The organism is gamma proteobacterium symbiont of Lampromicra miyakona, assembly GCF_059730895.1.
In genome coordinates, this window is record NZ_AP035932.1 from 683,818 (window position 1) to 741,488 (window position 57,671).

The 57,671-nt window shown below is 57.0% G+C and carries 50 protein-coding genes, 3 tRNA genes and 2 pseudogenes (1 of these 55 running past the window's edge); 46 read left to right on the top strand and 9 right to left on the bottom strand.

The annotated features are described in order from the left end of the window. Positions 1-574: the 5' portion of a glycosyltransferase family 32 protein gene (locus tag AC6I8P_RS03195; protein WP_262265063.1), read on the bottom strand. Its footprint begins 446 nt before the window's first position; only the first 574 of its 1,020 coding nucleotides appear in the window; its start codon is at positions 572-574; its stop codon lies beyond the left edge, outside the window. A 415-nt stretch (positions 575-989) separates the two neighbouring features. Here AC6I8P_RS03195 and AC6I8P_RS03200 point away from each other — a divergent pair, with 415 nt between their 5' ends. Beyond that, positions 990-1,943 (top strand): YncE family protein, encoded by a 954-nt coding sequence (locus tag AC6I8P_RS03200; protein WP_211727426.1) that lies wholly within the window; start codon positions 990-992, stop codon positions 1,941-1,943. Positions 1,944-1,958: 15 nt separating this feature from the next. Here the strand turns inward: AC6I8P_RS03200 and AC6I8P_RS03205 are convergent, their stop codons facing one another. Beyond that, positions 1,959-2,513: a histidine phosphatase family protein gene (locus AC6I8P_RS03205; protein ID WP_021506764.1), complete on the bottom strand. Its 555-nt coding sequence runs from the start codon at positions 2,511-2,513 to the stop codon at positions 1,959-1,961. Between the two features lie 590 nt (positions 2,514-3,103). Between AC6I8P_RS03205 and AC6I8P_RS03210 the strand changes: the two genes are divergently transcribed. From AC6I8P_RS03210 to AC6I8P_RS03225, 4 genes are all read left to right on the top strand, one after another. Beyond that, the gene (locus AC6I8P_RS03210; protein WP_498030967.1) at positions 3,104-4,492 is read left to right on the top strand and encodes an MFS transporter; all 1,389 of its coding nucleotides are present in this window, start codon (positions 3,104-3,106) and stop codon (positions 4,490-4,492) included. Between the two features lie 75 nt (positions 4,493-4,567). Further along, entirely contained in the window at positions 4,568-5,590 is a 1,023-nt protein-coding gene (locus AC6I8P_RS03215; RefSeq protein WP_058771438.1) for a LacI family DNA-binding transcriptional regulator, read from the top strand. Positions 5,591-5,602: 12 nt separating this feature from the next. Beyond that, positions 5,603-6,586, top strand: a complete 984-nt coding sequence (locus AC6I8P_RS03220) for a nucleoside hydrolase (RefSeq protein ID WP_166711096.1) — start codon at positions 5,603-5,605, stop codon at positions 6,584-6,586. Between the two features lie 229 nt (positions 6,587-6,815). Beyond that, positions 6,816-8,036 carry an MFS transporter gene (locus tag AC6I8P_RS03225; protein WP_021506769.1) on the top strand — a complete coding sequence of 407 codons (1,221 nt, stop codon included), beginning with the start codon at positions 6,816-6,818 and terminating at the stop codon, positions 8,034-8,036. Here the strand turns inward: AC6I8P_RS03225 and AC6I8P_RS03230 are convergent. From AC6I8P_RS03230 to AC6I8P_RS03240, 3 genes are all read right to left on the bottom strand, one after another. Continuing rightward, a complete protein-coding gene (locus tag AC6I8P_RS03230) occupies positions 8,033-8,497 on the bottom strand; it encodes a YbaK/EbsC family protein (RefSeq protein ID WP_058757173.1) in 465 nt (154 codons plus the stop codon). The genes AC6I8P_RS03225 and AC6I8P_RS03230 overlap by 4 nt on opposite strands. A gap of 95 nt (positions 8,498-8,592) precedes the next feature. Further along, on the bottom strand, positions 8,593-9,387 hold the full coding sequence (fhuF, locus tag AC6I8P_RS03235) for a siderophore-iron reductase FhuF (protein WP_481657352.1): 795 nt from the start codon (positions 9,385-9,387) through the stop codon (positions 8,593-8,595). Positions 9,388-9,534: 147 nt separating this feature from the next. Further along, a complete protein-coding gene (locus tag AC6I8P_RS03240; protein WP_021506772.1) occupies positions 9,535-10,629 on the bottom strand; it encodes a GGDEF domain-containing protein in 1,095 nt (364 codons plus the stop codon). 229 nt (positions 10,630-10,858) lie between these two features. Between AC6I8P_RS03240 and AC6I8P_RS03245 the strand changes: the two genes are divergently transcribed. Continuing rightward, positions 10,859-11,143, top strand: a complete 285-nt coding sequence (locus AC6I8P_RS03245) for a DUF1435 domain-containing protein (RefSeq protein ID WP_058757170.1) — start codon at positions 10,859-10,861, stop codon at positions 11,141-11,143. An 89-nt stretch (positions 11,144-11,232) separates the two neighbouring features. On the opposite strand, the gene AC6I8P_RS03250 is transcribed toward AC6I8P_RS03245, so the two are convergent. The 4 genes from AC6I8P_RS03250 to rsmC all read right to left on the bottom strand — a co-directional run bounded on the left by AC6I8P_RS03250 (position 11,233) and on the right by rsmC (position 12,728). After that, positions 11,233-11,319 (bottom strand) — tRNA-Leu (locus AC6I8P_RS03250). 28 nt (positions 11,320-11,347) lie between these two features. Beyond that, positions 11,348-11,434, bottom strand: a tRNA-Leu gene (locus tag AC6I8P_RS03255). A gap of 31 nt (positions 11,435-11,465) precedes the next feature. Further along, positions 11,466-11,552: transfer RNA gene (locus AC6I8P_RS03260), tRNA-Leu, on the bottom strand. A gap of 144 nt (positions 11,553-11,696) precedes the next feature. Beyond that, complete coding sequence (gene rsmC / locus AC6I8P_RS03265) at positions 11,697-12,728, bottom strand: 16S rRNA (guanine(1207)-N(2))-methyltransferase RsmC (protein WP_058776440.1); 1,032 nt, start codon at positions 12,726-12,728, stop codon at positions 11,697-11,699. A 106-nt stretch (positions 12,729-12,834) separates the two neighbouring features. Between rsmC and AC6I8P_RS03270 the strand changes: the two genes are divergently transcribed. The 40 genes and pseudogenes from AC6I8P_RS03270 to AC6I8P_RS03465 all read left to right on the top strand — a co-directional run bounded on the left by AC6I8P_RS03270 (position 12,835) and on the right by AC6I8P_RS03465 (position 57,587). Continuing rightward, positions 12,835-13,245, top strand: coding sequence for a DNA polymerase III subunit psi (locus AC6I8P_RS03270; RefSeq protein ID WP_031279565.1), 411 nt, complete (start codon positions 12,835-12,837; stop codon positions 13,243-13,245). Then, positions 13,217-13,657, top strand: coding sequence for a ribosomal protein S18-alanine N-acetyltransferase (gene rimI, locus AC6I8P_RS03275; protein WP_058776442.1), 441 nt, complete (start codon positions 13,217-13,219; stop codon positions 13,655-13,657). The genes AC6I8P_RS03270 and rimI overlap by 29 nt, the downstream gene beginning before the upstream one ends. A gap of 20 nt (positions 13,658-13,677) precedes the next feature. Beyond that, the gene (yjjG, locus tag AC6I8P_RS03280; protein WP_021506777.1) at positions 13,678-14,358 is read left to right on the top strand and encodes a pyrimidine 5'-nucleotidase; all 681 of its coding nucleotides are present in this window, start codon (positions 13,678-13,680) and stop codon (positions 14,356-14,358) included. An 865-nt stretch (positions 14,359-15,223) separates the two neighbouring features. Continuing rightward, positions 15,224-15,820 (top strand): SH3 domain-containing protein, encoded by a 597-nt coding sequence (locus AC6I8P_RS03285; RefSeq protein WP_031279568.1) that lies wholly within the window; start codon positions 15,224-15,226, stop codon positions 15,818-15,820. A gap of 25 nt (positions 15,821-15,845) precedes the next feature. Next, positions 15,846-16,340, top strand: a complete 495-nt coding sequence (tssJ, locus tag AC6I8P_RS03290) for a type VI secretion system lipoprotein TssJ (RefSeq protein WP_481657354.1) — start codon at positions 15,846-15,848, stop codon at positions 16,338-16,340. Between the two features lie 8 nt (positions 16,341-16,348). Beyond that, positions 16,349-17,689: a type VI secretion system baseplate subunit TssK gene (gene tssK, locus AC6I8P_RS03295; RefSeq protein WP_481657355.1), complete on the top strand. Its 1,341-nt coding sequence runs from the start codon at positions 16,349-16,351 to the stop codon at positions 17,687-17,689. Positions 17,690-17,708: 19 nt separating this feature from the next. Further along, a complete protein-coding gene (locus tag AC6I8P_RS03300; RefSeq protein WP_021506782.1) occupies positions 17,709-18,950 on the top strand; it encodes a DotU family type VI secretion system protein in 1,242 nt (413 codons plus the stop codon). A 3-nt stretch (positions 18,951-18,953) separates the two neighbouring features. After that, complete coding sequence (gene tssM, locus AC6I8P_RS03305) at positions 18,954-22,583, top strand: type VI secretion system membrane subunit TssM (protein ID WP_498030968.1); 3,630 nt, start codon at positions 18,954-18,956, stop codon at positions 22,581-22,583. Positions 22,584-22,597: 14 nt separating this feature from the next. Then, the gene (tagF, locus tag AC6I8P_RS03310) at positions 22,598-23,311 is read left to right on the top strand and encodes a type VI secretion system-associated protein TagF (RefSeq protein ID WP_021506784.1); all 714 of its coding nucleotides are present in this window, start codon (positions 22,598-22,600) and stop codon (positions 23,309-23,311) included. An 11-nt stretch (positions 23,312-23,322) separates the two neighbouring features. Continuing rightward, positions 23,323-24,339, top strand: a complete 1,017-nt coding sequence (gene tssA, locus AC6I8P_RS03315; RefSeq protein WP_021506785.1) for a type VI secretion system protein TssA — start codon at positions 23,323-23,325, stop codon at positions 24,337-24,339. A 79-nt stretch (positions 24,340-24,418) separates the two neighbouring features. Beyond that, entirely contained in the window at positions 24,419-24,946 is a 528-nt protein-coding gene (tssB, locus tag AC6I8P_RS03320) for a type VI secretion system contractile sheath small subunit (RefSeq protein ID WP_150361261.1), read from the top strand. 2 nt (positions 24,947-24,948) lie between these two features. Then, entirely contained in the window at positions 24,949-26,445 is a 1,497-nt protein-coding gene (gene tssC / locus AC6I8P_RS03325; RefSeq protein ID WP_021506787.1) for a type VI secretion system contractile sheath large subunit, read from the top strand. 314 nt (positions 26,446-26,759) lie between these two features. Continuing rightward, the gene (locus AC6I8P_RS03330) at positions 26,760-27,242 is read left to right on the top strand and encodes an Hcp family type VI secretion system effector (protein ID WP_021313206.1); all 483 of its coding nucleotides are present in this window, start codon (positions 26,760-26,762) and stop codon (positions 27,240-27,242) included. A 149-nt stretch (positions 27,243-27,391) separates the two neighbouring features. Continuing rightward, a complete protein-coding gene (locus tag AC6I8P_RS03335) occupies positions 27,392-28,384 on the top strand; it encodes a hypothetical protein (protein ID WP_481657357.1) in 993 nt (330 codons plus the stop codon). After that, positions 28,381-28,788, top strand: a complete 408-nt coding sequence (locus AC6I8P_RS03340) for a hypothetical protein (protein WP_481657358.1) — start codon at positions 28,381-28,383, stop codon at positions 28,786-28,788. The genes AC6I8P_RS03335 and AC6I8P_RS03340 overlap by 4 nt, the downstream gene beginning before the upstream one ends. Positions 28,789-28,887: 99 nt before the next feature. Next, on the top strand, positions 28,888-29,301 hold the full coding sequence (locus AC6I8P_RS03345; protein WP_498028535.1) for a hypothetical protein: 414 nt from the start codon (positions 28,888-28,890) through the stop codon (positions 29,299-29,301). A gap of 516 nt (positions 29,302-29,817) precedes the next feature. After that, positions 29,818-31,638: a type VI secretion system-associated FHA domain protein TagH gene (tagH, locus tag AC6I8P_RS03350; protein ID WP_125311670.1), complete on the top strand. Its 1,821-nt coding sequence runs from the start codon at positions 29,818-29,820 to the stop codon at positions 31,636-31,638. Then, positions 31,635-32,426 carry a PP2C family protein-serine/threonine phosphatase gene (locus tag AC6I8P_RS03355; protein ID WP_021506792.1) on the top strand — a complete coding sequence of 264 codons (792 nt, stop codon included), beginning with the start codon at positions 31,635-31,637 and terminating at the stop codon, positions 32,424-32,426. Before tagH ends, AC6I8P_RS03355 begins: the two co-directional genes overlap by 4 nt. Positions 32,427-32,436: 10 nt before the next feature. Further along, entirely contained in the window at positions 32,437-33,414 is a 978-nt protein-coding gene (locus AC6I8P_RS03360; RefSeq protein WP_058771450.1) for a hypothetical protein, read from the top strand. A gap of 16 nt (positions 33,415-33,430) precedes the next feature. Then, positions 33,431-34,255, top strand: a complete 825-nt coding sequence (locus AC6I8P_RS03365; protein WP_498030969.1) for a type VI secretion system accessory protein TagJ — start codon at positions 33,431-33,433, stop codon at positions 34,253-34,255. Then, complete coding sequence (gene tssE / locus AC6I8P_RS03370) at positions 34,245-34,820, top strand: type VI secretion system baseplate subunit TssE (RefSeq protein ID WP_021506795.1); 576 nt, start codon at positions 34,245-34,247, stop codon at positions 34,818-34,820. The genes AC6I8P_RS03365 and tssE overlap by 11 nt, the downstream gene beginning before the upstream one ends. 2 nt (positions 34,821-34,822) lie before the next feature. After that, positions 34,823-36,697 (top strand): type VI secretion system baseplate subunit TssF, encoded by a 1,875-nt coding sequence (tssF, locus tag AC6I8P_RS03375; protein WP_498030970.1) that lies wholly within the window; start codon positions 34,823-34,825, stop codon positions 36,695-36,697. Next, positions 36,694-37,740 carry a type VI secretion system baseplate subunit TssG gene (tssG, locus tag AC6I8P_RS03380; RefSeq protein ID WP_058775983.1) on the top strand — a complete coding sequence of 349 codons (1,047 nt, stop codon included), beginning with the start codon at positions 36,694-36,696 and terminating at the stop codon, positions 37,738-37,740. Before tssF ends, tssG begins: the two co-directional genes overlap by 4 nt. Before the next feature lie 54 nt (positions 37,741-37,794). Continuing rightward, a complete protein-coding gene (gene tssH / locus AC6I8P_RS03385) occupies positions 37,795-40,404 on the top strand; it encodes a type VI secretion system ATPase TssH (RefSeq protein WP_282996619.1) in 2,610 nt (869 codons plus the stop codon). 29 nt (positions 40,405-40,433) lie between these two features. Then, positions 40,434-41,891 (top strand): serine/threonine protein kinase, encoded by a 1,458-nt coding sequence (locus AC6I8P_RS03390; protein WP_238561529.1) that lies wholly within the window; start codon positions 40,434-40,436, stop codon positions 41,889-41,891. Between the two features lie 16 nt (positions 41,892-41,907). Next, positions 41,908-43,866: a type VI secretion system Vgr family protein gene (locus tag AC6I8P_RS03395; RefSeq protein WP_338670775.1), complete on the top strand. Its 1,959-nt coding sequence runs from the start codon at positions 41,908-41,910 to the stop codon at positions 43,864-43,866. A gap of 24 nt (positions 43,867-43,890) precedes the next feature. Further along, positions 43,891-44,949, top strand: coding sequence for a PAAR domain-containing protein (locus tag AC6I8P_RS03400; RefSeq protein WP_498030971.1), 1,059 nt, complete (start codon positions 43,891-43,893; stop codon positions 44,947-44,949). 23 nt (positions 44,950-44,972) lie between these two features. Beyond that, complete coding sequence (locus tag AC6I8P_RS03405; RefSeq protein WP_498030972.1) at positions 44,973-45,410, top strand: hypothetical protein; 438 nt, start codon at positions 44,973-44,975, stop codon at positions 45,408-45,410. A 20-nt stretch (positions 45,411-45,430) separates the two neighbouring features. Next, the gene (locus AC6I8P_RS03410; RefSeq protein WP_498030973.1) at positions 45,431-46,495 is read left to right on the top strand and encodes a hypothetical protein; all 1,065 of its coding nucleotides are present in this window, start codon (positions 45,431-45,433) and stop codon (positions 46,493-46,495) included. Between the two features lie 308 nt (positions 46,496-46,803). Next, positions 46,804-49,503 (top strand): type VI secretion system tip protein TssI/VgrG, encoded by a 2,700-nt coding sequence (gene tssI / locus AC6I8P_RS03415; protein WP_338670778.1) that lies wholly within the window; start codon positions 46,804-46,806, stop codon positions 49,501-49,503. 13 nt (positions 49,504-49,516) lie between these two features. Continuing rightward, on the top strand, positions 49,517-50,083 hold the full coding sequence (locus tag AC6I8P_RS03420) for a hypothetical protein (protein WP_498030974.1): 567 nt from the start codon (positions 49,517-49,519) through the stop codon (positions 50,081-50,083). A 280-nt stretch (positions 50,084-50,363) separates the two neighbouring features. After that, positions 50,364-50,804 (top strand): DcrB-related protein, encoded by a 441-nt coding sequence (locus AC6I8P_RS03425; RefSeq protein ID WP_136547494.1) that lies wholly within the window; start codon positions 50,364-50,366, stop codon positions 50,802-50,804. A 2-nt stretch (positions 50,805-50,806) separates the two neighbouring features. Then, positions 50,807-55,177: an RHS repeat-associated core domain-containing protein gene (locus AC6I8P_RS03430; protein WP_498030975.1), complete on the top strand. Its 4,371-nt coding sequence runs from the start codon at positions 50,807-50,809 to the stop codon at positions 55,175-55,177. Beyond that, positions 55,177-55,431 carry a hypothetical protein gene (locus AC6I8P_RS03435; protein ID WP_338670781.1) on the top strand — a complete coding sequence of 85 codons (255 nt, stop codon included), beginning with the start codon at positions 55,177-55,179 and terminating at the stop codon, positions 55,429-55,431. Before AC6I8P_RS03430 ends, AC6I8P_RS03435 begins: the two co-directional genes overlap by 1 nt. Positions 55,432-55,876: 445 nt before the next feature. Continuing rightward, positions 55,877-55,957 (top strand): annotated as a pseudogene (locus AC6I8P_RS03440) (sugar-binding protein); the annotation flags it as partial. A 106-nt stretch (positions 55,958-56,063) separates the two neighbouring features. Beyond that, positions 56,064-56,417: a hypothetical protein gene (locus AC6I8P_RS03445; RefSeq protein ID WP_338670782.1), complete on the top strand. Its 354-nt coding sequence runs from the start codon at positions 56,064-56,066 to the stop codon at positions 56,415-56,417. A 4-nt stretch (positions 56,418-56,421) separates the two neighbouring features. Then, the gene (locus tag AC6I8P_RS03450; protein ID WP_338670783.1) at positions 56,422-56,649 is read left to right on the top strand and encodes a hypothetical protein; all 228 of its coding nucleotides are present in this window, start codon (positions 56,422-56,424) and stop codon (positions 56,647-56,649) included. Between the two features lie 168 nt (positions 56,650-56,817). Further along, a pseudogene (locus AC6I8P_RS03455) lies at positions 56,818-57,174 on the top strand (hypothetical protein); the annotation flags it as partial. Then, on the top strand, positions 57,171-57,320 hold the full coding sequence (locus tag AC6I8P_RS03460; protein WP_498030976.1) for a hypothetical protein: 150 nt from the start codon (positions 57,171-57,173) through the stop codon (positions 57,318-57,320). The pseudogene AC6I8P_RS03455 and the gene AC6I8P_RS03460, both read left to right, overlap by 4 nt. A gap of 105 nt (positions 57,321-57,425) precedes the next feature. Next, positions 57,426-57,587, top strand: coding sequence for a hypothetical protein (locus AC6I8P_RS03465; RefSeq protein ID WP_338670786.1), 162 nt, complete (start codon positions 57,426-57,428; stop codon positions 57,585-57,587). The last annotated feature ends 84 nt before the right edge of the window (positions 57,588-57,671 follow it).

Consider the following 57,671-nt stretch of genomic DNA (forward strand, 5'->3'; position numbering starts at 1 on the left):
TAAAAGGATTATTGGGCGCAGCGGCGAGAAACCAGTTTTCAATCACCGGTGCCAGATAGTTGACGGTGGCAATTTCGCGGTAATAGCCAATCACATCCATGCGGCGTTCCTGATGCGCACGGTGCACCCAGCTCAGGTCTTCAAATAACAGCGTGCTGCAGTCAATCGCAATCCCGCCGTAGCGTAATAATAATTCGAGGCGAATGACTTCACTTTTTTGCTGCTCACTTAATTGTGTCGAGGTAAAAATAAAATCCGGCAGGACTTCTTTAAGCGTTAAACGGTTTAATACATACACCTGATGGTCGGGATTATCCTGACGCAGCTGCTGGATATTTAACGCCATCGATTTCGGTAAATATTCATTGTCCCAGTACATCCAGACTTTTTTGGGTATTTCCGGCAGCGCTTTCTCACCCGAAAGCAACACGATATTGTCCTCTTCGCTGGGATCATATTCCGGCGCGCAGAGCGCAGTATGCTGTTTTTTCTGCAGTAATGTCTGGCCGGTAAAGGCGATTCTCTGCCAGTGTTGCCAGAGCGTAAGGGCTGGCTGGAGACGTTTTTTTGTCATGATGCACCTGATTATTGTGATTATGGGGAGCAAGGATTCCCTGATGCTGGCGGCTTGAGCGCGCTTATGTGTCCTGACGGCTGTGTGTAAAAAGACTACCCTTGCTTAATAATCGATCCGCAGCGGCAAGGCTACGAATTTTTTTCGCTTTCAGATTTACCGGAAACGCCGGGATCCGGGATGGCTAAAAAGAGGTATCAATAAAATGATGAGGGAATGCGTTTTTTATTTTTGCTCGATTAAGACTATTCCTAATAAAATAACCCTCTGCAGGCACAGGCCGCGGCGCGGAATAAAAATGAGCGATCGGCGGTCCGTTAACGGCGCTGTATTTTCCCCTGGCCTGGCCGCCGCTTGCCCAACGCGGAGGCAGGTTAGCTACGCTTAGAGCAGGCAACGAAAAAAAGGAGGCACTATGCAGCCACACAAGCGTGGGTTACTGGCGGTTGATAAGCAGGGCAACCGCGTGCTGTTTCTCAATCCCGACAGCTTCGCCGTTGAGCAGGAGCTGAATGCCTTACCGCCGCGACCGCATGAGCTGCTGATGCTGCCCGCGCTGGAGAAGGCGTATGTGCCGATCTACGGTGATGGCGTCCACGGCGACAATCCGCATCCGGGGCATAAGGTGGCGATTATCGATTTGCGCCGGCGGCAGATTAGCGGCTTTATCGATCTGTCACCGCTCAAGGCACCGCACAGCGGCCAGCTGGGGCGCGATGGCAAAGTGTATCTGTGCTGTGAACACAGTGCCGCGGTGGCAGTGATCGATCCGCACAGCGACACGCTGGAGAAAACCATCCGGCTGCCGTCGCACAACGCGCACCGGCTGACGCTGTCGCCCAGCGGCCGCAAGCTGTTTACTGAAAACGAAGAGGATGCCAGCATCACGGTGGTGGATTTGTGCGAGGCGGAAGGGCGCATCATTGACAACATCCTGCTGCCGGGACCGATTGCCGGCATTGCCGCCTCGCCAAAGCACCCCTATCTGGTGGCCAGCGCGGCAGACGCGCCGCTGCTGTACGTGGTGGATCGTCAGAGTCACCGTATCCGCCAGCGCATCACGCTGCCCGGCCATCAGCAGCCGTGCCAGGTGGTGCGCTTCAGCGCCAGCGGTGAGCGGCTGGTGGCGATTGGCGACGGGGAAGGAGTGGTGACGCTGTTTGACGACTTGCTTAATCCATTGGGTGACGTTGCGGTCGGCAATCAGCCGATGGATGGCTGTTTTAGCGCCGATAACCGCAGCCTGCTGATCGCTAATCAGGGTGACGGTTCGCTTAGCCTGATCGATCTGACGCAGATGAAGGTCATCGCCACGCCGCAGGCTGGCACCGGCTGCGAAGTCCTGAGCTACTTTCAGCTGTCGTCCTGAGTGCGACGGCCGCCATCAAATAAATGGCCGGTGATAAATCGCGCTGCTCCAGTGGCGGCTGCTGGCGTGTTTTTCTGCCTGCCAGCCGCGCTTGCGCAGTTGGCGCGCAATCAGTTTGTTCATAATACCGTGGCCCACCAGCAGCACCGTGCCCTGTTGCGACAGGGCAATCAGTTTGTCTGCCGCCCGCTGCGCGCGCTGCCGGGCATGCTGCACTGATTCCACGCGTCCGGCGTAACCGCATAGCCACAGCAGGCGCAGCAGCGCCAGCCACAGCGTCAGCGGCAGATGCAGGCGCGCGAACGGCAGCAGCGGCATCGCCACTTCACTGAACACCTCATCCACGTCCTGCGCCTGCAGGCCGAGCCGCGCCAGCGACGAACGCGCGCGCGGCAACGGGCTGCAGGCAATCACGCTGGCCATGCGCGCAATCGCCATACTGCGCGGCGGCGGCGCATCACAAATCACCGCCTGGTCGTAGCCTTCACACCAGTCCGCCAGCGCCCGCGCCGTAAAGCGCCCGCTTACCGGATGGTCTGGCTTGCCGTGTCGCATGAGGATAATGGTCATAATGCTCCTGAGTGAAGGTCATCCAGTCTACTGCAGGCACGCAGGATTTCGCGCGGCCCGGGCGGTTTTAAGAATAATGCCCGGGTGTCATCAAAACTTAACTGAAATGTGCGAAAACGGCGCGGTGAAAGTTTGGTCGCCGTTTTTGCCAATGATAAGCAATAGTCGTTAATCACGCAGCGTGCGTGGATTTTTTAATGACGCTGGCTGTAATGTAATGTAATGTCATGAATTAACGACGTTTTTATCTTTTTCTCATGCACCATTGTGAAGATAAGTTAATTATTTTCCTGTTGATCACTTGATTTATCTACGCGCGTAGATAGACTGTCTTCACAGTGACAACTCACGGTGCCAGAGACGAAGTTGGCCTTGAGATGACCCAGTTACATTTGCCGTGCTAATGCGATCGATGAAAAAAACATCGGCGAAATCAGGCAAATAGATGAATTCCAACACCAGGGAATTCTTTACTGACCTTTCATCCAGGTTTGCCTACTGAACGTCGCCACCGGGGAGTTCCGCTTGTTGCCAGGGAACCGACCCACGGATGGGCGTTTACTGTTTTCACCTCTTTCAGGGAAATGGTTATGACGGTACATCACTCCGTTACGCAACAAGGTTCACCCGCTTCCGCCGCCGATGCGCGGCTGGAAACCACCTCCGGGCGCAAAGATTTCTGGCGCGCTACCTTCTCCTGCTGGCTGGGCACCGCGATGGAATACGCGGATTTCGCCCTGTATGGCCTCGCTGCCGGCATCATTTTTGGCGATGTATTCTTCCCCGAAGCCACCCCGGCAATGGCGCTGCTCTCCAGCTTTGCCACCTGGTCGGTCGGCTTTATTGCGCGCCCGATCGGGGCGCTGCTGTTTGGCTGGATTGGCGATCGCAAGGGCCGCAAGGTCGTGATGATCAGCACCATCATTCTGATGGGTGCTTCAACCACGCTGATCGGCCTGATTCCTTCCTATGCAACGATTGGCCTGTGGGCGCCGGCCTGCCTGGTGCTGCTGCGTTTCACGCAGGGGCTGGGCGCCGGCGCAGAGCTCTCGGGCGGCACGGTGATGCTGGGTGAATACGCGCCGGTTGAGCGCCGTGGCCTGGTGTCGTCGGTGATTGCGCTTGGTTCCAACAGCGGCACGCTGATTGCGTCGCTGGTGTGGCTGGCGGTGATTCAGATGGATAAAGCCACGCTGCTCGACTGGGGCTGGCGTATTCCGTTCCTCAGCAGCGTGCTGATTGCTGCGGTCGCGCTGTGGATTCGCCGTCATCTGCGTGAAACGCCGGTATTTGAGCGTCAGCAGGCGGAACTGCAGGCGCAGCGCCATGAAACGCTGGCGCAAAGCTCGACGCAACCCGACAGCCGCAGCTTCTGGCAGCGTAGCCGCGCCTTCTGGACCATGGTGGGCCTGCGCATCGGTGAGAACGGCCCGTCCTATCTGGCACAGGGCTTTATCGTCGGCTACGTCGCCAAAGTGCTGATGCTGGACAAATCGGTGCCGACCACCGCGGTGTTCATCGCCTCGCTGCTCGGTTTTCTGATCATCCCGTTTGCCGGCTGGCTGTCAGATCGCTTTGGCCGACGCATCACCTATCGCGGCTTCTGCCTGTTACTGATGGTCTACGCCTGGCCCGCCTTTAGCCTGATGGACAGCCGCGAGCCGGCCATCGTGATTCCGGTGATTGTAGTGGGCATGGCGCTGGCGTCGCTGGGCATCTTTGGCGTGCAGGCGGCGTGGGGCGTGGAGATGTTTGGCGTCAAACACCGTTACACCAAAATGGCGGTTGCCAAAGAGCTGGGGTCTATTCTTTCAGGAGGCACCGCACCGCTGGTGGCGGCGGCGCTGCTGTCGTTTACCGGCCACTGGTGGCCGATTGCCGTGTACTTCTCGGCCATGGCGACCATCGGTTTCCTCACCACCTTTGTGGCACCGGAAACGCGCGGACGCGATCTGAATCTGCCGGAGGATGCTATCTGACGCGCAGGATCGTGCAACATTCTTTGATTACGCTGGCCGGTACTCCCGGCCAGCGGCATTAACGCAGAGGCAATATTGGCGAAATCCCCAACCGGAAATGTGACACGCAGTGACGTCGCCAAAGCCGCCGGAACCTCGGTGGCGGTGGTCAGCTATGTGATAAACAACGGACCGCGTCCGGTGGCCGAAGCCACGCGTCAGCGCGTGCTGGCCGCCATCCAGCAAACCGGCTATCGCCCGAATGCGGTGGCGCGCGCGCTGGCCTCCGGCAGTACCAAAACCTTTGGCCTGATCGTGCCAAATATCGCAAACCCGTTTGTCGCCTCAATGGCGCACGTGCTGCTGCAGGAGTCGCTGAACCACGGCCACGTAATGCTGCTGGGCGATGCCGGCGACGACCGCCAGCGCGAGCTGGAGCTGATTCAGGGTCTGCTGAATCGTCAGGTTGATGGCCTGTTTTACACCAGCGTCGATCGCCATCCCTATATTGATGTCATCCAGGCGAGCGGAACGCCGCTGGTGATGCTGGACCGCATCGAACCGCGTCCCGGCGTCAGCATGCTGTGCGTTAACGAACGTGAAGCGGCGCGCCAGGTCACGGCGCATCTGCTCAGCCACGGCTATCAGCAGGTCGGCATGATCAGCGGTCCGCGTGAGATGCTTAACGCGCAGGATCGTATTCAGGGCTGGCGCGACGCCATGGCGCAGCACGGGCTGACGGTAGATGAAGCGCTGATTTTTCCGGCCGGCTATTCGCGCCAGGGCGGTTACGACGCCGGGCAGCGCATGATTGCCAGCGGCCGGGTGCCGCGCGCGCTGTTTACCAGTAACGAAGGGCAGGCGATTGGCTGTATCCGCGCGCTGTCCGAACATGGTCTGCGCGTGCCGCACGATGTTGCGCTGGTGTGTTTCAACGGTACCGAGCAGTCGGCCTTTCATGTGCCCACGCTCACCACCGTGCGCCAGCCGCTGCGCGAAATGGCACGCAGCGCCATCGCCATGCTGAAAAACGGTCATGGCGAGGCGCAGCTGGCCGAATTTCCTCACCATCTGGAGATCGGTGAGTCCTGTGGCTGCCAGCTATCTCAACAAAAATAAATATATAACATTATGAAAAGACTAATTATTGATTGTGATCCGGGGAATGGTATTGCTGGCGCTAACACCGATGACGGGCTGGCGCTGGCCTTAGCGCTGGCGTCACGCGCGCTGGCCGTTGAGCTGATCACCACCGTGAGTGGCAACACGCCGAGCGCGGTGGGAGCGCGGGTGGCTAAAGATCTGCTGCAGCGGCTCGGACTGAACATTCCGGTAGTGCAGGGCGCGCTGCAGGCGCTGCGCGAAGATCCGGCGCCGTGGCGCGCGCGGCTGGATAACGTCGCCGACCCGGCGCTGGGCGAACTGTGGCGCGGCGTGCGTCAGCCGCAGACGGTGGCAGCGGACGGCAACGATGCGGCGGGCGTGATGGGCCAGCTGATTTGTGACAATCCCGGCGAGTTTACGCTGGTGGCAATAGGCCCGCTGACCAACGTGGCGCAGGCGCTGCAGCGCTATCCGCAGATGGCGGATTGCGTAGCGGAGATCGTCATCATGGGCGGCGTATTCGCGCTGGATGACTACATCAAAGACACCAATTTTGGCCTCGATCCGGAAGCGGCGCATCAGGTGCTGCACAGCGGCGCCACCATCACGCTGGTGCCGATGGATGCCACCACGCAGACGCTGCTGACCCATCAGGATCTGACGCGCCTGACCGCCTGCGATCATCCACTGCCGCAGTTTGTACGCGAAACGCTGCGACCGTGGATTGATTACTCCATCCGCACCCGCCATCTGCCGGGTTGCTGGATCCACGATGCGCTGGTCATTGCCTGGCTGCTCAACCAGCGCGTGGCGGACGGTGTGGATTATCACGTCGATATTGAGTTGCGTCCCGGTGCCACGCGCGGCAAGACCTGGCGCTACCGCACGCCGCTGCGGCTGGACGTCGGCGTGCCGGCGGACGCGGGCGCACTGGTGCATGTGATGCAGAACGTAAACAATCCGCTGCTGCTGGAAGTGATTGAGCAGACGTTCAACGGATTGAAACGCTGAGATTTTGCTGCGGCGCGCGGTCTCCCGGCCGGAGTACCGTGCGCCGCTTTCCTGCCGACACGCTTCCTTACATCGCGAATCACTCGCTGACAATTCCCCGCCGCGCGGCGCCTTTCTGACATGCTATATACAAATGGTTAACACAATAATAACCAGTGCAACCATTCGCTGGATAACGTTCCAATAAAAATCTGGCCGCGAGCCGGAAGCAATCAGACAGGATACCCTTATGTTTAACTGGACTGCGACCCAGCGCAACGTGGCTTTCGCCAGTTTCGCCAGCTGGACGCTGGATGCGTTCGACTTCTTTATTCTGGTGTTTGTGCTCAGCGATCTTGCGCGCTACTTCAACACCAGCGTCTCCGATGTTTCCATTGCCATTATGCTGACGCTGGCCGTACGACCGGTGGGCGCATTGATCTTTGGCCGGCTGGCGGAAAAATATGGCCGCCGGCCGATCCTGATGCTCAACATCGTGCTGTTTTCGCTGTTTGAGTTGCTGTCGGCATGGTCGCCCAACTTTGCTGCCTTCCTGACCTTCCGCGTGATTTACGGCGTGGCGATGGGTGGCATCTGGGGCGTGGCCTCTTCGCTGGCGATGGAAACCATTCCCGACCGTTCGCGCGGCCTGATGTCCGGCATCTTCCAGGCCGGTTATCCGTGCGGCTATCTGCTGGCGTCGATAGTGTTTGGCCTGTTCTTCGAACAGGTGGGCTGGCGCGGCATGTTCCTGATTGGCGCGCTGCCGATTCTGCTGCTGCCGTTTATCTATTTTAAAGTGCCGGAATCGCCGGTATGGCTGGCGGCGCGCGAGCGTAAAGAGAATCACGCGCTGCTGCCCATCATCCGCCAGCACTGGAAAATCTGTATTTACATGGTGCTGCTGATGGCCTGTTTTAACTTCTTCAGCCACGGCACGCAGGATCTCTACCCGACGTTCCTGAAAGTGCAGCACCAGTTTGACGCCCACACGGTGAGTATTATCGCCATCGGCTATAACATCGCGGCGATGCTCGGCGGCATTACGTTCGGCTCGCTGTCCGAGCGTATCGGGCGTAAAAAAGCCATCATGCTGGCGTCGTTTCTGGCGCTGCCGGTGCTGCCGCTGTGGGCGTTCTCCAGCGGTTCCTGGGCGATTGGTATCGGCGCGTTCCTGATGCAGTTTATGGTGCAGGGCGCATGGGGCGTGGTGCCGACCTACCTAACCGAGCTGGTGCCGGCCAATGCGCGTGCGGTACTGCCGGGCTTCGTTTACCAGCTGGGGAATTTAATTGCTTCGGTCAACGCCACGCTGCAGTCCCGCATCGCCGAAGCCCACGGCGGTAACTACGGACTGGGCATGGCGATTGTCGCCGGCACGGTGGCGGTGCTGATTTGCGTGTTCGTGGCGTTTGGCCGCGAGACGCGCGGCATCGAAATATCCGGGGCGGTGGCGAAAGAGACGCGTTAACGCGCCTCGCAGACGTCAATCCATTTCGCCGCCGTGAGCTCAGCCATGCGCTGCGGCGAAATGCGCACCGCGCTGTGAATCGAACCGGCCGCAGGTAACACTTCATCGAAACTGCGCAGCGACACATCGCAATAGACGGTCAGTGGATTTTCCAGCCCGAACGGGCACACGCCGCCGACCGGATGGCCGGTCCAGTTCACCACTTCATCCACGCTCAGCATGCGCGCTTTTGCCCCGAGCGCCGCCTTCAGCTTGCGATTGTCCAGCCGGGCGTCGCCGCGTGTGACAATCAGCACCACGCTTTCTTTCACTTTCAGCGACAGGGTTTTGGCGATTTGCCCCGGCGTCACGCCATGTACGCGTGCGGCCAGTTCTACGGTGGCAGTGCTTTCCGGCATCTCGATGATGTCGATATCCGGTGCGTGTTCGGCAAAGAAGTGCCGTACCGACTCCAGGCTCATTTTTTTCTCCGGTAAAAACAGAGCGTAAAAGCTGCCATAAGGCGGGAAAGCTGTAAACGGGAGAAACGGAGAATCTGTAACAGAATACGCCGCGCTTACACGGCATTTAACGTGCAGTTACCGCAGCGTTCGACGTCCGGAATGCGATAGCGCTGGCAGCAGCTGCGCCGCTCCATCGCGCCGTTACGCGGGATCATGGTGCGATACAGCGGATTATCACTGCCGTCGGACAGGGATTTGCTGAAAAACAGCGCCTGTTCCAGTTGATGCCGGGTAGCCGCAGGCAGCTGCTGCTGCAGTTCGCCAAGGAACCAGTAAAACGAGAAGCCTAAGTTGTTCCAGATCAGCCGAGCGTTGATGTCACCGTGCTGCGCCATGCCGTTGACGGCGGGGATCAGGCTGTGCTGAATCAGGCGTTCGATACGCTGCTGCGGATTGAGATAGCGCGCATCCTCATCCTCCTGCACATCAATCCAGAAGGCGCAGGGATGGCCGTTTTCGTGGAACTCAACGTGGATGCGCTGCGGCGAGCAGTCGAGCGCGCGCGGCTCCTGCAGCAGCGCCAGTATTAATGGCGGCAGCAGCAGGCCAAAATACCACTGGGCCCACAGCGACTGCAGCGGTTTGGCTTCCTGCGGAACATCGGGATGGTGGCGATAGAGATAGTCGCTGTAGCGCTGCGTCAGGCGGCGATAGTGAAACGGCGTGGACCATTCGGCCAGCGTCAGCGTGCCTGCGGGGGCCGGCTGGCCCAGCTTCACGTTTTCCCGCATGTAGCTACGCTGGTCGCACATCAGATCTTCCAGCGCGCTGGCTAAGCTGCGATCGCTCTGCATAAAGATCAACGGATGCGCGCTAAAGCGATGATCCTGACGCGTGATGATGGCCATGCGGCTCCTGAGTGAAAACGGGAAGCGAAAAACAAATGATAATCGTTCCCGATTCACTGAGCAAGATGCCAGCAACGCTCACTGCCAGGCCGCCGCGCATTTTGCGTGAAATCCTGCGGAGAGGGCGCGGCGTTGTCGCCGCACCGCTTACACCAGATCGCTGCTTACCGGCGCCAGCTTCGGTAAATCCTCCCACGCCAGAATGGTGTTACGTCCCTGATTCTTCGCCACGTACAGCGCGCGGTCGGCGTTGGCCACCGCCTGGTCGAAGTCTTCTGCGAAAATCGGCGCGATACCGGCGCTGATGGTCACGTGGGTCGAGACTTTATCATTGAAGCGGTGGGGAATTTCCAGATCAACCACGTACTGGCGGATGCGTTCGGCCAGCTTCATGGCAATCGAGGCGTTAACGTTGGTCATCAGCACCAGAAACTCTTCGCCGCCGTAGCGCGTCACCACATCGCGCGAGCGCACCGCATCGCGAATCGCAACCGACACCCGCGCCAGCGCCTGATCGCCCATGGCATGACCGTAGTTATCGTTGTAGGCCTTGAAGTGATCGATATCCAGCAGCAGCACAAAGTGGCTGCCGGCATGATTTTCCATGATGGTATCCAGCCGGTTCTTCAGCCCGCGCCGGTTATACAGGCCAGTGAGCGGATCGAGCATGCTCAAATCGCTAAAACTTTGCTTCTCCTCATACAGCTGGCGCACCAGCCGCAGGGTGAAGGTGTCGAAGCGGCGGCGCATCAAGTGGTGCAGCGAGAAGCCGATCAGCGGCAGCGTAATGGTGAACAGAATGGTCATTAAATGCTGACCATCATCCAGTAACAGTACGGTTAATACCGGTGGCGTAATATGTAAACAGAACGCAAGCAAATAATCACTCAGGGCAATCGCGCTGATAAAAAATACGCTCAGCAGACTGATTATTAAAAAGCTACCGTCAAAATAAAACACCAGATGGTAACGATGATTGATATGCCAGGCCCATAGCGCGCCTAATAGCAATGCGACAGGATTTAATAACGGGAATTTTAGATTCGGCGCGATTAAACATAGCGCCAGCAGCGTGGTGCTAAAGCCCGCCACCAGCGTCACCGGCAGCGAATTGATGGGATTATCCGTGCCGAAAAACGGCAGCAGACAAAAAAGCGAAACGGCGACATTCAAAAACAAAAATAGCATCAGCGACAGCCGATACTTGCTGTGTTTCAACTCATCATAAGATTGTAATTTCATTATTATTACTCGTGACAGCCCTGAAATATCAAAGCGCTACCCGCAGGAAATAATCCCACAACGCGGATAGTGAGCACGTTTTTGCTGTGTTATCAAAATAGTTATCGGCGGCAATCTATCATTTTCCAGTAATTCTGTCATCCGGCGCGGGCAGGGCAAAAAATTCGCTGCAAGATGAGAAATATTGTCATATGATAATGGGAATATTTATCATTTGAAGGGTTGCGCGATGATCATGGCGATGATGGCCGCCTGCGGCTTGTGGGGCGTAAGCTGGGTGATGGGTAAACGTCTGGATAGCGGCTGGGGCGTATTGCTGCCCTGTGCGGCCATGCCGGTGTTTGCGCTGTGGGAGCCGAGTTTCAGCCAGTGGCGCTTAGTGATGATTGTCGCGCTGCTGCTTACCGTGGTGATGCTGTTCCACCATCGTCTGCGTCATTATCTGCTGCTGCCTTCCTGCCTGGCGCTGGCTGGCGGTCTGGCGGCTATCTCGGTGAATTTTCACGTCATTTAACGGCGAGCAGAAACGACAATATCACGCAAAGGCGTGATAGCAGCGGTAACAATCAATGGGGATGTACTGCAGAAGAAGTGTGACAACGTTGGTGCGAAGAGAGGGACTTGAACCCTCACGTCCGTAAGAACACTAACACCTGAAGCTAGCGCGTCTACCAATTCCGCCACCTTCGCATCGTAGTTGTCTGTTTATATCACCGCATGGTGCGAAGAGAGGGACTTGAACCCTCACGTCCGTAAGAACACTAACACCTGAAGCTAGCGCGTCTACCAATTCCGCCACCTTCGCGCAGTGCACGCGATATAAACTCTGTGATTATTGGTGCGAAGAGAGGGACTTGAACCCTCACGTCCGTAAGGACACTAACACCTGAAGCTAGCGCGTCTACCAATTCCGCCACCTTCGCCTGCCTGCAATACATTACAGTATCGCTAACCACGGAGGCGCATTTTAGAGATTTTACTCATTGCGTCAACACATATTTTGCGACGGTGAAACGACTGCTGCAAAAAGCAACGTTTTCCCCGTCGCATCGCGGATTTTACTACGCTTAGCGCGCTTTCGCGCCGCGGCCATATACGGCGCGATACACTTTGAAGCGGCCGGTCTGCGCCAGCACTTCATGGTTACCGAAGGTTTCATCCAGAACCTGCGGATAAGGCAGGAAGGCGTTGGCCACGATGCGCAGCTCGCCGCCGCTGTTAAGATGTTTCACCGCACCGCGAATCAGCGTGTGGGCGGCATCAAGGCTGGTTTGCAGACCGTCATGGAACGGCGGGTTAGAGATGATCAGATCAAAACGGCCGCTGACGTCCGAGAACACGTTACTGGCAAACACTTCGCCTTCCAGACCGTTAGCGGCCAGCGTGGCTTTACTCGCCTCGATGGCGGCGGCGTGCACATCGCACAGCCACAGCCGGACTTTCGGCGAATGCTGCGCCAGCGCGGCGGCTAATACGCCACTGCCACAGCCGATATCCAGCACTTTGCCTTTGGTGTGCGGCGTCAGCGTGGAAAGCAGCAGATCGCTGCCGATATCTAGCCCGTCGCGGCTGAACACGCCCGGCAGGGTATGAATGGTGAGATCGTCCAGCTGATAGCGATTGCCGAACGCGCTGGCGTCAAAGCTGGCCTGCTGCGTCAACTGACCGTGATACAGCCCGCAGCGGCGCGCGCTGTCGATCTTCTCCAGCGTGGCCCAGCTCTCCAGCATGCCTTCGGCGCTGCGCACGCCGCTGCGGTTTTCACCGACGACAAAAATATCGCAGCCCAGCGGCAGCAGCGACAGCAGGTTTTGCAGCTGGAATTGCGCTTCCGGTTTGTTCTTCGGCCAGAAATAGACCAGCGTGTCGCAACCGGCTACGTCGGCCGCACCGGCCACCAGCCCGTACACTGCCCGTTCACCGAGGCGACGGCTGAGGTTCTGCCAGTGATGGTACTGCTGAGTGTGCACGCGGCTCGACGCGGTCTCCAGCTGGGCGGGCAGGTCATCCTGCAGGTCGCCGGCGAACAGTACGTGGCGGGCGGTAAATTCATCACTGTGGCGCAGAATCACTTCGCTGGCCGGGGTAAAAGCAGACATGGAACGCTCCTGTTAAATCAGAGCGGCGATTATAGTGCTTTGTTGGCGCATGTTCGATGGGTTTGCTAGCATAGCGTCGCATTCTGGCAGGATTACAGGTAACAGCATGAGCACAAGGCGCGACTGGCTTCTACAGCAAATGGGGATTACGCAGTATCAGCTGCGACGTCCGCGCGTGCTGCAAGGTGAAATTGCCGTCACGCTAACGCCGGACACGCGGCTGGTGCTGGTCGCTGAGCAGGCGCCGGATCTGCAGGAGCCGCTGGTGCGTGACGTACTGCGGACGCTGAGCATTCAGCCGGGGCAGGTAATGACGCTGACGCCAGAACAGCTGCCAATGCTGCCGGAGCAGGTCGACTGTGCCGGCTGGCTGCTGGGTGTGACCAGCGATCATCCTTTTAACGGCATCACGTTCACCAGCGCCGTTTTCAATGAATTAATCAGCAGCGGCGCGGCCAAACGCGCGCTGTGGCAACAGATGTGTAACCATGACAGCCATCTCTTTCATCACCCCTGATTTACAGCCGCGGCTGCTGGAGATCGAGCGCCGCGCGCATGCGTTTCCGTGGAGCGAGCAGACCTTTGCCAGCAATCAGGGCGAACGTTACGTCAATCTTTGCCTGCACGCGGACGGCCAGCTGGCCGGCTTCGCCATCACCCAGGTGGTGCTGGATGAAGCGTCGCTGTTCAACATCGCGGTTGATCCCGCGTTCCAGCGCCGCGGCTATGCGCGTCAGCTGCTACAGCAGCTGATTGCCGAACTGGAGCAGCGTGCGGTAATGACGCTGTGGCTGGAGGTGCGCGCCTCCAATCAGCCCGCCATTGCGCTGTATCAGCAGCTGGATTTTCATCAGGTCAGCGTGCGGCCAAACTACTATCCCACCGCCAGCGGGCGCGAGGATGCCATCATCATGGCGCTCACGCTCTGACGTTATTCAAAAGGGGCACTATGTTAAACGACTGGGACTGCATCCTGTTCGATGCGGATGACACACTTTTCCACTTTGACGCCTTCGCCGGCCTGCAGCGCATGTTTGCCAGCTACGACGTGCACTTCAGCGATCAGGATTACGCTGATTATCAGGCCGTCAACAAACCGCTGTGGGTCGATTACCAGAACGGCACCATTTCAGCGTTACAGCTCCAGACGCGCCGCTTCACGCTGTGGGGCGAAAAACTGCGCGTGGCACCGGAAGTGCTTAACAGCGACTTTCTTAATGCGATGGCCGAGATCTGCCTGCCGCTGGATGGCGCAGCCCGCCTGCTGGATACGCTCAAGGGCAAGGTAAAAATCGCCATCATCACCAACGGTTTTACGGCGCTGCAGCAGGCGCGCCTTGAACGCACCGGTTTCCGTGACTACTTTGACGCGCTGGTGATCTCCGAACAGGTGGGCGTACCCAAGCCGGACGCGGCGATTTTTGACCATACGCTGCAGCTGCTGGGCAATCCCGATCGCCGCCGGGTATTAATGGTCGGCGACACGCCGGAATCGGATATTCTCGGTGGTATGAATGCCGGCGTGAAAACCTGCTGGATCGATCACGGCACGCGTCCGCTGCCGGCGCACATCACGCCCACCTGGCAGGTGAAAACCTTGCCTGAGCTGCAATCTATTCTGACTGCTTAACAATCCCGATACCTGCTATTTTAGCGAATTAAACCAGCCTGGTCCGCCTGGCTGGTTTTTTTAACTGCCAGTTTGTCTTTATCACCCCTTTTTCACCGCCTGCCTGGGTTTTATCGCGCGCAGACAAAATGCGTGCCGCTCAGCGCCATTTTTTTTATGACAATTTTTAATGATCGCGCGAGCAAAATTTCATCTTTCATTTACAATCTTTCACAGTTTTAATGGATTGCTAAGAATAGTCTTAGGTTTACGGGCAAAAGTGACGCAAATTTGCATTAAAAATATTTGTTAACCTTTACTGAACTAATTTCCTCTGCTAGCGGCGCGTTGAAATTTTGTCAGGCTTCTGTAAACTTCCGTCAGACATTAACAAATGGATTGTGATTGCATGCTCACGGGCAGGTTTTACCTGGCTCGTGCGGTAGCTATGATGTTTCCAGTCTTTTATATGTTGTTGATATATCTCAATAAATAGCAATACTGTCAGCGAATGCCGTAAGTTGTTGCTGTTATCCTCTTAATCGTTACCGATTAACCAGATTCATTGAACGTGATAGTTTTTAACCCAGGGATGGCATAAGAGAAACCGAGGTTTGGCTGTGGCCGACCCCTTCGCTTAGCAAAAATTGATCATGTTGCTGATCGTTTGTGAAACGATCAGAATTCTTCCGACATCATCCCTGTCACTAATGTTGCATTTTTAATACTTAATTCAGACTGATCAATTTTTGCCTCGCTGGCGCGATGCGTTAGCCACACTCATTAAAGGGTAAACTTTTTAACTGGTACTGAATCGACGCCGGCTTCAGCCGTGCGCACGGTTCATTTTGCTCTTAACCGGCCTCTGGCCACTTTTTAGGCGTTAATGGAACTAAACATGAAGAAAATGGTGAATCTCCGTATGGCGTTGGGCCTGATGTTTGTTTTCGCAGTGGCTGGCTGTAAAGCACCGCCAAAGATGACAGACGACACGATTGTCAGCAGCACCGTTGACGGCGTCACGCTGTCGCACCGTTATGCCGTCCAGCCGCCGGCACAGTTCAGCCCGGTGAACGAGGCTTATCGCGCGCTCTATCCGGCTTCGATCATGACCCGCCCCAGCTTCGGCGGCAAAGTGGTGGATACGCTGAAAAGCGGTGAAACCTACACCGTGATTGGCCAGGTTGAAAACAACTGGCTGGCACTTGGCGAGTCGGCGCAGGCCGCAGACGAAGCGCAGCCTGAGACTGCACCGGCCGATGACAAAAAAGCGCAGCAGCCGGCGGCTCAGCCTGCGGTACAGCTGATCGGTTATGTCCCGTTCCGCGCGGTGGTGAAAAGCGCGCTGTATGAGCAGACCATCAAAGCGGACCAGCCGAAGCGTCGCGCCCGCGCCAGCAGCAAGAAAAAGACCTGCGTCGCGGTGGATGGCGACAGCAAAGCGTGCCAGAACAGCAACAGCGGCACCTGGATCATCAACTAACACGGTAAGCAGGGAGGGCTGAATAATGACGATGATTTCTCTCCGCCGCGCCGGCTTACTGCTGCTGGCTTGCCTGCTGGCTGCCTGCAGCAGCAACAGTCCGGCGCCGGTTGCACGCTACAATCTCGACTTTCAGGCGCATCCGCAGATCAACGCGGGCGCGCCGCTCAAAGTCCGGGTGATGTTGCTGACCTCCGATGCGGAATTCATGTCCGCTGATTTCTACTCCCTGCAGAACCAGCCCGCCACCGCGTTGGGCAGCACGCTGCTCAACAATCAGCAGTTCTTCCTGATGTCAGGTCAGCTGAGTAAAACCCTCAGCGCGAAAAGCCTGCCGGAAGCGCGCTTCATCGGCATCATGGCCGAGTATCAGGCGCTGGACGGTAAAGTCTGGCGTCTTGCGCTGCCCTTTCCGGATGGCGACGACAGCGCATTCTGGCAGTTCTGGAAAAATAACGATGGTGAGTTGAATGCCCGCGTCGTGGCGGATATCAACGGCCTGCGCGTGGTTAAGCAGTAAGGATGCCTATGAACCGAGCCGAAAAGGTTGTCTGGACCGAGGGGATGTTCCTGCGCCCTCACCATTTCCAGCAGTCGGAAAATTTTCTACACAGCACCCTGCGCGAGTGGGGGCAGTCGCAGCGCTCCTACACCTGGGGTTTTTTTGACCTCGAATTTGATGAAGCGCTGCTGCGCCAGGGAAAACTGGCGCTGAGTGCCGCCAGCGGATGTCTGCCTGACGGCACCTTCTTCTCTTTCAGCCAGCCACAGCACGGTCCGGCCCCGCTGGATCTGCCAGCGAATGTCGATCGCAGCAAAGTGGTGCTGGCGATCCCGGCCCGGCGCAACGGGCGCGAAGCGGTGGCGTTTCAGGAGACGCAGGATTCACTGGCGCGCTATCTGGCGTGGGAAGCCGAAGTCGAAGATGACAACGCTCAGGCGGTCGGCGCTGCCACCGTTCAGTTCGGCAAACTGCGCCTGCGCCTGATGCTGGAACAGGATCTCACCGCGGAGTGGACGGCGATGGGCGTGGCGCAGGTGATTGAAAAACGCAGCGATAACCACGTGCGCCTCGACACCGACTACATTCCGCCGATGCTGACGCTCAACGCGAGCCGGCCGCTGCAAAGCATGCTCAATGACCTGCACGGCCTGATTCAGCAGCGCAGCCAGCAGCTGAGTCAGCGCACGCCGGGTACCGGCCGTTTTAACAGTGCCGACATGGTCGATTTTATGCTGCTGACCTTACTCAACCGTCAGCTTGGCCTGCACGCGCACTTACAGCATCTGCCGCTGCTGCACCCGGAAACGCTCTACAGTCACTGGCTGCAGCTGGCTGCTGAATTGAGCAGCTGGATGCCGGCGCGCACCCCGGACGCGCTGCCGCTGTATGACCATGACGATCTGTACAGCTGCTTTACCCGCTTAACGCTGCTGCTGCGCCAGGGACTGTCGCAGGTGATGGAAGAGAGCGCCATCCAGCTGCCGCTGACGCAGCGCTCGCACGGCCTCAACGTGGCCACGGTGCCGGAAAGCAGCATGGTGCGCGAGTTCGGCTTTGTGCTGGCGGTCAAAGCCAGCGTGCCGGCCGAGGCGCTGAAAACCCACTTCCCGGCGCAGATGAAAGTCGCGCCCGTTACCAAAATCCGCGATCTGGTACAGCTGCAGCTGCCGGGACTGGCGCTGAAAGCCATGCCGGGCGCGCCGCCGCAAATCCCGTGGCATGCCGGCTACAGCTATTTCGAGCTCGATAAGAACAGCGAGCTGTGGCAGGAGATGGAGCGCTCAGGTGCCTTTGCGCTGCATCTGGCCGGTGAGTTTCCGGGCCTGAACATGGAGTTCTGGGCCATTCGTAGTCAGTCAGAATAATCAAAACTGAGCACGCCGCATGATGCAGGAACAACAGAAACCGAACAGTGACGTCACACAGCAGGATGTCAGCCATCAGAATGTGCTGGTCGCCGCGGCGAATCCGCTGATTAACGCGATCCCGCAGATTCGCCACTCCGTCTCGCACGACGATCCGGCGCGACTGCGCCAGCAGCTGATCGATCAGATCCGTCGCTTTGAGCTCAGCTGCCAGCAGTCGGGGCTGAGTTATGAAGTGATCGTCGGCGCGCGCTACTGCCTGTGCACCGCGCTGGATGAAGCGGCGGCGCTGACGCCGTGGGGCAGCCGCGGCGTGTGGACCAGCAACGGCCTGCTGGTGACGTTTCACAATGAAACCTGGGGCGGTGAGAAGTTCTTTCAGCTGCTGGCCAAGCTGTCGCAAAACCCGCGTCAGCACATCCTGCTGCTGGAGCTGATCTATTTCTGTCTGCTGCTCGGCTTTGAAGGGCGCTACCGCGTGCTGGATAACGGGCGTTCGCAGCTGGAAACCATCAAACAGCGTCTGCTGCAGATGATCAAAAGCGTGCGCGGCAGTTACCCGGCGGCGCTGTCACCGCATCCCACCGATCAGCCGGTGCTGCGCAAGCTGTGGCGGCCGATGATTCCACTGTGGGCCTGTGCGGCGGTGGCCGGCTTTGCTGCCTGCCTGTTCTACATCGTCCTGAACTGGCGTCTCGGCGACTACACCTCGCCGGTGCTGGCCAGCATCTATCAGACCGCGCTGCCGGAAGTCAAAATCAGCAATCCGGCACCGCCGCCGCCCGCCACGCTGAATCTGAAAGCGTTCCTCAAGCCGGAAATTGATGCCGGCCTGGTGGCGGTGCGCGATGAAGCCGACCAGAGCGTGGTCACGCTCAAGGGCGATGGCCTGTTCGCCTCGGCATCCACCGAAGTGCGTGGCCGCTACGATGCGGTGATTCAGCGCATTGCCGCCGCGATGAATAACGTCAGCGGGAAGATTCTGGTGATTGGCTACAGCGACAACGTGCCGATTCGCAGTGCCCGCTTCGCCTCCAACTATGAACTCTCGCTGGCGCGCGCGCAGTCGGTGCAAACCCTGCTGCAGCAGCAGCTGGCACAACCGTCGCGGGTTAAAGCCGAAGGGCGTGGCGAAAGCCATCCGCTGGTGCCGAACACCAGCGCGGAGAATCGCGCCCGCAACCGTCGCGTAGAAATTACTCTGCTGGTCGCGCCGGATGCGACGCAAGCGGAACTCAACGGCCTGGCGAGAGGGAACTAATCCATGCTGAATATGCTTTTTGCGGTGCTGACCAGCCGCCTCGCCTGGGGTTTTGTCGGTATTACCGCGCTCTCCTTTATCATCTGGGTGATTGGCCCGGTGTTTTCCATTGTTGACTCGCGGCCGCTGGAGCCAGAGCAGAACCGCATCATCAGTATTGCGCTGCTCTATCTGGTGTGGGGGCTGAGCCAGGCGATTCCGCGCCTGTATAACTTCTGGCTCAACCGCAAACTGATGTCGAGCCTCGAAACCAGCAAAAGCGATGCGCCGGAGCAGGACCGCAAACGCCTGACCAATGAAGAACAGGTGCTGGCGAGCCGTTTCTCCGAAGCCACCGACATGCTGAAAAAAGCGCACTTTCAGCGCGCCAGCAGCAAGGGCGCGCCTTTCTGGGCGCAGCGCTTCAGCCATCAATACCTCTACCAGCTGCCGTGGTACATGATCATTGGCGCACCGGGTGCTGGTAAAACCACCGCGCTGGTCAACTCCGGGCTGCAGTTCCCGCTGGCGGACAAGTTCGGCAAAGCGGCGCTGCGCGGCATCGGCGGCACGCGCAACTGTGACTGGTGGTTCACCAACGAAGCGGTGTTGCTGGATACCGCTGGCCGCTATACCACTCAGGAGAGCCAGCAGGAGCGCGACGCCAGCGAGTGGCATCACTTTCTCGACCTGCTGCGCAAATATCGCGGCCGTCAGCCCGTCAATGGCGTGATTGTCACGCTCAGCGTGTCCGATTTACTGACGCAATCGCCGGAAGCGCAGCGCAATCAGGCGATCGCACTGCGTCAGCGGCTGATGGAGCTGCACGATCGCCTCGGCATTCGCTTCCCGGTTTATGTGCTGGTCACCAAAACCGACCTGCTCAAAGGTTTCCGCAGCTACTTCGCTTCGCTGGATAAAACCCAGCGCGAGCAAATCTGGGGCTTTACCTTCCCGTGGGCGCAGGCATCGACCGCAGAGTTTGAGCTCAACAGCCAGTTTCAGCAGGAGTATTCACTGCTGCAGCAGCGTCTGGATGCCGGTCTGGCCGATACGCTGCTGGCGGAAAGCGATGCGCAGGCACGGGCGGAGAGCTATCTGTTCCCGCAGGAGTTCGCCGCGCTGCGCCCGCTGCTGGCGGAGGCGCTGGATACGCTGTTTGCCCGCTCTGATTTCGAAACCCAGTTCGCGCCGCGCGGTATCTATTTCGCCAGCGGGACGCAGGAAGGGCTGCCGTTTGACCGCGTGATGGGCGAACTGAGCCGCGCCCTGCATCTGCCGGGACAGCGCAGCGGCGAATCCGGCAGCTGGGACCAGGTCGACAAAGAGTCACCGATCCCGCCGAACAAAGGCCAGAGCTTCTTCCTGAAAGGCGTGCTGGAAAATGTCATCTTCCAGGAGTCGGGCCTGGCGGGCAGTAACCGCTGGTGGGAGCTGCGCAATCGCGCCGGATTGTGGTCCGGCTATCTGGCGCTGCTGGTGCTGGTACTGATTGCCGGAGCGCTGTGGCTCACCAGCTACAGCAAAAACAAAGCCTATTTACAGGAGATGGCGGGTAAAACGCCGCAGGTGGAACAGCTGGGACAACAGCTGGAACGCCAGGGCAATGGCGATCTGTTTGCGCTGGTGCCGTATCTCAACACGCTGCTGCAGCTGCCGAAAAGCGCCGACTTCTCGCTGGAAGATCCCCCGCTGACGCGCCGCATGGGGCTGTATCGCGGTACCGAAGTCAGCGACGCCACGCGCACCCTGTATGACAAAGCGCTAAAACAGCTGCTGCTGCCGCAGGTGGCGCAAAACATCACCCGCTGGCTGCGTAACGACAACGGTAGCGATGCGGATTACAGCTACGAAGCGCTGAAAGCTTACCAGATGCTGTATCAGCCAAAACATTATGACGGCAAGTTCCTGCATGCCTGGCTGATGCTGAATATTAGCCGCGAACTGCCGCAAAACGTGACGCAGCAGGAAGTGAAACAGCTGGCGTGGCATCTGCAGCAGCTGCTGGAGACACAGATTCAGTCCTCGCCATACGCGAAGGATGATGCGCTGGTAAAGCGCGAGCAGGCGCTGATTAACCAAATGCCGCTGTCGCAGCGCGTCTACGGACGTCTGAAGCGCCTGCTGCAGCGTGACGGCAGCCTGCAACCGGTCACCCTCGCGGCGCTGGGCGGGCCGCAGAGTGAGCTGGTGTTTTCACGCAAAAGCGGCAAATCAGTCAATGACGGCGTGGCCGGCCTGTTCACGCCAGACGGTTACTGGCAGCACGTTGATAAACAAATCGCGCCGGTCACGCAGGCGCTGTTCCAGGATGATGTCTGGGTGCTGGGCGGCGTTGCGTCGCCGGAGAACAGTCAGCAGACCGATCTCGCGGTGCGCCAGCTCTACGTGCAGGATTACATCCGCCAGTGGGAGCAGTTCCTCAGCGATATCCAGCTCAACAGCAGCGCGGATTTGTCGCAGCGCATCAACACCGCACGTCTGCTGTCGGGCAACCACTCGCCGCTGCGCCAGCTGGTGGTTAACCTCAGTAAGCTGCTGACGCTGAACCGCGCACAGCCGGATGAGCAAAGTGCCCAGGCACAGCCGGCGACGGGCAACAGCGCCACGCGCACTTTAGAAGCGCTGTTCAGTTCCTCCAAAGCCAGCGCGGCGCCGGGCCAGGGCGCCGCCCAGCAGGCACCGGAGCAGGCGGTGGCGGTGCACTTCGCGCCTGTGCTGGAGCTGGCACAGCCACTGCAGCAGGGCAGTAAAGTGCTGGCGGTGGATGATTTTCTGCATCAGATCGACGATCTCTACCGCTATCTGACGGCGGTGCAGGACGCCGCCAACAGTGGCATGCCGCCGCCTTCCGGCGATGCCATCAGTCGTCTGCAGGCCAGCGCCGGCCGCTTACCGGGCTCGCTGCAGAATATGGTTTCCAGCATGGCCGTGGGCGCCAGCAGCGATGCACAGCGCCGCGATATGGATAACGTGCGCAAGCGCATCACCATGGAAGTGGGCAGCTTCTGCCGCCAGGCGATTGCTGGCCGTTATCCGCTGGTGCGCAATGCGCGCAGCGAAGTGACGCCGGACGATCTGGCGCGCATGTTCGCGCCGGGCAGCGGGCTGATGGACAGCTTCTTCCGCGACAATCTGGCCAGCAAAGTGGATACCACCAACGCGGCGTGGCGTTTCACGCCAGGCATCGACGGCAAAACGCTGCCGGGCGGTGAGGCGCTGCTGCGTCCGTTCCAGCAGGCGCAGTCGATTCGTGATGCCTTCTTTGCTAACGGGGCGACCACGCCGTCGTTCCGCGTCACGCTGCGTACGGTGAAAATGGATAACGACATTCTCAACCTGACGCTCGACGTCGATGGCCAGATTCTGCGTTACAGCCACGGCCCGCAGGCGGTGCAGATGGTGAGCTGGCCCGGACCGGGCGGCACCAGCCAGGTGCGGATGCAGCTTGGTCTGACCAACGGCACCACCTCAACGCTGGTGACCAGCGGTCCGTGGGCACTGAACCGCTTCTTCGATCGCGCTCGTTTAACCGCGGTCGGTGGCCTGACCCGCGAGGCCAGTTTTAACATCGATGGCCATCAGGTCACGTTGTCGTTCACCCCTGGCAGTATTCGTAACCCGTTCCAGCTTCCCGGCTTTAGCTGCCCCTGAAACAGGACCTGATAATGACTCATTACGCAGCACCCGGCTGGTACGGCAAATTGCCCAGCTCGGGTGACTTTGTGAAGCGACGCTTCCCCGATGTGCTGTACCGGCAGTGGTCGAACTGGTTTCAGGTCGGACTGCATCACTGGCAAACCAGTGAAGAGAGTAAAAACGCCCCGTCGCGCGCCTTTCTCAAAGCGCCGGTGTGGAATTTTGTCGTGCCGCCGATGCTCGGCAGTCAGCTGATCCAGATGGGCTGCCTGATTGCCGCCCGCGACAGCGTCGGTCGCAACTATCCGCTGTGCGCGCTGCGCCATTTTACGCCCGCCGAGTGGTCACCGGCGCTGCTGGCCCGCTCGGGCGAGTGGTATCAGCAGGTCGGCAATATGCTGCTGCGCGTGGTGCAAAACGGCGGTACGCCAGAGCAGCTCGACCAGGCGCTGCTGAGTATTCCGCAGCCCCAGCAGCCGCAAACTGACGGCGAACAATCGGACATTTTACAGGTGATTGGTGACGGCGAGCCGTCGACGCTCAACTGGAAACTGCCGGGTGACAGCTTCGACCCGCAGTTTTACACCAGCTTCTGGTGGACAAACCAGAGCGACGGTTTCCCGCTTTACACCCAGGTGCACAGCGGCAACTTCACCGCACAGCTGTTCTCACTGCTGTTCGACCCGGCCGGCGGGGCAAAACCCGGACGAAACGGACTTTATCCTCCGATGTTTGAATCCTGAGGCCAACCGCTATGACGATAAATATTGACGCGCTGCTGGCGCCGGTCAGCAGTGATAACCCCTGCGGCGACAACCTGGAGTATCACGCGGATTACCAGGCGATGGAGCAGGCCAGTACCGGTAAAGCTGAACAGCAGTTTGGCGAGACCATTATCCCGGCTGAATCAGCGGACTGGAATAAAGTCGAAAAGCTGGCGATTGACTTGCTCAGCCGCAGCAAAGACCTGCGAGTGATGTTAGCGCTTACTCACGCCTGGACCGAGCTGAAAGGGCTGCCGGGCTATGCGCAGGGGCTGAAGCTGATTGAGCAGGCGCTGCTGCTGTACTGGGAGCCGCTGTGGCCGCGACTGGAAGAGTACGGCGAACAGGATCCGTTTTACCGCATCAACGCGGTGGCGTTGCTGGGCGATAAATCAGCGCTGAGCAGCGCGGTACGCCAGAGCTGGCTGCTGCGCTACGCCTCGGATGGCATCACGCTGCGCGATGCCGCCGCGCTGTGCGACGGCAGCAAGACCGAAGTCGCGGACTATCCTGGCGGTCTGCCGCGCCTGACCGATGAGCTGGCGCGCGGCGAGCAGCCCGGTATTGAAGCGGTGCTACAGATAAGTGAGCGTTTGCAAACCATTACCGAAACTCTGACCGAACAGCTGGGTGAAGCGGCGGTGCCGGAGCTGTCGCAGCTGCGCAGGCAGATCGCTATGATCGCCGAACGCTGTCAGGCCACTGACCTCAGCACGCTGCAGCCGGCCGTGGTAACAGAGCCGCCGCCGGAACCGAGCGTCGCCGCGCCCGCAGCAGCGGTTCGCACGGCTGACTGGCGCAGCGTGCAGCTCAGTTCGCGCGCCGATGCGCAGCTGATGCTGGAGAAGGTGAAGCACTACTTTGCTCAGCACGAACCCAGCCATCCGGCACCGCTGATGATCGACCGCGTACAGCGGCTGATTGAGCTCGATTTTATGGACATCATCCGCGATCTGGCGCCAGACGGCGTGCATCAGCTGGAAAATATCTTTGGACGCCGCGACTAAGCGAGCGTAACAACTCAACGCAGCGAGACCTGCGCGCCTCCTGCGAAACTTTACCCGCGCACCCTTAATGGAGAAAACCATGGCACCAACGAAATCCAGTGGGCAGAAGTTCATTGCCCGCAATCGCGCGCCTCGCGTTCAGATTGAATACGACGTGGAAATTTATGGCGCGGAACGCAAAATTCAGCTGCCGTTTGTGATGGGCGTCATGGCGGACCTGGTCGGTAAACCACTCGAGCCGCAGGCGAGCCTTGATGAGCGTAAATTCCTGGAAATTGATATCGATAACTTCGATGAGCGCATGAAAGCGCTGAAGCCGCGCGCGGCGTTTCAGGTGGATAACACGCTCAACGGCGAAGGCAAACTTAACGTCGAACTGACCTTTGAGAGCATGGACGATTTCTCACCGGATGCGATTGCCCGTAAAGTCGAACCGCTGAGCAACCTGCTGGAAGCGCGTACCCAGCTTTCGAATCTGCTGACCTACATGGACGGCAAAAACGGTGCGGAAGAGCTGATCGGTAAGATTCTGCAGGATCCAACGCTGTTGAAAGCGCTGACCCACCTGCCGAAGCAGGATGCAAACGCTGAAGGTAAGGAGGAGTAATCATGACCCAGTCTTCGCATCAGCAGCAACAGGGCGCCTCGCACTACAGCGAGAATGAACTCAGCGCCCTGCTGAACAAAGAATTTCGTCCAACCAGCGATCAGGCGCGTGCAGCCGTCGAAAGTGCCGTGAAGACGCTGGCGCAGCAGGCGCTGGAAAACACCGTCACCATCTCGAATGATACCTATCGCACCATCCAGGCGCTGATCGCTGAGATTGACGACAAGCTGTCACAGCAGATCAACCAGATTATTCATCATGAAGAGTTTCAGCAGCTGGAGAGCGCGTGGCGCGGTCTGAGCTACCTGGTGAATAACACCGAAACCGACGAGATGCTGAAAATCCGTTTCATGAGCATCTCCAAGCAGGAGCTGGGACGCAGCCTGAAGCGTTTTAAAGGCGCTGGCTGGGATCAGAGTCCGCTGTTTAAGAAGATTTATGAGCAGGAGTACGGTCAGTTCGGTGGTGAACCGTTTGGCTGCCTGGTGGGCGATTACTATTTCGATCACAGCCCGCAGGACGTGGAGCTGCTGGGCGAAATGGCGCGTATCAGCGCGGCGGCACACTGCCCGTTCATCACCGGTACCGCGCCGACCGTCATGCAGATGGAGTCATGGCAGGAGCTGGCGAACCCGCGCGATCTGACCAAAATCTTCCAGAACACCGAATATGCCGCCTGGCGCAGTCTGCGTGAATCGGAAGATGCCCGTTATCTCGGCCTGGTCATGCCGCGCTTCCTGGCGCGCCTGCCGTATGGCATTCGCACCAATCCGGTGGATAGCTTTGATTTTGAAGAGCAGACCGATGGCTCAAATCACAACGGCTACACCTGGAGCAACGCCGCCTACGCCATGGCAGCCAACATCAACCGCTCGTTCAAAGAGTACGGCTGGTGCACCGCGATCCGCGGCGTCGAGTCTGGCGGTGCGGTTGAAAACCTGCCGTGCCACACCTTCCCGAGTGATGACGGCGGCGTAGACATGAAATGCCCGACGGAGATTGCCATCAGCGATCGTCGTGAAGCCGAGCTGGCGAAAAACGGCTTCATGCCACTGGTGCACCGCAAAAACTCCGACTTTGCTGCCTTTATTGGTGCGCAGTCGCTGCAAAAGCCTGCGGAATACCATGATGCCGATGCGACCGCCAACGCACGTCTGGCTGCACGCCTGCCGTATCTGTTTGCCTGCTGCCGCTTCGCGCACTACCTCAAGTGCATCGTGCGCGACAAGATCGGTTCATTCCGCGAGCGTGATGAAATGGAGCGCTGGCTGAACGATTGGGTGATGAGCTACGTCGACGGCGACCCGGCGAACTCGTCACAGGAAACCAAATCGCGTAAGCCGCTGGCTGCCGCCGAGGTGAGCGTGGAAGAGCAGGAAGATAACCCGGGCTACTACGCCGCGAAATTCTTCCTGCGTCCGCACTACCAGCTGGAAGGCCTGACGGTGTCACTGCGTCTGGTATCGAAACTGCCTTCACTCAAATCGAATGAGAATTGATTAACTGCATCAGGCCGTCATATATGGCGGTCTTAATGCTCACAAAGCTTTGCAGTTAACGTGCAGACGCAAAACGCTTATTTGCGAGCCGGCTCCACGTTTCGATATTAATATCGAGGAACTAAAGGATTCACTATTTTTTATTGCTCCATCCAGTGGGACAATAAAAACACTCTCTGAATAAACCATGTAGCGATATTCAGAAAACGAGGCAGAGGTAAAATATGGACTGTTTTATTCAGCCCCATGCTTTCCTGTTTGCCATAACGATGCTTTATCAAAGCAGAACGTAAATCAAGCAAGAGAAGATAATTATGGCTATTGATATGTTTTTAAAAGTTGATGGTGTGACCGGCGAGTCTAAAGACTCCAACCACACCGGCTGGACTGATATTACCTCTTTCAACTGGGGTGCTAACCAGCCGGGTAATATGTCTGTTGGCGGCGGCGGTGGTGCAGGTAAAGTAAATTTTGCTGACCTGAGCGTAAATGCACTGATTGACAAATCCACCACTGCAATCCTGAAAAATTGCGCCAGCGGTAAGCATATCAGCAAAGTAGAGCTGTCCGTATGCAAAGCAGGCGGCACACAGATTGAATACGCACGTATCACACTGGAAGATGTGCTGGTGTCAAAAGTTGATTATACCGGTGCTGCTAATGGCGATACCCTGAGCGTGACTTACGCGTTCCAGGCTGCCAAAGTGAAGCAGCAATACTGGGAGCAGAGCTCTTCAGGTGGTAAAGGCGCTGAAAGCAGCGCTGGCTGGAACATCAAAGAAAATAAAGAAGCGTAATTGCTTTATTAAGCGGCCCTGTGGGGCCGCTATAAATATTTCAGAATACTTATCTGAAAATTTAATTGAGCGGGATACAACTTACAGAAGAGATGTTAATAAGATTATCTTTTAACTAAATAAATATTTAACTGCAAAAGGAGATTGTGATGACAGGTAAAACTTCCATCGAACCGGGATTTTGTGTAGTGCAACGCCCTGGAAGCCTCACCGAGCAAGCGATGTGGCTGTACGGTACGCGCAACATGCCGGCGGCAAATTACTTTTTGCAGTTAAATGCTGATGTCGCATGGGCTAAACCGGGACAAATCCTGATCGTTGCTGATCCGGAAGGAAACAATCATCCTGCGGCAATGAGTGCCCTGGCAACGGCAAAAGCGACAACCAACAATAGTCTGGCGCATCTATCCGTTGATGAGGCGAGTTTTTTTCATCAACATTATAAATCCATCGCAGCAATTACAAATTTCATGGATACAGCGTCTGGTTTAATTAGTGATGCAGGCGAAAAGTATTTCAATGAAATTAGCAAAAAGTTAACCGCTATAGAAGTCGCTTATCAAAATCAATATATAACTTCGGGTTCGCTTATCAGTGAGCAGTTTTATGCGGAAAGAAGTCGATTGTTTTCAGAGCTTGATAGTTTATTAAATAGATTTTCAAGATTGATTATTAATTTAAGACCCTACGATAAGCTTAAAAGTGCCCTCAACCTTTCGAGTTCTTCGATTGTACATGATTGGCAAACTGCGGGGGTTGGTGCTATTCGTGGTTACTCAACATATGTAGACGGTGCTGCAAAAGCCGCAAGGATTATCAAGACAGGCGGTTGGATAGCGGTAGGTTTCAGCGCTTTGAATACCACAAACACCGTGTATGATGCATGTACAGTTAACCGTAAAAACGAGTGTTTGCAAGTTGCAGTTACCGAATACTCTGCTTTTGTTGGTAGCACATTTGCCGGATTATACGGTGCTATGGGTGCAAGTATCGCTATGCGAGGTGCTTGTCTGGCGTTTGGTGTTGCTACAGGGCCGGTAGGTTTTTTAACGTGTAATGTGGTAAGCTCCGTTGCTGGCGGGTTAATTGCGTCTAAAGGCACTGAAAAAATAGTAAAAAAGGTTATGGAGAAAATCCTATGAATGGAGCTGATTTTTTTCTTTATTTAGCTTTCCTATTGATTTTCTTTGCGTTAATTATGCAGGTTTTTTCATACTACATCTTTAAAAAGAATGAACGTAAATACGTTGAGTTGATCAGTGAGTTTAGACGCCGTGATCTCGACCTGGATATAGTAACGAATATCTATTCTTTTTTGGGGCCTCTATTTAATGCCAATAAGATAGTCTATTTTATTGATCTTTATAATGGGAAAGCGATGAATTTAGCGAAAGGAAAGCCTGTAAGTAAGAATACATACAATTTCATCCAGTCTCAGCCTAAAGAAAATATATCATGGATGCTGAGGCTTCATAATTTAAATCTTATCAGTTTTTTTCTTTTGTTTTCAGGCGTGGGTATCGGTTTTATTATTGGCTTTATTTAATAAGCTAAAATTTTTTTCCGCGATTTTTTATAATATAATACCGAAAAAACTTCTGACGTTTGTATAGTGAGCAACGGAATAAATAATGAATTATGCTTTATGAGTCTTTCAGATGTTTTAATTTCTCTATCTGTATTTTCTTTCCTGTTATCGATCGCTCTCCAAATTGCTGGTTATGTGATTTTTAGAAAAAATATCAAAAAATTCGAAGTTATTTTGTCTGAATTTCGACAGAGAAATCTTCAGCTAGACATCACGACGAACATTTCCTCTTACTTTAGCGCATCCTTTCATCCGCTTAAAATAGCTTATTTTGCTTATCTTTATAAAGGTGTCATGCTCTATCATAAAAGAAATGAAAGGGTAAACAAGGAAACCTATGATTTCATTCAGTCCCTGCCTAAAGAAAAAATAAACTGGTTGCTGCGTCTGCATACTTTAAACCTGGTTACTGCCTTTTTTATGATTGGGGGAGGCGTGGGGTTTATAATCTGGAGGCACTATTATAGTTAATCACTTGCATCATCTTTGATGAGCATAGTTTCTGAAGTTGCGAAGACAATGATTATAGAAGCCACTGTAGATAAATTACTATCAATAACAGGTTTGCTGGTGTTATCTGTGGGTGCTGCGACTATTTAAATTCATAAGTATATAAACTGATTTCTTCAGGATACTGAATGAAGTTTTCAGAATTATCTATTTCTGCTTTCATTATTAATAATGAATAAATCAGTTGTCGCTACATCCCGGCTAATCGTCTTGAACCGGTGTACTGACAAAGCACCGCGCACATATTGTAGCGGCGCGATTCATCGCGCAATCCATAGTAACGCTACAAAATTGCAATGATTTCTAAGCCAACGAAAATTCTAAATGACAAATATGACACAGCGCATCGCGTTTTAAAGCACAGCCTCAATCACCTGATATCGCACACAGCATCGTATCACCCGCTTCCTATATTCCGCGTCTTTCCCTGAGAGCCGCGCAATATAGATGCCGAACCGCTAACCGCAGGAACCCGTTATGCGCTTTACGATAATAACGACTAAACCCGGCCACCAGCCGCCGCAAACCCGCTGTGACTTTATGCCGCCCGGCGGCACCATTGGCCGCGGGGTGGACAACAATCTGGTTCTGCCGGATGACGATCGCACCATTTCTCGCCTGCAGGCGATTGTGCATATCACCGCCGCTGGCGAATGCCGCCTCACGAACCGGGGCAACGTGACGCGCGTGCTGCTCAATGACATCCCGCTGGAGCGCGGGCGTCAGGTGGAATTACAGGATGGCGACGTGCTGGGTATCGATGATTACCAGCTGCTGGTCAACGATCTCAACGGCGCGCAGCAGCCGCAGGCCGCCACGCTGGCACCGCAGCCGGTGGTGCAGGCGCCGGTAATGGCTGATGCGCAACCGGCGGAAAAAGATGCCAGCACCGCCGCGATCCCCAGCGAGATCTGGGACAGCCTCGCCAAAGAGTTCTCGATCTCTGACGATCTGTCGAAGCGCAAAGCAGCGGCCGAGGTGCTGCCGGAGGCCAATCCGCTCACTGCGCCGGCCAGCCTCGATCGCAACCCGGAGGATCCGCTGGCTCAGCTGGTGAACGATGCGCCGCTGGATATTGGCCAGCAGCCGAAAAACACCAGCCTGTTCGATGAAGGCGATGCGCTGTTTGCGCAGGAAAGTATCTTCGACGATCGCACCCCCAGCACGCTGTCGGCGCAGCAGAATGCCGCCGCGCAGCCGCAGGTTGAGAGTGCCATCGAGCTCGATCCGCTCAGCCTGTTTGGCAGCCAGAGCAGCAGCGACGTGCGCAACCACGACGATCCGCTTGGCCTGATGATGGGCAATGCAGTTCCGCTGGCGCAGCCGGAGATCGCGCCGGCACAGACGGTTCAACCGCAGCCCGTCGCCCAGCCGGAAACGCACAGTGAACCCTCGCCGGAGACGGCACCGGTCGAGCTGGCGGATCTCAGCAGTTCGCCACTGTTTGATGACACCGAAACCCAGGCCACGCCGCCGCTGATCGAACCGCAGGCGGAGCAGCCAGAGACGGTCGCGCCGCAGATGGATTACGGCGGCATTACGCTGCCCACGCCGCAGGCGGTGCAACGTGTACCGTCGCCGACGCCGAAAGGGCGGCTGCGTATCGATCCGGTGGCTTCCAGCCATCAGAACGCGGCACCCGCCAGTCAGGCGACAGCCAGCCACAGCAGCGGCGACGCGCTGAAAGGCGAACTGCTGGATGCACTGCTGGAAGGCATGGGGCTGCGCGATCTGCAACCCACGCCGCAGTTCGACCGTGAGCAGATGCTGCAGTTTGGCCAGATGCTGAGCATGTTCTCGCAGGGCACCGTTGCGCTGCTGTCGTCACGCTCGATTCTCAAGCGTGGCGTTAAAGCGGATATGACGGTAATCCTCGATGACGCCAACAACCCGTTCAAACTGCTGCCGTCCGGCAAAACCGTGCTGATGCAGATGTTTGGCAGCCGCATGCCGGGCTTCATGCCGCCGCGTCAGGCGGTGCGTGATGCGCTGATCGATCTGCAGGCGCATCAGCTCGGCATGATCGCCGGGATCCGCGCCATTATCGCTTCGATGCTGCAATCCTTTAATCCGGATCAGCTGGAAGAGGAAGCACGCCAGGCGGGATCGCTGTCGCGCCTCGGCCTGCCGGGCAGCCGCAAAGCCGCGCTGTGGGAGCATTTTGTTGAGCGCTACGGCGAGACAGCGGGCGAGATTGAGGACGATTTCCATACCCTGTTCGGCGAAGCTTTCCTGCATGCCTACGACCTGGAAGTTAATCAGTACAAAGATTCACAAACCCACACGGATGACGCATGAATATCACCATTGCTTCCACGTCGAATCAGGGCGACCGCGCCAGCAATCAGGACCAAACCGGTGAGGTAATCGGCGAACGCTCAGCCTGCTTCGTGGTGTGCGACGGCGTAGCAGGATTTCCCGGCGGCGACGTGGCCGCCCGCATCGCGCGCAGCAGCCTGATGGAGGCGTTCGACGGTAACGCGCACCTGGATGCGCAGTCGATTCGCAACTACGTCAACCACGCGAATCACGCGATTCGCCAGCAGCAGAAAGCCAGCAGCGAGCACAGCCGCATGGGCACCACGCTGGTCAGCCTGTTTGTCGACCGCGACTACGAGCTGGCCTACTGGGCGCACGCGGGCGACAGCCGGCTGTATCTGTTTCGCCGCGGCTACCTCTATCACGTGACGACCGACCATAGCCTGGTGCAGCAGATGAAAGATGCCGGTCACCAGACCGAAGGTATCAACAGTAACCTGCTCTATTTTGCCCTCGGCATGGGCGATGAGCAGCGCGACGCCAGCTACAGCGATGTGGTGGAAATAGAAGACGGCGACGCCTTTTTACTGTGCACCGATGGCTTCTGGCACGGCGTGACGCTGGAGCAGATGCAGCAGTCGCTGCACATGGTCAATACGCCGGAAGAGTGGCTGACGCTGATGCAGCAAATCATCCGCAACGGTCAGCCGGATAACGGTCAGCAGGATAACTTCAGCGCGCTGGCCGTCTGGATTGGCTCACCGCAGGACACCACCTTACTGCACTCGCTGTCCGAAGCGGCGCAGTTTTTCCCTCTTCGAGATTGAGAACGCCAACATGAAACATGGATTACTGGGTCTGGCTGCGCTGCTGCTCAGCACGCACGCATTTGCTGAGAACTATCGCATCGTGCAGTCCCCGGCACAGAAACTGGATGTCTGGATTGATGACGTGAAAGATAACCAGCTGGCGAGCTGGTGTAAGCGCAATGTTGATCTGCGCATCGTCACCCACGGCGCGAAAAACGTCGCGGCGCTGGAGGATTTTCTGCCGCGCGTCGCCGGGCTGATGGCATCGCAGTGTAAAGCGCTGCAGCAGCTCAACTGGGCGCTCAATGATGATGACGGCAACCCGATCGCCAGCGGCAGCGCGGCCAAAGCGCAGCAGTGGCAAACGGTGGTAACGCCGCCGCCCGCGCCCGTGCAGCAGCCAGAGACCGCTGCGGTTGCCCCTGCCGCGCCGGTGCTCAACTCGCCGCAGGCCGATACCACGCCGTGGCTGCAGTTCAGCCTGCTCGACGGCTGTCACTTCCGCACCTGGTGGCAGCATCCGGCGCAGACCAGCGCGCTGTTCGTGCCGTCCAAACAGGGGCTGAGCTGCGGTCAGGATGGCTGGCTGAGCGGCCGCAGCAGCCTGACGCAGATGGGCAACGGTGCGGCGAAAAGCGTGGTGGTGACGTTCCTGCAGGGCTTCCCGATTGCCGGCCTGAATAACAAACAGCAGAGCGCCGAGCTCAGCATCACTACCGTCAACAGCGAACGCATGGTGCTGAGCAACGAGAAGTCGCCAGACAGCTGGCTGGTGCTGCCGTTCAGCAGCCAGTTCAACGGCTGGCAGGCACCGGATCAGGTGGTGGTGCAGATGCCCGCCAGCGATGCCGCCGATGAGAGCGCACTGCGCGCACGGCTGCAGGAAGTGCGCAAAGTGTGGTCGCCGTGGCTGAGCGCCAGCGCACCGCTGAAAGTCCAGCTGGTAGAGCAGCTGCATCCGGAGCTGAAAGATCCCGCTGCCGCGGTTTACCGCACCATCAACTAACGCAAAAGGAGCTTGCATGGATTCGTTACAATCGCGCCTGGCCAGTGCCTCACTGGCCGATAACCTCGCCGATATCACCCGCCAGATTCAGGCCAGCCCGGCCAATGCCGACCTGCGCGCGGCGTTTGTGCAGCTGCTGTGCCTGGCGGGCAACTGGACGCGCGCGCAAACCCAACTGCAATCATGGCTGGCGCTGACGCCCCAGGCGCAGCCGACCGTCACCTTACTGCAGCAGGCCATTGCCGGTGAGCAGCAGCGTGAAGCGGTACTGCGCGGCGCGGTGCAGCCGCAGCTGCCGGGCAGCGCGTGGGCATGGTGTGAAACCCTGCTGGCTGCGCTGACCGCCGACATCCGCGGTGACTTCGCGCTGGGTGCGGAGCAACGAGCTGCCGCGCTGGCGCAGGCCGAAGCCAATCCGGGTCAGCTGCACCAGCAGGAACAGACGACAGACTTCGCGTGGCTGATGGACGGCGACAGCCGCTTCGGGCCGGTGTGCGAAGCCATCGCCAACGGCCGCTATTACTGGATTCCATTCGCCGCGATCCGCGAGATGGAATTTCAGGCACCCGCCAGCGTGACCGATTTGGTCTGGCGCCACACGCGGGTGCAGCTGGTGGATGGCAGCGAGCAGATTTGCCAGATCCCGGTGCGCTATCCGTTGCTGCCGGGGGCGGATGAGCGTTATCTGCGCGCCAGCGTCACGGAATGGCAGCCGCTGGGCCACGATGACAGCCAGTTTACTGGCCATGGCCAGAAGCTGTGGCTGAGCGATAGCGGCGAGTATCCGCTGCTGACGCTGCAGCAGCTGACGTTCCAGCCAGGCGGCAGCGATGAGCCGTGATAACAGCTCGCACAACGACGGCTATGCCCAGCTGCATGGCGGTTTCCGCGCGCGTAAAAATCGCGACGCGCTAACCGCGCGCGACAAGCTGCAATCCTCGTTACTCGATCGTCTGACTGACAACGCGCCGGACAAGCAGAGCGAAGCCAGCAACACCACGCTGATTTCCCACAGCACGCTGCGCCGCCACGTGCTGCGCGATCTGCAGTGGCTGTTTAACACCATCAACAACGAAGCCCAGCAGGATCTCAGCGCCTTTGGTGAAGTGCAGCGCTCGGTGTGGAATTTTGGCGTGGCGCCGCTGGCCGGACAGAACATCTCTGACATCGAATGGCAGGATATGCAGCGCAAAATGACCGATGCCATTCTGCATTTCGAGCCGCGCATTCTGCCGCAGGGGCTGCAGGTACGCTGCGTCAGCGATCTGAAGTCGCTCAGCCTGCACAACGTGTTATCGATTGAAATAAAAGGCCGCCTGTGGTGCGTGCCTTATCCGCTGGAGTTTCTGTTCCGCACCCAGGTTGATCTGGAAAGCGGTCATTTTGAACTACTGGATGCAGGTTAATCATGGACAGCAAACTGCTCGACTACTACAACCGCGAACTGGCCTATCTGCGTGAGCTGGGCGCGGAGTTCGCTGCGCGCTATCCGAAAGTCGCCGGGCGGCTGGGGATGCGCGGCATCGAAGTCGCCGATCCTTACGTTGAGCGGCTGATGGAGGGCTTTGCTTTCCTCACGTCGCGCGTGCAGCTCAAAATGGACGCCGAGTTCCCGCGCTTTTCGCAGCGGCTGCTGGAGATGATTGCGCCGTCTTATCTGTCACCTACGCCGTCGATGGCGATTGCACAGCTCACGCCGGACAGCCGCAAAGGCGACATTAGCAATGGCTTCCACGTGCCGCGCGGCACCATGATGGAGAGCCAGCACCTGAAAAAAAGCGGCGTAACCTGCAGCTACACCACGGCGCACGATGTCACGCTGCATCCGCTGCGCATCAGCGACGTTTCACTCGGCGGCGTGCCGGGCGATCTGCCGCTGGGCGAACTGAAGCTCAGCGGTCGCGGTGCCGCCAGCGCGCTGCGCGTGCGTATCGCCTGCGAAGGCATCTCGTCGCTCAGCCAGCTGAATGTCGCCGATTTAACGCTGTATCTCAGCGGCCCGGACATTCAGGCGCAGAAACTGCTGGAGCTGCTGATACAGCACCGCGTCGGCATCGTGCTGCAATCGGTCGAACACAAGCCGCTGCGCCAGGTGCTGCCGGATGACTCGCTACAGCAGGAAGGCTTTGCGCCGGAGCAGGCGCTGCTGCCGGACGATCTGCGTAACTTCGACGGCTACCGGCTGCTGCAGGAGTATTTTGCCTTTCCGGCGCGCTTCCAGTTCATCAGCCTGAGCCAGCTGGCACCGTTTCTGCGCCGCTGCGATAACGCGCAGGAATTCGACATTATCATCCTGCTGGATAAGGCCGACAGCGCGCTGGAAAGCGTGGTGGACAGCAGCCATCTGGCGCTGCACTGCACGCCGGTGATCAACCTGTTTCCCAAAACGGCTGAGCGTCTGAAGGTTAGCGACAGCCAGCACGAATATCATCTGGTGGTGGATAACATCCGGCCGCTGGACTACGAAGTGCACTCGGTGCAGCGGTTGTTCGCCACCATTGAGGGCAAGCGCGAAGAGCAGATATTCCGTCCGTTCTGGAGCACCTTCAGCGGCGACGACGGCGATTACGGTGCCTATTTCTCGCTGCGCCGCGAGCAGCGCACGCTGTCTGAGCAGGCGCAGCGTTACGGCACGCGCACCGGCTATATCGGCTCGGAAGTGTTTTTGTCGCTGGTGGATGAGCATCACACGCCGTGGCGCGACGACATGCGCTACCTGTCGGCAGACGTGCTCTGCACCAGCCGCGACCTGCCGCTGATGCTGTTGCAGCAGGAGCAGGGCAATTTCGTCATGCCGGATTCGATCCCGGTCGGTCAGCTGAAATTGTGTAAAGGCCCGACGCCGCCGCGTCCGGCGCTGGCCGAAGGGCTCTCCGCGTGGCGTCTGATCAGCCACCTGCAGATGAACTACCTGAGCCTGATGGACAGCAGCGACGGTCAGGGCGCCGCCGCGCTGCGCCAGCTGCTGAGCCTGTACGCTAATCTCGCCGAAGCGGCGGTGGCGCGCCAGATTGACGGTATTCGCCACTGCCAGCTTAGCGCGGTCAATCGCCGGGTGCCGGAACCGGGCCCGGTGGTGTTTGCGCGCGGCGTCAGCATCACGCTGGAGGTCGACGAACAGGCGTTTTCCGGTGCCAGCCCGTGGCTGCTCGGCAGCGTGCTGGAACGCGTGTGCAGCCGGCTGGTGGCGCTGAATAGCTTTACCGAATTCACCCTCAACAGCCAGCAGCGCGGCGAGGTGGGCTACTGGCCGCCGCGCATGGGCAGGAAGGCGCTGCTATGAGCGAGGCGCAGATCATTCCGCTGCAGCGCGCCCAGCGGCTGCCGGACGATTTCTGGCAGGCAGTGATGGCGGCACCGTGGCGCTACGATCTGTTTCAGCTGCTGCGCCGGCTGGATGCGCAGGGCGGCCAGCGCTATCCGCTGGGACGCGCGCCGCTGCCGAAGTTCGAAGCGCTGCGCATTGGTCAGCAACCGTCGCTGGCGTTTGCCCCGGCAACGCTGGCCAGCGTGCAGCCGCGCGCAGAGGACGCGCGCCATGACGTGGCGATTTACAGCTTTGGCCTGTTTGGCCCCAACGGTCCGCTGCCGACCCATCTGACGGAATATGTGCACGAGCGCATCGTGCACCATCAGGATCACAGCCTGGCGGCGTTTGCCGACATCTTTCACCATCGCGCCACGCTGCTGTTTTATCGCGCCTGGGCCGATGCGCAGCCGGCCGTCTCGCTGGATCGCGCCGATAACAGTCGCTTTGTCGATTACCTTGCCTGTCTGGCCGGCATCGGTTTACCGGCGCAGCAGCAGGCCAGTTCGCTTAGCCTGCATGCGCGGCTGATGCTGGTCGGCCACCTCAGCCGCCACGGTCACGATGCCGAAGGGCTGGTACGCATTCTGCGTCACTACTTTGGCGTACCGGTGCAGCTGGCACAGAACGTGCCGCAGTGGCTGACGCTGGACGCGCGCGATCAGGCGCGGCTGGGAGCCGGACGCCAGATGCCGCGGCTGGGCGAATCGGCGTTCCTGGGTGTGGCGGTGCGCGATGTGCAGCACCGTTTTCGCCTGCGGCTCGGTCCGCTGAGCGCGCAGCAGTATGCCCACTTTCTGCCGGATGCGCCGGGCGCGCGCGAAGTGCGCGACTGGGTGCGTCACTATCTCGGCATCGAGATGCAGTGGGACCTCAGCCTGATCCTGGCGGCGGAAGAGGTGCAAAGCGTCACGCTGGGAGGCAATGCCCGGCTGGGCTACACCAGCTGGCTGGGACACGCGCCACAGCCGCAGGATCGCGAAGATTTCATGTTTGAGGTTGAGGCAGCCGCAAGCTAGCCCAATCGCTTTTCCCTGTTACACAGCCTGCTTCTTTCATTAAAGAGACCCGATATGTCAGAAATCAGCCGTGCCGTGTTATTCGGCAAACTGGATACGCTGTTATTTACCTCGCTGGAAAGCGCCACCGCCTTTTGTAAACTGCGCGGCAATCCTTATGTTGAGCTGGTGCACTGGCTGCACCAGCTGATGCAGCAGCAGGATGGCGACTTACAGCGGGTGATCAGCCATTTTTCACTGGATGAAAACGCGCTGACGCGGGATATCGTCGCGGCGCTCGACCGCCTGCCGCGCGGTGCGAGCGCGGTTTCCGATCTCGCCGAACACATCGACAGTGCCGTCGAGCGCGCCTGGGTCTACGCCTCGCTGAAGTACGGTGCGACGCGCATTCGCGGCGGCCATCTGCTGATTGGCATGCTCAAAACCTTCAACCTCGCCAGCGTGCTGAAAGGCATCTCCGGCCAGTTTGGCCGTATCAATGCCGATGCGCTGCTGGAGCAGTTCGACACGCTGCTCGCCAGCAGTAAAGAAGCACAGCAGGCGCTGGTGGCACAGCCGGGCGCGGAGAGTGCCGCACCCGCAGCCAGCACCAGCACGCTGGCGCAGTACGCGCAGGATCTCACCGCGCGTGCACGCGAAGGACGCATCGATCCGGTCACCGGCCGTGATGAAGAGATCCGCCAGATGGTGGATATTCTGATGCGTCGCCGGCAGAACAACCCGCTGCTGACCGGCGAAGCGGGCGTTGGCAAAACCGCGGTGGTCGAAGGCCTGGCGCTGCGTATTGCCGCAGGCGACGTACCGGCTCCGCTGCGGGATGTGCAGCTGTGGCTGCTGGATATCGGCATGCTGCAGGCCGGTGCCGGCATGAAAGGCGAGTTTGAAGCGCGCCTGCAGGCGCTGATTAATGAAGTGCAGTCCAGCCCGACGCCGATTGTACTGTTCGTCGACGAGATTCACACGCTGGTCGGTGCCGGCGGCCAGCAGGGCACCGGCGATGCCGCCAACCTGCTGAAACCGGCGCTGGCGCGCGGCCAGCTGCGCACCATCGGTGCCACCACATGGGCCGAATACAAAAAGTACATTGAGAAAGATCCGGCGCTGACGCGTCGTTTCCAGACCGTGCAGGTGCAGGAGCCGGATGAAGCCAAAGCGATTCTGATGCTGCGCAGCACCGTCAGCGCGCTGGAGAAGCATCATCAGGTACTGCTGCTGGATGAGGCGGTCAGCGCGGCGGTGAAGCTGTCGCACCGTTACATTCCGGCGCGCCAGCTGCCGGACAAAGCGGTGGCGCTGCTGGACACCGCCTGCGCACGCGTGGCGGTGAGCCAGGGCGCACAGCCTGCGGCACTGGAAGATTGCCTGCATCGTCTGGCCGCGCTGGAGATTGAAGCGGAGATCATTGCGCGCGAAAGCAAAGTCGGGCTGGGCGATGCGGCGCGTTCGCAGGCGGTTGCCGCCCAGCGCGCAACGCTGGAAACCGAGCGCGATGCGCTGCAGCAGCGCTGGCAGCAGGAGCGTGAACTGGTCGATCAGCTGATTGCGCTGCGGGCGCGCTGCGTGACGGAGGGCGAAGCCGCGCTGCGCGATGAGCTGGACGCGACGCAACAGCAGCTGCAACAGCTGCAGGGCGAAGCGCCGCTGCTGTTTGCCGCCGTGGATGCCAGCGTGGTGGCCGCCGTGGTCGCAGACTGGACCGGGATTCCGCTGGGGCGCATGGTGAAAAACGAAATCGACGCGGTGCTCAATCTCGCCGATACGCTCAACCAGCGCGTGATTGGCCAGCGTCACGGTCTCGATCTGATCGCCAAACGCGTGCGCACCTCACGCGCGCGCCTCGACAATCCGAACAAACCGGTCGGCGTCTTTATGCTGTGCGGTCCCTCCGGCGTCGGCAAAACCGAAACCGCGCTGGCGCTGGCCGAGTCGCTGTACGGCGGCGAGCAGAACATCATCACCATCAACATGAGCGAGTTTCAGGAAGCCCACACCGTTTCCACCCTGAAAGGCGCACCGCCGGGCTACGTGGGCTATGGCGAAGGCGGCGTGCTGACCGAAGCGGTGCGGCGTCGTCCCTACAGCGTGGTGCTGCTGGATGAGATTGAGAAGGCGCATCCGGATGTGCACGAGCTGTTCTTCCAGGTGTTCGATAAAGGCTGGATGGAGGATGGCGAAGGGCGCCACATCGACTTCCGTAACACCATCATTATCCTGACCTCCAACGTCGGTACGCAGCTGATCAGTGCGATGTGTGCCGATCCGGAGCTGATGCCGGATCCGGAAGCGCTGAGCACCGCACTGCGCAAACCGCTGCTGGAGGTCTTCCCGCCAGCGCTGCTGGGTCGCCTGCTGGTGGTGCCGTATTACCCGCTGAGCGACGCGATGCTGGCGGAAATCGTCCGGCTGCAGCTGGGCCGTATTGTTCAGCGCCTCGCCGACAACCACGGCATCAGCGCGCAGATTGACGATTCGGTCATCAGCCAGATCGTGCAGCGCTGCACGGAAGTGGAGTCCGGTGGCCGCATGGTCGACGCCATCCTTACCAATACCCTGTTGCCGCAGATGAGCCAGATGCTGCTCAGCGCCCACGCCCGCGATGAACGCTATCGTCGCGTGCAGGTACGCTGTGAGCAGGGCGAGTTTGTTTGCCAGTTCGATGTCTAAAGCCGTTAGTGATCAGAGAGTTTTCGAAAATGTCGGAACACGATAATCCCCTCAACGTACCCAACGCTCTGCCGGTGGGTTACCGTTTCAATGAGTTTGAAATTAAAGAAGTGATCGGTGGTGGCGGCTTTGGCATTGTTTATCGTGCCTGGGATCATCAGCTGGAGCGTGATATCGCCATCAAAGAGTTTATGCCGGCTTCGCTGGCGGTGCGCAGCGATGATCTGAATCTGGTGCTGCGCAGCGAACGCTTCAGCAAAACCTTTCATGCCGGGCTGAACAGCTTTATTCAGGAGGCGCGCCTGCTGGCCCGCTTCAACCATCCAAATCTGCTGCACGTGCTGCGTTTCTGGGTGCAGAACGACACCGCTTATATGGGCACGGTGTTTTACAGCGGCACCACCTTATCGAACCTGCGCGAGCGCAATCCGCAGCTGGTGGATGAAGCCTGGATTCGTCGCCTGCTGCCGCCGCTGCTGGGTGCGATCAAAACCATCCACGACGCCGGTTACCTGCACCGCGATATCTCGCTGGATAACATCCAGATTCAGAGCAGCGGCGAGCCGGTGCTGCTGGACTTTGGCTCCGCGCGTAAAACCATCGGCAACCTCTCGGATGAGAGCGAAACCATGCTGCGTCCGGGCTATGCGCCCATCGAGCAATACAGCGATAACGACGAAAGCGAACAGGGCGCGTGGACGGATATCTACGCGCTGGGCGCGGTGCTGCATACGCTGATCACCGGGGCGCCACCGCCGGTGAGCGTGGTGCGCAGCATCGAAGATAACTACCAGCCGCTGGCCGCGCGCCGCCTGCCGGGCTACTCCCAGGCATTGCTGACGGCGGTAGACAGCGCGCTGGCGCTCAAACCGGAAGATCGGCCGCAGGATATTGATGCTTTTGCCGGGCTGATGGCGCTGCCAGAGCGCGAACCGGAACCGCTGCTGAGCGCCAAAATCAGCGGACCGGGCACCATGCTGGTGCCGGTGGAAGAGGCGAACGAAGCCGAAACGCTTTCGCCGGTGAAATCGCTGCTGCGCCATCGCTTTGCGCTGCCGGGGCTGGTGGCCGCGGGCGTGCTGGTGGGATTGTGCGTGGGGCTGCTGATGTCCGGAGGCGATGAGCCTGCGGCGCCGGCAGAGACGGTGCAAAACAGCGCGCCAGCTGCTGATCCGGCAGTTTCACCTTCAGCGCCGTCAGCGCCAGCCGCAACGGCAGCGGTAACGCCGGAAAAACCGCGCGAAGCGGAGCCGCAACCTGCTCCGCCGCCGGAGCCGGTAGCGCAGGTTTACATCAAGCTGCAGCAGGGCGAACGCGTCCAGGTGAATGGCAAACCGCAGGCGCTGGTGCCTGCTGCCAATGGTTTTGCCGCGCTGCAGCTGGCGCCAGGCAATTATACCTTTGCCATCAGCGGCCAGGGCGGCACGCGCGAGCAAACGCTGACCATCAGCGAAGAAGGCGTCTGGTTGCTCGATCCACACAGTTAATCATCAGGGATTTATTATGTTCTCACGCATCACCGCGCAGCTGCCGATGGACGGCCTGCTGTTCTGGAAACTCACCGGCGCCGAGGCGCTGTCGCAGTCGTTTGAGCTGAACGCCGAGCTGCTGGCCACGGACGCGCGCATCGACCGGCACGCGCTGCTGGGGCAGCCGGTCACGTTCACGCTGCCGACGCAGAGCCTGCTGTCGCCGCGCTACCTCAACGGCAAAATCACACGGGTGGCGGTGCGCAGCGAGGAGCTGAGCGGGACGCGCTACGCGGTGTACCAGCTGCGGGTGGAGCCGGACCTGTGGCCGATGCGCCGGGACCGCAACCTGCGGATATTCCAGGGTCAGACGGTGCCGCAGATAGTGCAGACGCTGCTGCAGGAGAACGGGGTGAACGTGGAGACGCGGCTGGGCAGCAGCTACCGGGTGTGGGAGTACTGCGTGCAGTACCAGGAGAGCAGCTTCGACTTCATCAGCCGGCTGATGGAGCTGGAGGGGATTTACTACTGGTTCCGCCACGAGGCGGAGCGTCACGTGATGGTGCTGTGCGACGGGGCGGACCAGCACGAGGCGTTCGCGGGCTATGAGACGATACCGTACCACGTGACGGCGTCGGGGGGGAGCGTGACGGAGGAGGGCATCAGCCAGTGGTCGCTGTGCGAGAGCGTGACGCCGGGGATGTACAGCACGGACGACTACGACTTCCGCAAGCCGAACGCGTGGATGCTGCAGGCGCGGCAGAACCCGGTGTCGCCGGTGCCGGGGGCGGTGGACGTGTACGACTGGCCGGGCCATTTTGTCGACCACAGCCACGGGGAGTTTTACACGCGCATCCGCCAGGAGGTGTGGCAGGTTGCGCACCACAGCGTGAGCGGAACGGGGACGGCGACGGGCATCGCGCCGGGGTACCGGTTCGGCATCGTGAACGCGCCACACTTCAGCGACAACGGAGAGTACCTGGTGACGTCGGCGCGGTACGACTTCGAGGAGAACGGGTACGCGAGCGGCGGCGGCGGAGCGCGGCACAACATCGCGTTCACGGTGCTGCCGTCGTCGGTGACGTACCGCGCGGAGCCGGCGACGGCGTGGCCGAAGACGCACGGGCCGCAGACGGCGAAGGTGGTGGGCCCGGCGGGAGAGTCAATCTGGACGGACCGCTACGGCCGGGTGAAGGTGAAGTTCCACTGGGACCGCCTGGCGAAGGGCGACGACACGAGCTCGTGCTGGGTGCGGGTGTCGAGCGCGTGGGCGGGCCAGGGGTACGGCAGTGTGCAGATCCCGCGCGTGGGCGATGAGGTGGTGGTGGACTTCATCAACGGCGACCCGGACCGGCCCATCGTAACCGGTCGTGTCTACAACGATGGCAATATGCCGCCGTGGGCGCTGCCGGCGGCGGCGACGCAGATGGGCTTTTACAGCCGCAGCAAAGATGGTCACAGGGACACGGCAAACGCGCTGCGCTTCGAGGATAAAGCGGGGCATGAGCAGATTTGGATTCACGCCGAAAAAAATATGGATACGGAAGTGGAAAGCTGTGAGACGCACCATGTTGGGATGGATCGGCATAAAACTATAGGCCGTGACGAGAAGGTCTCAATAAAGCGCAATCGTCAGGCAGACGTGGGTGAACATGCGCTAAGCAATACGGGCGTCCAGCACGTTATAAATGTTGGCGAAGGCGAAACGGTGCTGACTATGGATAAAGAGGGCAATGCGCTGCTTGAAGCCAACACAAGCATCAAGTTAAAAGTGAAAGAGAATTACCTCCTGATCACCCCCGACGCCATTCAAATCCAGGTGAATAATGGAAATATCCATGCTGAGAGCGAGTTGCAGGCATTGTTTAAGGGCAATGAGCTGACCACTTTAGGTACTGGTAAAGATGCTGAATTAAAGGCAAATGATACGGTAAGCATTACCGGCACGAACATCACCGACATCAAAAGCGCGGTCGTCAAAATTAACAGTTAATCGCTTATTGGAAGGAATATCGGTATGGGTATGCCTGTGGCCAGAGCTTTTGTGGATAAAGCGGCTCACGATGGCCCAATTCAGTGTGGCAGTCCTGACGTTATCATTGGTGGATTTCCCGCCGCCCGAAAAGGTGATGAATTTTCCTGTAAGCAACACGGAGGCGGTATTATCGTCAGCGGCTCCGGCAGCGTATTCGTTAACGGTATGGCGCTGGCCCGTCAGGGTGATAAGACACAGTGTCATGCAGGCGGGGCGTCGGCACCTGCGAAATGTAAACCTGCGCCCCCGCAATATTGGGGGGGCTCGCTGGCGAAGAAGGCTGGTGAGGATGGGATGTTGCATGGTGAGCACTACGATGCGCGAATTTTAGGAGCGTATGCCAGCCTGAAAGACAGTACTAATGATGGCAGTTATGACACTGTGTCGACAGGGTTTTCACTGGAAAACCTTACGATGGGAAATATTAAAAGTCACGATCTGTTTAGAGGCGAATTCCGCAATAAAATAGCGGACGCTGATGCAACCGGAGCTTTTTACAACGGTGACAGCAATATTTATGGGATAAATGGTACAGCCACAGCGACGGGTATGCAATATGGTGTTACAGGAGCGGCAGGGAGCGAGGGTACTTTGTATGCGAATGCTACCGGTGATGTAACCATAGCTACTGCTGATGCAAAAGCCACTGCAGAAGTTTATACCGGAAATAAAGGTCGCTATGGGTTCAATCTTGGCGGCGGTGGAGGGCTTGCAGCAGTCAAAGAGAAAGTAGGCGCAAAGGTAAGCCTGTTTGGCCTGGTGATAGCAAAAGCGAAAGCTGAAGCGCATTTGGGGGCGGTAGGGGCGTCAGCAGGCGCTGCTGCTTATTTTGATAAAACAGATTATTCAGTCACGCTAAAAGCCAACGGCAGATTTGCTGTATTATTGGGGTTAGCAGGTGAGGTGGATTTGAAAGTTGTCATAAAGCCTCTGCGTGATTTAATTATTGGCAAGGAAGGGAGTTCAGATAATTCCGAGAATGGAGGTGGTGGTGATGGTGCTATCATTAGCGGCTGTAAAACGGTTCTGATTGGCAATTGATTTTTTAAAAGGGCGGCAACAACATGGAAATTGTAGCATTTTTATTCTTCTGGTTAGTGACGGTATATTTTATCTGGAGTAGTAAGATTTCCTATGGAAAAAAAACGCTGGCTGGTATAGGGAAAGCTTTTATCGGGGTTTTTATCGCCATCATCGCTATTGGTTTTGTGCTTAAAGGACTGGCAGCGATAATTCCAGGTTTTACCAAGGACGCCGCAGGGGATTTAATGGAGGAGCTAGGTGCTTCATTACTTTTTATATGGGGGATGAAGTTTATACTAGTTGCATTGTGTAATATGTTTGGCAATATTATGGATTTTCACAAGAAATATAATGCTGATAATTACAAGAGATTTTCACCGGCTACCAATAAACTGGCACCAGGGCTGTTCATTTTCTCAAAGATCATTCTTTCACTTGGATCTATAGTTATTTATTACGGTATTTGGCTGACGAACTAAATTAAGAAGGGAAACAGGCTATGAATATTGATACGGACTATGCTTTTCCCCTTACGCCGGGTTTCTCTAAAGAAGAGATTGAACTGCGCTTCTGGAAATGCCTTTATACATCGGCCAGAGAAGAAATGCTGCATTACTGGGTTGTGCTGCCAAAAAGCCTCAAGCCAGCGGAACTGGAACCGGTTGCTTTCCCTGATATCGGTTTAACCAATATCGGACGCTACTTAACCACGGATGACTCACCCTATCTGGAAGTTTGGGCCGCGTATGAACGCTGCCAGTGGGAGATGAATGCGTCTGACTGGTTGTTTAAAAAACTTGCCATGATGGGCGAAAAAGTGCTGAACCGCCGTCTTGTCGGTAAGGCATCAGAAAACGGTATTTTCGCGGATGTATTAACCCTAAAAACGCACGCCTCCGGTGACGACGTGATCTCACGATACACTGTTCAAAAAGATTACAACCGGGACAGTGGCGGTGGGAACTACTTCTTATTAAAAGCGTCATGTGCGGCACGCGACTATCCTTCGCTTGCCAATGACATCTATTTTACAGTGGTTAACTGGGATCTGCTGCATCGCAGTAACTTAGCCATGGCGGAGTTGCTAACCTCGGTAAACCTGGATGGGGAAAGCGCTTTTAGAATACCGGTTTCATGGAATGTCAAGGTTATTGCTGAGAACAGGCTTATCGTTGATCATACTATAGATGGCGTAAACTATGGGGTCATTAATTTTTACTTTTATTCTGGCGCGGTATGCCATTCCGCAGAAGATGCTTTTGAAAAATCGACGCTACGTTTCCAGGAGCATGAGCATTCCGTCACGCTGGCGGCAAACGAGCTGGAACCCATTCCTAATGATATTAATGCTGCGCTTGGTTCGATATTGACCTGTACAGGTGAACTCTACAGCGACGAAGAGAAAATGCGCGCCTTTTACCAGAGCTACATATTCAATTGTTCAGGATTGTGGTGCTACGTTGAGCTGGTGGGGCAGCACAGGAATGATAAAAATTATTACTATGAAGCGAATAAACGCTGCCTGGAAATTATTCTGGCAACACTAAAAATCAACGTGAAATAATGACAATTGCTGTCGATTAATCATGTTTTAGCTGGCATTCCGCTTCGTAGAAAAAAGTATAATGGCACCTCTTTTAAACTCGTTATGTGATCCGCTGCAACAGTAAAAGACGCTTGTCTGACCTGCGGGTATTGCCTGGTAGCGAGCAATACCCGGGTCATCGAACACTTCCCGAATATGAAATAAGAAAAAAGCACTATAAGACCGCTTGTTAATTTTTAGCGTAATGCTTATATGCTGCATTTCTCACCCTGGCGTTTAACCTCCCCCGATGACTCAATCACTTAAATAAGTTACGGAATCTGCTTATGTTCTCACGCATCACCGCGCAGCTGCCGATGGACGGCCTGCTGTTCTGGAAACTCACCGGCGCCGAGGCGCTGTCGCAGTCGTTTGAGCTGAACGCCGAGCTGCTGGCCACGGACGCGCGCATCGACCGGCACGCGCTGCTGGGGCAGCCGGTCACGTTCACGCTGCCGACGCAGAGCCTGCTGTCGCCGCGCTACCTCAACGGCAAAATCACGCGGGTGGCGGTGCGCAGCGAGGAGCTGAGCGGGACGCGCTACGCGGTGTACCAGCTGCGGGTGGAGCCGGACCTGTGGCCGATGCGCCGGGACCGCAACCTGCGGATATTCCAGGGTCAGACGGTGCCGCAGATAGTGCAGACGCTGCTGCAGGAGAACGGGGTGAACGTGGAGACGCGGCTGGGCAGCAGCTACCGGGTGTGGGAGTACTGCGTGCAGTACCAGGAGAGCAGCTTCGACTTCATCAGCCGGCTGATGGAGCTGGAGGGGATTTACTACTGGTTCCGCCACGAGGCGGAGCGTCACGTGATGGTGCTGTGCGACGGGGCGGACCAGCACGAGGCGTTCGCGGGCTACGAGACGATACCGTACCACGTGACGGCGTCGGGGGGGAGCGTGACGGAGGAGGGCATCAGCCAGTGGTCGCTGTGCGAGAGCGTGACGCCGGGGATGTACAGCACGGACGACTACGACTTCCGCAAGCCGAACGCGTGGATGCTGCAGGCGCGGCAGAACCCGGTGTCGCCGGTGCCGGGGGCGGTGGACGTGTACGACTGGCCGGGCCATTTTGTCGACCACAGCCACGGCGAGTTTTACACGCGCATCCGCCAGGAGGTGTGGCAGGTGGCGCACCACAGCGTGAGCGGAACGGGGACGGCGACGGGCATCGCGCCGGGGTACCGGTTCGGCATCGTGAACGCGCCGCACTTCAGCGACAACGGAGAGTATCTGGTGACGTCGGCGCGGTACGACTTCGAGGAGAACGGGTACGCGAGCGGCGGCGGCGGAGCGCGGCACAACATCGCGTTCACGGTGCTGCCGTCGTCGGTGACGTACCGCGCGGAGCCGGCGACGGCGTGGCCGAAGACGCACGGGCCGCAGACGGCGAAGGTGGTGGGCCCGGCGGGAGAGTCGATCTGGACGGACCGCTACGGCCGGGTGAAGGTGAAGTTCCACTGGGACCGCCTGGCGAAGGGCGACGACACGAGCTCGTGCTGGGTGCGGGTGTCGAGCGCGTGGGCGGGCCAGGGTTTCGGCGGGGTGCAGATCCCGCGCGTGAACGATGAGGTGGTGGTGGACTTCATTAACGGCGACCCGGACCGGCCGCTGATCATCGGTCGCGTGTACAACGAGGCGAGCATGCCGCCGTGGGCGCTGCCGGCGGCGGCGACGCAGATGGGCTTTTTAAGCCGTTCGAAGGACGGCACGGCGGACACGGCAAACGCGCTGCGCTTCGAGGACAAGGCAGGCGAGGAGCATCTTTGGATCCAGGCGCAGAAAAACATGGATACGCACGTTAAAAACGATGCCAGCCACTCGGTCGCCAACAACCACAGCCATTATGCTGGCGGCAATGAGCTGTACCGCGTTGAGACCAACCGTGTACACGGTATCAAAGGCGGCGAGGAGCTGTTGACCGGACAAGGCAAGCTGGACGCGGCAGTTGATACTTATGTTCTGGGATCCGGCACCAAACTGCGTCTGGAGTGCGGTGAAAGCGCCATTGAACTCAACGCTAACGGTCACATTAATATCGTCGGTAAAGGCTTCAATATTTTCGTGCAGGGCGATGGCCATATTACAACGTCCGGCGGCAAGCTGAACCTGAATACTGACGGTGCGAAGCCCGGCACCGGTGCGCCAGGTGCTGATCACAAACAGAATATCAGTAAAGCGGTGGAGAACCTGTTCCCCCCTAAACAGAAAGGACAGGCGGCTCCGGCTGCGCCGAAAGCTGCAGAAAAATCTAAAGATACTAGTGTAGGTAAAACAGAGGGTTCCACCGATAAAAAGAGTAAGTATGATTATTCTGTAGATGATATGGTCAAGAAACAAAAGGGACTTAAAGCAACCCCAGTTAAGTGGAGCAATACCAAAAAAGGTTTTGTCCCAGCAACTGAAGCTGACATCAAAAAGTATGTCGATCCTGCCAACCATATGAACGGAACAGACAAATATCAATTTGTTGATTTATCATCATCTTCTGGGATTAGTAAAGATGATATGAGTAATTTCCTCGAAGGGAAAGGAACTCTTGCCGGACAGGAGCAAACTTACCTTGACGCGGCAAAAAAATATAATATAAACGAGGCTTACCTGGCAGCACACTCTGCACTGGAAACCGGTAATGGCACAAGTGAGCTTGCTAAAGGTGTAATGGTTAATGGTACCAAAGTTTACAATATGTATGGCATTGGTGCGCTTGATGGTAACGCTGTAAATACAGGAGCAAATTACGCGTATAAACAAGGTTGGACAACTCCAGAAAAAGCTATTGATGGCGGCGCAAAGTGGATATCCGATAAATTTGTTGGATCAGGTCAAAATACATTGTATAAAATGCGCTGGAATCCTGCATCTCCAGGTACACACCAATATGCAACTGATGTTAACTGGGCGACAGCGCAAACTAAAAGTATGAAGAGAATGTTTGATAGTTTTCCGAATGCAAATCTCTCATATGATGTTCCGGAATTTAAATAAGAAGGATGGTTGGATGATTTCTTTTTTTAAAAAAATGTATTTACTGATTTTTATTGCGTCAGCATCAATGTTAACTGCAAATGCTGCGGAGAAAATTATTAATCATGCAAGTGCAATTTCACCTATCTCATCTTCAGATTTTACCGTGCAAATTAACAATCATCCTTTTGCATTAGGGGCTACGTGGAATGAGTCTGCAAAGAAAAATGCAGGGGTTCAACTCAGCGAGAGCTTTACGGGGGAAATACCTTCCGGCGAAAGTAGTTACAAATATTACCAACATCATTACGATTGTTACGATGTTTATTCTTCTAATTTACTATGGGATAAGCAGAATCGTGATATAGATAGTTACATAATTGCACAGATAACCCTTAACAAGCCGGGTGTCAAAACGGCCAGAGGCATTTCAGTTGGCGATAGCAAGGTGCAGTTGGAAAGTAAGTATGGAAATGGCGCGGTGGATGACAGTGATAATCAATACTGGCTCTATTATGACGGTGATGGAAAGCGTATTTTATTCCAAATTGAACGCGGCAAAGTTAGTCATATCATGATGGTCTTTAATATAGATGACTGAATTTCATTTCTCTGCATTTTATCAGTGAGTTGAGAATAAAGGCGCTGCTTGTACAAACCGAGCGGTGTCTTTTTAGGTGCAAGGGAATTGAGGTGTGAGAAAAATAACTGAAAGATCTACTAAAACATCCAGGCTTATTCTAAAATTTTAAATTACTCTTTGCTTTCCATTTGTGGTGAAATGTATTTTTTCGAAAAATAAACGTTAAGCCGAGTGTTCCAAAACTCACCAGCCAATATTTCCCACAACTTCTACTTATTTCCTCTAACGGATATCCAACATGCACTACCAATTCAACGAGGGCGCGTTCGCCCTGTTTCCGGCGGGCTGGCAGGACACCAGCATGAATATTTTGCGCGATGAAGCCACCGGGCTGGCGCTGATCGTCAGCCGTGGGCCAATCGCTGAAGGCAGCGATTTTGAGCAGGAGTTTCACCGTCAGTGGGATACGTTGCGCAGCCAGATGGGCCATGTAGAGCAGAGCGAATTTGCACGTGTGCTGGCGGGAGCCGACAACACGTTGCGCGCCATCGAAGTGGAAACGGCTTTTGATCGCAATGGTCAGGCACTCTGGCAACGTCAGCTGGCAGTAAACGTGCCTGAAACCAATATGTTGATGATATTTACTTTTTCAGCCATGCGGCCTTTTGATGAAGAAGACGGGGCACGCTGGCATGCCTTCAAACAGAGCCTGACGCTGAACGCCCCACGGAAGGGATAATTATGGATAAGCACGCGGCCCGCCAGGGCGATGACATCATTCATTCCAGTATTTTCGCTGATATCACCAGTATCGTCGCTGAAGGTGCGGTCTACGCCGCGATGGGCGCGATTGTTGCCGGTGTGGCTACCGTAGCTGCTCCGCTGGTTGGCGTGGGTGCGCTGGCGGCGGTAGGCAGTAGCTGTCTGCTGAGCGGTATCATCGCAGGTGCGGTGGCGAATGTGGCAGGCATCACGGACGACATCAGCGCGGCTGCGGATGGTATTGGCGACATGCTGTTTCCGCCGTCGCCTGCGGGTGTCATTGCCAGCGGTTCGGATAATGTGATCATCAATGGCTTAGCGGCGGCTCGCGCGGCAGGCGAACTGACGGCAGGCGATACGCCGCCACCGGAAGCGCAGTCGGCCGGATTTTTTGCCGACTATGCCGGCAAACTGCTGGCGGTTGCCGACCAGTTCGCCGGGGCGATGTGGCAGCCGACGATTGCCTCCGCTGCCGCAGGTACCTCGCCGCTGGAACAGGATAAAGTTGCGTGCGAGAAACACAGCGGACCACAGTATCTCGCTGAAGGATCTAAAAGCGTATTTATCAACGGCCAGCCGGCGGCACGTGCTAAAGATCGCACCACCTGTGGCGCGACCATCAGCGATGATGTTTCCGCCAACGTCATCATTGGCGGTGAAACGCTAACGGTGCGGGATATCAAAAGCGGCAAACAGCCCGGTCTGGCGCTGGCGATGATCGGCCTGTCGCTGATCCGCGGTCGCCCCGGTCAGATCCTGAAAAATATGCCGTGCGCGCTGGCAATGGCGGGCGGCGGCATGCTGGCCGATATGTCTATCAACGCGATATTCTCCGCGCTGCACCCGGTACATGCCGCTACCGGCGTGAAAGTGCTGAATGATGATGCCGAGCGTGATTTCTCGCTGCCGGGACGTTTTCCCCTGCGCTGGCAGCGCAGCTATAACAGCCTGACGCAGCGCGCCGGCCTGTTTGGCCGCGGCTGGTCGACGGTGTTCGACAGCTATCTGATGCTGGAAGGCAATCAGGCCACCTGGTTTGATGACAACGGCCGCGAACTGCGTTTTGCCTTGCCCGGTGAAAAAGAGGTGCTTTACAGCATCAGCGAAGGACTGATGGTGCGACGCAATGCGCACGGTGACGTGGCAATCGCTGACGATGACGGCGGGGTATGGCGCTTGTACAAACCCACCGCCAGAAACCCGCAGCTCTTGCGCCTCGCCTCGCTGAGTGACGAGTACGGCAACGCGCTGGAGATGGGCTGGGATGAGCAGAACCGGCTGGTGCGCATCCATGATGAACCGCTGGCGATTGACGTGACGCTGCACTACAACGACGAACGCCATCCGCAACGCGTTACCGCTGCCAGTCACTTTGACGGTGAACAGCACTGGCCGCTGATGCGCTGGAGCTTTGATGATCACGGCCAGCTGGCCAGCGTCACCGATGCGGCAGGCATTGAGACGCGCCGTTTCCGTTATAACGTGGATGGCCTGATGGTGTGGCACCGCCTGCCGGGCGGGCTGGAGAGTGAGTATCGCTGGCAGCTGTTTGATCACTGGCGGGTGACAGAAAACCGCACCAGCAGCGGCGATGGCTGCCGTATGCATTACGATCTCGCGGCGGGCATTACCCGCGTTTCTACCTACGATGGTCAGCAGCGCGAGCATCACTGGAATGCACAGGGATTGATTACCTGCTACATCGACGAGCGCGGCGAGCAATGGCGCTACGAGTGGGATGACAATGAACTGCTGACGCGCCGTATTGACCCGCTCGGCCATGCGGTGAACTTTACCTATGACGAGCTCGGCAACCGCATTGAAGAGCAGGATGCCGATGGCAATGCGCAGACCACAGAGTGGTTAACGCATCGTGCCCTGCCCAGCGTCATCACCCAGTCTGGCGGCGCTGCCATCCGTTATTACTACGACATTCATCACGGACTGGAACGGGTGGTCGATGCGCTCGGGCACAGCACGCGTTATCTGCGCGATGAGTTTGGGCTGATCACAGAAGAGATTGATGCGGCGGGCAATCGCTATCGCCGTGAGTATAACGATGCCGGGCAGGTCATTCGCGAGACGGACTGCTCCGGCCAGACTACGCGTTACTGTTATCATCCGCTGGGCTGGCTGAGTTGTGTTACAGCAGCCGATGGCGAAGAAACGCGATACTACTATGATGCCGCCGGGCGGCCCCGGCAGATGGAACGTGCTGAAGGCTGGGAAGAACGTCTGGAGTGGAGCGAACGTGGTCTGCCAGTGGCGTATGCCTCGGCAGACGGTAAACGCAGCGAATTCGCTTACGACCAGGCCGGCAGACTGACTCTCTCGCGCAACGCGCAGGGCGAAGAGGTGCAGCGCCGCTGGGACAGCCGTGGACGTTTAATCTCGCTGCAAAATCAGAACGGTGAAAGCTACCACTTCGAATGGGGCGCAGATTCGCTGTTGCTTGCGCAGATCGGGCTGGACGGTGTGGCAACACGCTATGACTACGATGCCGCCGGACGCGCAGTAGCCCGCACTTTCGCCGCCGGTCATCCGCAGGCCATTACGCACCGCTTCGCCTTCAGCCCGGCAGGGCAACTGATGGCACGCATCACCCCGGAAGGCCAGACGCGCTATGACTATACCGCGGCGGGCCAGCTGGCAAGCGTAGCGCAGCATCTGCCGCTGGGGGAAAACCAGTGGAGCCGTGAAGCCGAGCAGGCGATTACCTTCGCGTATGACAAGGCTGGTCGCGTGATAGCGGAGCAGGGCGATCAGGGCAGCCTGGCGTGGCAGTACGACGCGCTGGGCAACTGCACTGCGCTGACGTTGCCGGATGGCCGCCAGCTGAAACAGTTGTATTACGGCAGTGGCCATCTGCTGAGCATTGCGCTGGATAACCTGCCGGTCAGCGAATTTACGCGCGATACGCTGCACCGCGAGCTGAGCCGCAGTCAGGGCGGACTGACCACGCGCAGCGATTACGATCGGCTAGGTCGGCTGGTGCGTCGCGATGTGTTCGACGGTGAGGCACAGCGCCCGGCACCGCGCCGCTGGTCACGCCGGCGTGATTTCGACTACGGCAACAACCTGATCCGCGAACAGCGCGACGACAATCCTTTCAGCCAGACGCTCTGGCACTACGACAGCGCGGGCCGTCTGCTGGCGCAGGAAGGTGCACAGCCCGGTAATGATACGTGGCAGTGGGATGGCGCGGGCAATCCGCTGGACCGCAGCTCGGCAGCAGCGGTAACGTACAACCGTGTTACGCAGCTGAACGGCATCCGCTGGCGCTACGACGTGCACGGTCGCACCAGTGAAAAGGATGATGGTCAGACGCGCTGGCGCTACCGCTATGATGACGAGCATCGCCTGATCGAAGTCGTCAGCGAACCGCGCGATCGCAACAAGCCTCAGGTGCAGGTGAGTTTCCGCTACGATCCGCTCGGGCGCCGCATCAGCAAGCGCGTGCAGCGTTTACTGCACGGCAAGCCGGCCGGAGCAGCGACCCTCACCCGCTTCGTCTGGGACGGTTTTCGTCTGCTGCAGGAAATACACGACGAAGTGCCACTGACCTACGTATACAGCGACGCAAACAGCTATGAACCGCTGGCGCGTATTGACGGCAATGAGGGCGCGGAGATTTTCTGGTTCCACAATGCCGCTAACGGTATGCCGGAACGCCTGACAGACAGCGAAGGCCGCATCAGCTGGGAAGGCATCAATAACGCATGGGGCAAACTGCTGCGCGAAACTCATCAGCAACTGCCCGGCTACGACCAGAACCTGCGTATGCAGGGCCAGTACCTGGACCGTGAAACCGGACTGCACTACAATCTGTTTCGTTACTACGATCCGGACAGTGCGCGGTTTACGCAGCAGGACCCGATAGGGCTGGCGGGTGGGCTGAATGAGTATGCGTATGCGCCGAACCCGCTGAACTGGGTGGATCCGCTGGGGTTGATGAAATGTAGTGCTAATAAACCATCTTATAAAGGCCCGCAACTTCCCGGAAGTATTGCTGATACGTTTGATAAAGGTCTTTATCGAAATAGACAGCTAAATACACCTGAAACTTTTTATAAATATCATGGTGTGAATAATAGGACGGGTAGGAAATATTCATGGATAACAAATGAGCGTTATAATTCAGAGGAAGTATTGAGGCAAGAACTCGCCATCCGACATGACTGGGGAGTTGTTATTACAAAAGTATCTGAGTTTAAAGTACCTCAGGGCACCTGGATTAGTGAGGGACCTGCCGCCGCTCAGGGAGCAGGATATCCCGGCTTGGGGTATCAGGCAGTTGTATCTAACTTACCTAAATCATGGATTATTAACACAATGAAGGTTCCTTGGTAATGAATATTCAGGATTTACTATCATCACTTGAAAAGTTAATCGCAGAGTTAAAAAAAACCGGAAAATATCAGTCGGCATTATTTTTTATTGACCGTTATAATTCCATAAAGGGTAACGTTATTAATTATGATGCGGTAAAGGAGTTATCAACCTGTAGAGCAATGGCTCAATATGGTGACTTTACCTATAAAGAGGAAGAGTTATTAAATGGTGTTGTAAATAATGCAATTGCTGTGATTAAGTCCAATCCATAAGAAAAAGCCGGAAGCGATCATCAAGATCCTTCCGGCTTTTTACTTTCAGCCGCCAGTCTGCTGCTCCGCTGCCCACCCCTGGTCCGTGCGGCCATGCAAACCCGGCGTTCCCTCAGGCATCAGCGTTGCGGCGGCTAAGGCAGGGTGACGTTCCGGCCCCTGAGCTGTCATGCAGGCCCCGCGCTCCCTTCAGCTCCCGCGCTTCAGAGCGCCGCAGGGCAGCGCTTGCGGGCCTCGCCAGCCCGCGCCCGTCCGGCCACCGCGATGAAGAACCCGATACAGTGACAGCGGAGAGGGGAGTGTTATGGTGAACGGGCGAAAAAACGCGCGTCGGGCACGGCGGGTTAACATGTTGTTAATGCTGTAAAAAAGGCTCTTTAAAAACGCAGGCGTGGCGCGGGTTGTGGCGTGCTAAAAAGTACGATGGTGTCGGGATGGTTCCCATGACCCGATAGGGCTGGCGGGTGGGCTGAACCTGTACCAGTTTGCGCCGAATGCGCTGGGGTGGGTGGATCCGTGGGGGGTTAAGTCGTAACTGTAGCGGCGGCGGCAAAGATAAACCTGATTTTTATGTGGGGCCTGATGGACCAAGTGCGACAATGCCTTCTACTGCTTATCGGCACATGAAGTATATGGAGTCTGACGGATCAATTAATAAGTTTGTATCCTCCACAATAGAGAATAAAGCTGCTCCGGTTACGTATTTTGGATTTGATAAATATGCTTCGGGTAGTGCTGCCAGAAATGGTTTCCAGATTGCCCCGGCATGGAGTGATGCCCGCATGCGTGGTACGTTCAATACTTTACAGTTATATCAAAATGGTAAGCCTACAGCTTTTGTTCCAAAATGGGATGGTAATACTCATCCAACCAGATTAGAACCCTTTGCCTCTGCATACCCAGAATATGGTAAAGGGGGTGCTGTGCAGTTACATGCAGATGGACAAGTTATCCATTTTGACTCAATTAAAATACTACCGGATTGATAAAATGTTTACGCTAAATAAAAAAGATGCAGAAATAATGCTATTAGCACTGCTGAAAAGGACTTTAAAGAATAAGTCTGATATTGATGAATTAATGGATTTAGCAAAAACTAACAATAATTCTATTCCAATGAAAGGAATTAGACATAAATATGACCGCATGGAAAAAAATACATTAACTGTAAAAGATAAGGATGATATTGATACTTTAATGCATTTTTATGGTCCATGATTTGCTATCTTACTGATTTAAAATGAATTCGCGAGTAAAAAATGCGCGTCGAAATCAGCGTGTAAACGGGCGGCAGAACGTAGGAAAAGCTGTCCGCGAAAAATGAGTCACATCAGAATCTTAACTTAGCTAAAAAATATGACGCACTAGAATCGTCCCTATAACTCGATAGGACTGGCGGGCGGGCTGAACTTGTATGCTTATGCGCCGAATGCGTTCAGTTGGATAGATCCGCTGGGGTTGAGTAAGTGTTCAGGTGATGGCCGCTCGGATCCTTATAAAAGTGCAAAAGATGCATCTGCATACCTTCGTTCCATGGGGGTGAATAATGCGCAGAGAAAACAAATAATTGATTCCTTTGATTTAGATACCTTATCCGTTCAAAAAGCTGGGAATAATCAATTTGGAACTCGCTTCCATGATTATGGAAAAACTGCCAGAGCTGAAGGTCAATATTTTTTTAAACATTTACACCTCAGACGAACAGGGCTGGTTTGGCATTACCTCATGAATGGAATGGTATGACTGGAATCAAACAATGGCAGATAAAACCATGGGCAACGATGATAATAGGTAAAGCGGCACCGCAATTTGAGTATGGTGCTCAATATAGTGGAGGAGCAGAACAGATTTTTGTTCTTCAGCCTTGGAAATATGGATCTTTGTTATGATTTCTTCTTTCGAATTTTTATTGAAAAAACGTCCTTAAAAAGTTACTTGATGCTATAAGTCGGCATGAGCGTAACGAAACAGCACCTCTTTCAGTCCAGGCATTGATGCAGGTAAAAAAAGAACTGGAAGAGATGATAAAGGTAATGGATCCAAAGGATTATATGCCTGGTTATCCACGTTTTATTTTAGATTGGCCAGATGAAGATGGACTGATAGAGGAATTAGTCGATATTGCCTATCAGTATGAGAAAATAAGGAAGTATTAAAATAAGCCGGAAGCGATCTGAATGATCCTTCCGGCTTTTTTCTCTTTAGCCGCCCGCTGTCAGGATCAGGTAATCCCTTTCCAC

Excerpts from the sequence above, each read along its gene's own strand:
- AC6I8P_RS03200 (WP_211727426.1), top strand. The coding sequence starts at position 990 with ATGCAGCCACACAAGCGTGGGTTACTGGCGGTTGATAAGCAGGGCAAC.
- AC6I8P_RS03205 (WP_021506764.1), bottom strand. The coding sequence starts at position 2,513 with ATGACCATTATCCTCATGCGACACGGCAAGCCAGACCATCCGGTAAGC.
- AC6I8P_RS03210 (WP_498030967.1), top strand. The coding sequence starts at position 3,104 with ATGACGGTACATCACTCCGTTACGCAACAAGGTTCACCCGCTTCCGCC.
- AC6I8P_RS03220 (WP_166711096.1), top strand. The coding sequence starts at position 5,603 with ATGAAAAGACTAATTATTGATTGTGATCCGGGGAATGGTATTGCTGGC.
- AC6I8P_RS03225 (WP_021506769.1), top strand. The coding sequence starts at position 6,816 with ATGTTTAACTGGACTGCGACCCAGCGCAACGTGGCTTTCGCCAGTTTC.
- AC6I8P_RS03230 (WP_058757173.1), bottom strand. The coding sequence starts at position 8,497 with ATGAGCCTGGAGTCGGTACGGCACTTCTTTGCCGAACACGCACCGGAT.
- fhuF (WP_481657352.1), bottom strand. The coding sequence starts at position 9,387 with ATGGCCATCATCACGCGTCAGGATCATCGCTTTAGCGCGCATCCGTTG.
- AC6I8P_RS03240 (WP_021506772.1), bottom strand. The coding sequence starts at position 10,629 with ATGAAATTACAATCTTATGATGAGTTGAAACACAGCAAGTATCGGCTG.
- AC6I8P_RS03245 (WP_058757170.1), top strand. The coding sequence starts at position 10,859 with ATGATCATGGCGATGATGGCCGCCTGCGGCTTGTGGGGCGTAAGCTGG.
- rsmC (WP_058776440.1), bottom strand. The coding sequence starts at position 12,728 with ATGTCTGCTTTTACCCCGGCCAGCGAAGTGATTCTGCGCCACAGTGAT.
- AC6I8P_RS03270 (WP_031279565.1), top strand. The coding sequence starts at position 12,835 with ATGAGCACAAGGCGCGACTGGCTTCTACAGCAAATGGGGATTACGCAG.
- rimI (WP_058776442.1), top strand. The coding sequence starts at position 13,217 with ATGACAGCCATCTCTTTCATCACCCCTGATTTACAGCCGCGGCTGCTG.
- yjjG (WP_021506777.1), top strand. The coding sequence starts at position 13,678 with ATGTTAAACGACTGGGACTGCATCCTGTTCGATGCGGATGACACACTT.
- AC6I8P_RS03285 (WP_031279568.1), top strand. The coding sequence starts at position 15,224 with ATGGAACTAAACATGAAGAAAATGGTGAATCTCCGTATGGCGTTGGGC.
- tssJ (WP_481657354.1), top strand. The coding sequence starts at position 15,846 with ATGACGATGATTTCTCTCCGCCGCGCCGGCTTACTGCTGCTGGCTTGC.
- tssK (WP_481657355.1), top strand. The coding sequence starts at position 16,349 with ATGAACCGAGCCGAAAAGGTTGTCTGGACCGAGGGGATGTTCCTGCGC.
- AC6I8P_RS03300 (WP_021506782.1), top strand. The coding sequence starts at position 17,709 with ATGATGCAGGAACAACAGAAACCGAACAGTGACGTCACACAGCAGGAT.
- tssM (WP_498030968.1), top strand. The coding sequence starts at position 18,954 with ATGCTGAATATGCTTTTTGCGGTGCTGACCAGCCGCCTCGCCTGGGGT.
- tagF (WP_021506784.1), top strand. The coding sequence starts at position 22,598 with ATGACTCATTACGCAGCACCCGGCTGGTACGGCAAATTGCCCAGCTCG.
- tssA (WP_021506785.1), top strand. The coding sequence starts at position 23,323 with ATGACGATAAATATTGACGCGCTGCTGGCGCCGGTCAGCAGTGATAAC.
- tssB (WP_150361261.1), top strand. The coding sequence starts at position 24,419 with ATGGCACCAACGAAATCCAGTGGGCAGAAGTTCATTGCCCGCAATCGC.
- tssC (WP_021506787.1), top strand. The coding sequence starts at position 24,949 with ATGACCCAGTCTTCGCATCAGCAGCAACAGGGCGCCTCGCACTACAGC.
- AC6I8P_RS03330 (WP_021313206.1), top strand. The coding sequence starts at position 26,760 with ATGGCTATTGATATGTTTTTAAAAGTTGATGGTGTGACCGGCGAGTCT.
- AC6I8P_RS03335 (WP_481657357.1), top strand. The coding sequence starts at position 27,392 with ATGACAGGTAAAACTTCCATCGAACCGGGATTTTGTGTAGTGCAACGC.
- AC6I8P_RS03340 (WP_481657358.1), top strand. The coding sequence starts at position 28,381 with ATGAATGGAGCTGATTTTTTTCTTTATTTAGCTTTCCTATTGATTTTC.
- AC6I8P_RS03345 (WP_498028535.1), top strand. The coding sequence starts at position 28,888 with ATGAGTCTTTCAGATGTTTTAATTTCTCTATCTGTATTTTCTTTCCTG.
- tagH (WP_125311670.1), top strand. The coding sequence starts at position 29,818 with ATGCGCTTTACGATAATAACGACTAAACCCGGCCACCAGCCGCCGCAA.
- AC6I8P_RS03355 (WP_021506792.1), top strand. The coding sequence starts at position 31,635 with ATGAATATCACCATTGCTTCCACGTCGAATCAGGGCGACCGCGCCAGC.
- AC6I8P_RS03360 (WP_058771450.1), top strand. The coding sequence starts at position 32,437 with ATGAAACATGGATTACTGGGTCTGGCTGCGCTGCTGCTCAGCACGCAC.
- AC6I8P_RS03365 (WP_498030969.1), top strand. The coding sequence starts at position 33,431 with ATGGATTCGTTACAATCGCGCCTGGCCAGTGCCTCACTGGCCGATAAC.
- tssE (WP_021506795.1), top strand. The coding sequence starts at position 34,245 with ATGAGCCGTGATAACAGCTCGCACAACGACGGCTATGCCCAGCTGCAT.
- tssF (WP_498030970.1), top strand. The coding sequence starts at position 34,823 with ATGGACAGCAAACTGCTCGACTACTACAACCGCGAACTGGCCTATCTG.
- tssG (WP_058775983.1), top strand. The coding sequence starts at position 36,694 with ATGAGCGAGGCGCAGATCATTCCGCTGCAGCGCGCCCAGCGGCTGCCG.
- tssH (WP_282996619.1), top strand. The coding sequence starts at position 37,795 with ATGTCAGAAATCAGCCGTGCCGTGTTATTCGGCAAACTGGATACGCTG.
- AC6I8P_RS03390 (WP_238561529.1), top strand. The coding sequence starts at position 40,434 with ATGTCGGAACACGATAATCCCCTCAACGTACCCAACGCTCTGCCGGTG.
- AC6I8P_RS03395 (WP_338670775.1), top strand. The coding sequence starts at position 41,908 with ATGTTCTCACGCATCACCGCGCAGCTGCCGATGGACGGCCTGCTGTTC.
- AC6I8P_RS03400 (WP_498030971.1), top strand. The coding sequence starts at position 43,891 with ATGGGTATGCCTGTGGCCAGAGCTTTTGTGGATAAAGCGGCTCACGAT.
- AC6I8P_RS03405 (WP_498030972.1), top strand. The coding sequence starts at position 44,973 with ATGGAAATTGTAGCATTTTTATTCTTCTGGTTAGTGACGGTATATTTT.
- AC6I8P_RS03410 (WP_498030973.1), top strand. The coding sequence starts at position 45,431 with ATGAATATTGATACGGACTATGCTTTTCCCCTTACGCCGGGTTTCTCT.
- tssI (WP_338670778.1), top strand. The coding sequence starts at position 46,804 with ATGTTCTCACGCATCACCGCGCAGCTGCCGATGGACGGCCTGCTGTTC.
- AC6I8P_RS03420 (WP_498030974.1), top strand. The coding sequence starts at position 49,517 with ATGATTTCTTTTTTTAAAAAAATGTATTTACTGATTTTTATTGCGTCA.
- AC6I8P_RS03425 (WP_136547494.1), top strand. The coding sequence starts at position 50,364 with ATGCACTACCAATTCAACGAGGGCGCGTTCGCCCTGTTTCCGGCGGGC.
- AC6I8P_RS03430 (WP_498030975.1), top strand. The coding sequence starts at position 50,807 with ATGGATAAGCACGCGGCCCGCCAGGGCGATGACATCATTCATTCCAGT.
- AC6I8P_RS03435 (WP_338670781.1), top strand. The coding sequence starts at position 55,177 with ATGAATATTCAGGATTTACTATCATCACTTGAAAAGTTAATCGCAGAG.
- AC6I8P_RS03445 (WP_338670782.1), top strand. The coding sequence starts at position 56,064 with ATGGAGTCTGACGGATCAATTAATAAGTTTGTATCCTCCACAATAGAG.
- AC6I8P_RS03450 (WP_338670783.1), top strand. The coding sequence starts at position 56,422 with ATGTTTACGCTAAATAAAAAAGATGCAGAAATAATGCTATTAGCACTG.
- AC6I8P_RS03460 (WP_498030976.1), top strand. The coding sequence starts at position 57,171 with ATGACTGGAATCAAACAATGGCAGATAAAACCATGGGCAACGATGATA.
- AC6I8P_RS03465 (WP_338670786.1), top strand. The coding sequence starts at position 57,426 with ATGCAGGTAAAAAAAGAACTGGAAGAGATGATAAAGGTAATGGATCCA.